This window comes from Acinetobacter sp. Swhac1, assembly GCF_013390985.1.
Taxonomy (GTDB): Bacteria; Pseudomonadota; Gammaproteobacteria; order Pseudomonadales; family Moraxellaceae; genus Acinetobacter; species Acinetobacter towneri.
In genome coordinates this window covers 1-57,064 of the sequence record NZ_JACASN010000016.1, presented here as the reverse complement: position 1 = coordinate 57,064, position 57,064 = coordinate 1, and the positions used below count along the sequence as shown (strand labels likewise).

Below are 57,064 nucleotides of genomic sequence, written 5' to 3'. Positions count from 1 at the left end.
ACTTATACAAATTCAACAGGTCGTCCTATTCAATTGTTTATTAATGCAAACTTTGATAATGGCTACATAACACTTAATGGTGACAGAATCTTTGTGGCCGATGCTGCGGCATGGGGATGGCTCAATTTAATTATCCCGGATGGAAACACATACATGATCGAAGGTAGTGGAGATCAAAGAGTCCTTGCTTGGTGGGAACTACGATAATGAAATATTTTAAATGTGAAAATGAAGTTTACGCTTTTGAGTTAGATGGCTCACAAGATCATCTAATTACCGAAGAGCATGTTGCTATGACTGATGAAGATGTGGATCGTCATATAAATCCACATAAATACTCTTCAGATGAAGAAAAACGAACTTTCTATTTAGCATCGTTGCGCCCACTCACTCGTAGACAATTCAAATTAACACTACTTGAAAATGGGTTGCTTGACCAGATTGAAAACTCAATCAGCGCAATAGAAGATGATCAGACACGAGCACGTATTCAAATTGAATACACTGAAGCGACCGAGTTTCATCGTACAAGTGATTCAGTCGCATATATGTGTCAATTGCTCGGCTTGACTGATGAACAAGTTGATCAAATTTGGGAACATGCTTTGACGTTATAAACTTATATTTGTACTCCCCTCACTTACAAAACCCCGCAATTTAATTGTGGGGTTTTCTATGCAAGCCTGTTTGATGAAATTAAAACATCACAACAGGTTTTTTTATGGCACTTGATCAATACCATCACGGTGTTCGTGTTGTAGAAGTGAGTACAGGTACACGTCCTATTCGTACCGTTGCAACTTCAATTATCGGACTGATCGCAATTTCTGACGATGCTGATGCAACCGCTTTCCCACTAGATACTCCAGTTTTACTTACTAACGTACAGGCAGGCATTGCCAAAGCAGGTACTGAAGGCACATTACGACAATCACTGCAGTCTATTGCAGATCAGGTCAATACAATGGTTGTAGTCGTTCGAGTGGCCAAAGCAGAAACACCAGAAGAGCAAACTTCACTTGTTATTGGCACTACGACAGCTGAAGGTAAATATACGGGCTTAAAAGCCTTACTTACTGCCAAATCTACCTTGGGCGTAAAACCACGTATTTTAGGTACACCTGGTCTAGATAATGCTGCCGTCACAGCTGAGTTGGTGACGACTGCACAAAAATTACGTGGCATGGCGTATGCCTATGCACATGACTGTGCAACCAAAGAAGACGTTATTGCATATAAAGAAAGTTTTGGTGCACGTGAATTAATGCTCATTTGGCCGCAATGGCTGAAGTTCGATACAACCACAAGTGCAAATCAAGCAGTTTCACCTGTAGCCACTGCCCTAGGCTTGCGTGCTTACATTGACAAAACAGCGGGTTGGCATAAAACGTTGTCTAACGTTCCTGTAAACGGTGTCATCGGTATCGACAAGGATATTTTTTGGGATTTACAAGACCCGGATACAGATGCGGGTTATCTCAACTCAAATGACATTACCACACTCATTAATGAAAGTGGCTTCCGCTTTTGGGGTTCACGCACTTGTTCATCTGATCCGCTATTTGCATTTGAAAATTACACTCGTACTGCACAAATTCTTGCCGACACGATTGCTGATGCTCACATGTGGGCTGTAGACAAACCAATGCACCCAAGTCTGGTGAACGACATCATTGAAGGTATCAATGCCAAATTTCGTGAGTTGACCAATGGTGGATACATCATGGGTGCTCAAGCTTGGTATGACGAAAATGAAAACAGTGTTGAACAGCTCAAAGCAGGTAAATTGCGTATTTCTTATGACTATACGCCTGTACCACCGCTGGAAGATTTAGGCTTTATCCAACGTATTGAAGATGTCTATCTTGCCGATTTTGGCGCACGAATCACCGCATAAGCGGTGGTTTGCTTAACCATTTTAAGAGTAAAGAAATATGGGTTTACCAGCAAAATTGAAAAACTTTGGCATCTTCAATGATGCTGAATCATATATTGGCCAGGCAGCAGAGGTCACCATTCCAAAACTTGGACGTAAGTTAGAAAGCTTCCGTGGTGCAGGAATGAATGGCCCTGTAAAAGTAGATTTAGGCATGTCTGATGATGGCATTCAATTTGAATTCAAAATTGGCGGCTTGGATTTACTTTCAATTCGACAATATGCCAACGCCAGTGTTTCAGGTGTACAGCTGCGTTTCGCAGGTGCGTATCAGCGTGATGACACAGGCGAAGTAGATGCTGTGGAAATTGTTGCCCGTGGTCGTCACGAAGAAATTGATTTTGGTACGCAAAAGCCTGGTGACGATACTGAACAAACTGTCGTGATGCCATGTGCTTATTACAAGTTGACCGTGAATGGTGAAGTTGTGGCTGAAATCGACATCATGGGCATGAAAGAAAACATTGGTGGTAAAGATCGACTCGAAGCGCAACGTAAAGCGTGCGGTTATTAAGCTCCCTTCCCTGACGTGCTGAATATCGTACGTCAGTTTTTTTAATACATTTTTAGGATATATGACATGGAACCAACTCAAGAACAAATCGAAACCACACAGACCATCGCCAACCCGAATGAAAAAGTCATTGAACTGGAAACCCCCATCATGATTGGTGGCTCACAAGTTACACATGTAACTGTACGAAAACCATCTGTACCAGCACTAAGCGGTGTTTCGCTTCAAGAAATTTACACCACTCAAGTAGATGCTCTGGTTAAGGTTTTACCTAAAGTGACATCACCACAATTACCTGCAGTCGTAATTGCAGCTATGGATCCTGTCGACCTTGCTCAACTGGGAGGTGCTGTCGTTTATTTTTTGATGCCGAAATCTCAGCGTGCAGTAATGGATGCACAATTGTCCCCTGCATAGATTCTGCGATTGCCAATATTGCGGTGGTCTTTCATTGGCCACCGCAAACTTATGAACACATGAGTCTGACTGAGCTATCCAAATGGCATCAGTTAGCAATAGAAAGAAATCAAACAGAATAGGTCAATCCACCAATGGCAACTTTAAATTTAGAAGTACTTTTTAAAGCACGCGATGAGCTTACAGGTCCTATTAAAGCCATCATTGGTGGCTCGAATGATTTAGGAAAAGCATTTAAACAAACCAACTCACATCTAAAATCTCTACAGGATCAGCAGCGGAGAATTGGGCGTTTTAATGAACTACGCGACGGATTAGAAAAAACCAATGCATCATTAGAAAAACATAAGCAAACTATTAATGATTTAAAGCAACAAGCTAAACTTGGGCCACTTACACAAGAACAAGTCACCGCATTAGGTAAAGCTGAAGCTGCAGTAAAACGTCTAAACTCAACCTATAAAAACCAATCTCAGGAAATCACTGCCACTGTCCAAGAGCTAAATAAAGCAGGCATAAGCGTGGACCGACTTGCAGATCATGAAAGCGAGCTGAAAGACAAAATTCTGCAGACCACGATGGAGCTAAATAAACGTCGTGATGCGCTCAACAATGCCAAATCTGCACAGGAAAAGTTTGCCAAAACACAAGAACAATTAAAAAAAGCTGCAGGTTATGCACAGACAGGTTTAATGGTTGCAGGTGCATCTGCAGCAGCAATGAGCATACCAGTTAAACTTTCAATTGATTTTGAATCAGCAATGGCTGACGTCAAGAAAGTGGTGGACTTTGAAACGCCACAACAATTCAAACAAATGGAAAATGACATCATCAGTATGAGTTCACGACTGCCTATGGCTGCAAAGGATATTGCAGCCATTTACGCTGCTGGTGGACAGTCTGGTATTGCTAAAAATGAATTATCGCAGTTTGCTGAAACAGCTGTGAAGATGGGTGTAGCTTTCGACATTACAGCCGAAGAATCAGGACAGGCAATGGCAGAAATGCGTACAGCATTCAAAATGTCACAATCTGAAGTAACAACATTAGCGGATAAAATTAACTACCTAGGCAACAATACCCCTGCCGCGGCTAAAGGCATCATGGATATTGTGCAACGTATTGGTCCGTTGGGTGAAGTCGGTGGCTTTGCTTCTGGATCTATTGCCGCATTAGGGGCAACAATTCGTGGCATGGGCGTAGCTGAAGAAGTAGCTGCAACAGGTATTAAAAATATGATGTTGGCATTGGTTGCTGGTGAGTCTGCAACTAAATCTCAGCACAATGCCTATATAGATCTTGGGCTAGACGCAGAGAAAGTAGCCCAGAATATGCAGAAAGATGCGGAAGGCACAACTCTGTCAGTTTTAAAAGCCATTTCAAAACTGGATAAGTATAAACAAGCAGCAATGTTAAAAGATTTATTTGGTTCAGAATCTTTAGGTTCCATCGCTCCACTACTCACAAACATGGAAGCATTGGAAGCCAACTTAAATAAAGTTTCAGATAAAACACTGTACGCAGCCAGTATGGAAAAAGAATATGCTGCACGTGCTGCCACAACTGCAAACAATCTACAACTGGCAAAGAATCAGGTTGTAGCAGTTGGACTAACCATTGGTAATATCTTATTGCCCACAGTGAATAATCTGATTGGTAAGTTTAGTGGCATTATCCAAGCTGTGCAAAATTGGACAGCCCAAAACCCAGCACTAACTTCCACGCTAGTCAAAGTTGCAGTTGGTGCTATTGCAGTAATTGGTGGTTTAAGTGCTTTAGCCTTAGGTGTAGTAACAGTACTAGGTCCTTTGGCCATGCTCAAAATGACGATGGCAACACTTGGTGGCGGTGCTGGTGCAGCAGCAGGTGCTTTAAAATTCTTACTTGGTCCAATTAAAGCTATTGGTCTAGCCTTTGTTTGGGTTGGAAAATTAATGTTAGCTAACCCTATGATTTTAGCCATTACTGCCACTGTTGCCGTAGTTACGGGTGCAGCCTATCTTATTTATAAAAACTGGGAACCAATCAAAGGTTTCTTTGGCAATGTATGGGCAGCTGTAAAAAATGCATTTAGTTCAGGCATCAACTTCATTAAAGGCATAATCCAAAACGTAGATACCGTTTTTGCAAATAACCCATTATTGAATTTTTTATTCCCTTTAATTGGTATCCCGAGAATGCTCATTGCGAATTGGTCCAGTATTGGGAGCTTTTTTAGTTCGTTATGGATGAGCATGAAAATGGGTGCTGCCAGTGTATGGGCATCTATTGTTTCATTCTTTTCACCAATTGGCTCATGGTTTACAGCTAAATGGGAGTCAGCAAAAGCAGCAACAAGTACAGCTTGGTTAAGTATCAAAGCAACAGTGGCCAATGCATGGAATAGTTTAGTATCTGCAATTTCAACCAATCCAATCCTGCAGAAAATTATTGATGGCTGGAACAGCATATTTGCTTATTTAAGCGGTCTTAAAGATCGAATGCTTGGTATTGGCAACAACATCATTCAAGGTTTAGTCGATGGGATTAAATCTGGTTTTGGCAAACTTAAAGAAATCTGGAATACGGTTAATAGCTATATTCCTGACTTTGCTAAAAAGAAAATGGATATTCACAGTCCATCCCGTGTCATGGCAGGTATTGGTGGCCATATTATGGGTGGCATGGGCGTTGGTATTCAGGGTGGCATGCAGAATCTAAAGAATCAGTTTAATCAAGCATTAGACATTTTTAACCAACAGCCAACACCTCCACCAGTAATGGCTGGTGCAATGATTAATCAGCTCTCCCCTACCATGCCAACTATGGCAAAAACAGCCATGCCAACTGCAGGTGGTCGCAACATTACGATTATCAATCAGGATAAAATTGAAATTATCGTCAAGTCTGATGCTACAGGTGGACCTTTGCATCATGCTGCAGAATCTGTGCGTAAACAATTGGAAGAACATGAACGTAAACGTGCTGAAATTCAGCGTCGTATGCTGTCAGATCGGGAGTAATTCAACATGATGATGGCTTTGGGTTTATTTGTTTTTAAATTATCAACCGCTGCTTATCAGGAGTTCCAACGTTCAACCAGTTGGAAACATGCAGGCAATAACCGCTTTGGTACCACACCAAGTTACCAATACACAGGTAAAGGTGAAGATACGATTACGCTAACAGGTGACATTTATCCAGAACTGACTGGGTTTAATGATTCTTTGGACAGACTTCGTGAAATGGCTGACACAGGCAAAGCCTATATTTTAATTGAAGGTACTGGAAAAATTTATGGTGCATGTACGATTGGTCAGATCCAAGAAACCAAAACCGTATTCTTTAAAAATGGTGGTGCCCGAAAAATCAGTTTTACCGTAAATCTCACCATTATTCGAGATTATGAGCCATCAATATTAGGTGGCTTAGTCGGTATGGGTGTCAATCTGGCCAACCGCTTTATCTAAGGTAGAAAAATGATTAATACTTTGGTGAATTCAGTTTTATCTGAACATGAGCGACTGACCAATTACCCGCATGCAATTTACCGAATTAATGTAGATGGCCATGATATTTCGCGGCTCATTGCCCCACGTTTAATTAGTATGACCATTACAGACAACCGTGGTTTGGTCACAGACAGTGTAGACATAACGTTGGATGATGCAGACGGTTTACTGGATATTCCGCCTATTGGTGCCGAATTACAGGTTTGGATTGGATGGCAAGATACAGGATTAATTGATAAGGGCAAATTCAAAGTCAGCTCTACCAGTCATAGCGGATCACCAGATATTTTACGCATTAGTGCCCAAAGCAATGACTTGTCTGAAGGTTTACGTCAAAAGCGTGAACGCTCGTTTACAAATAAAACCCTGCAGGATATTTTCCAATCCATTGCAGTCGATTATGGCTTAAAACCTGTTGTGCATGACCAACTGGCCAACCGTACTATTCGCTATTTGGCACAAAATGAAAGTGATGCCAATTTAATTACCAGAATTGCAGATGAACACGATGCGATTGCGACTGTCAAAAATAACCACCTAGTTTTATTGCCCAAAGGTTTAGGTCAATCAGGTTCTGGACTTGCTTTACCAGATGTAGAATTAAAACGGCATTTTGGTGACCAACATAGTTACGACTGTGGTGCCAGCAATGACAAGGTAAACGGTGTTAAAGCCTACTATTACAATGCCAATAAATCCGAAAAGCTATTTGTGATTATTGGTACAGACCATGAAAATCCTAAAGAAATTCGCTTTGTGCATCGTGATAAAAAGACAGCAGAATTGGCTGCATTTGCAGAGTTCAATCGTTGTAAACGTTCTGAACAAAGCTTGAGTTTTACTTTGGCCAAAGGACGTGCTGACCTAATTCCAGAACAGCAGTTTACATTTGAAGGGATAAAACCACAGATTGATGACATTGTTTGGCTTGGTAAAACCATTACACATGAATTGAATGACAGTACAGGATTTACCACTAAAATTCAGTTGGAAGTACAGTTGCCCAATGCAGACGATATTTCAGAATTATTTGAAGATAAAACTAAACTTGAAACACCTGAATCTCAAAAGAAAGTCGGCAAACGCAAAGCCAAGTCATATCAAGATTACACAGGCGTTGTGGTTTTTTATAAAAATGGCAGAAACACTCCAATGCTCACCAGTGGTGATCAGAGCAAACCTTTAAAACTGGTACATGTATATAAAACCAAAAAGACAGCTGAAAATGCTTTGAAACGTGAACAGGCAAGAATTGATAAAGCTAAGTAATAGGCAAAAAAATACCGCTATCTGGGGAAATAGCGGCGGAAATGGTACAGTTCACCCTTTAATAATAACGAAATATCGTAATAACCACAACAAAAGTCATTACAAATGATACAATAATTAAAACAAATCATCATTTATCGAGATTATAAGAATGGCAACACTCTATCAAAATAAATGCCCACATTGTGGTTATCGGTTATCTATACGACATTCGTATGTTGAAAATGCTCTACTTAAAACTCTATATGGCCAATGCCAAAACCTTGAGTGTGGTTGGACTGGTCGTGGAATTCTTGAATGGGTTTATCAAATTTCTCCCTCGGCTCAACCAAATCCAGATATTGAACTTCCTTTCACAGCCCTTTCTGAAAAAAAACTGGTTCCCGCATGACTGACTTAATTGATGTAGCCCAAGAACTACAACTTAAACAAGTAAACATTCAACCACGCGACTACAGCACCGCATCGCTTTCTGAATGTGAAGAATGTGGCAATGCTATTCCACCAGAACGTCAAAAGTTAGGAGCTGTCACGCTGTGTATAGAGTGTAAAAGCCTGGAAGAAAAACATGCCAATCGTTACCGCTGATTCATCAGATCCAATCGAATGCCCTTGCCCTATTTGTAACTCACAGGATTAGATATGACACATTTACATTTAATGGTTTCACTTATGATCTTTCTTACATTTATTGCTGTGCTAGTGCTGTGGTATTTGTTTGCTGCTTATAAACGACTCACACGACTACAGAAAGAGTTGCATAAATTACATCAACAAAAGTGTGCATTTATTCAAGCACAGGAACGAGCTGCTGCTATAACCAAACACCGAATCAACTTATAAAGGTGACCTATGTGGCTCTATCCATTCCTGATAGGGTTTATGTCAGGTATATCTTTCAGCTTAACTTATTTTTTATATTATCTTAACTAACCCTTTAAGGAGTCTTAAAGGGTTGATTGATTAAAATTATGCTGCCTCTTTTCCAAGCCAAAATAACATTTTGTCGTTTAACTCTTCTTCTGAATCAGCACTTTCAATATTGAATTCATAGCCTTTAAATTTGAAATCGAGTTTATCTAAAGTCTCTCCAATTTCATCGACCTTTCCTTCATCTAGTTTTTTTAATTCATCTGCACATGGTCTTAAAACAAAAAAGTTAGCACCCTTTTTATCTATCTGAGATGCTGTTAAAAGATCAGTTGCCAACATTAAATAATTAGTGTTTATGGTATCTACGTTATTCGTAACAACAGAAACGAAACTACCATAGTTAGAAGAGCTTCTCATAGGTACATATAAATCACTATTATTTTTTCTCAAATAGCTATCTTCAGGAAATAAGTCTAATAAATGTTTATATTCTTCATTACTTTTCATTACCTTTCTAAGGTTAGCTGTAGCTCGTTTTAAAAAAGGTTCGTTTTTAATATATCTAAAGTCATTTTTTACCTTCTCCTTTGCTGCATGTACTTTGCCCAACGTAACAACTCGACCATACAATCGTTCTAAAATTTTTTCTTCACTTTGCCCTTTAGCTAAGCCCTTATTAATCAGACGAATTTGATCTGAAAAATTGAAGTTATCTGACTTAAACGCACTTAAAGAAATATCTATCACATCCTGAAGATGCTTTACTGTATCCTCATCATACAAACAATGAACACGACCAAAGCTATCTAACATTTTGAAATGATTTTTTCCTTCATGCTGAAATGAAACACCAATATTTAGATATTCTTCTGTAGCTATATCTGGGTTCCATTGTACAAGTGACCATTCACCTTTAATTATATTTGACATATGAATCCACCTATTTAAGCAGCTAAAGCATGAGGTAAACGAGTTGCAACCGTAGCAAAACGAATTTCAAAATAATTGAAAAATTCGTCAATTTTACTGTCTAAATTACTACCTATTGTTTTATTAATCTGGATAATGCAGTTTTGGATATCAGCCTTTGCTTGAGCATAAGAACTGCTATTTTTTGCAGCAATATCTAAAATTGGCTGGTATACAGTTGGATGAAGTATTGTCCCTTTGTACTGAGCTTTAAATGCATTTAACATCCAATTTGTACTATTATATGTAGGGTCAATTTTTTCACACTGCCAATCAACCACTCCAAAAATTTGGCCATGGTCAATTACACCTATATCATCTTTTTTAATAAAAATTAGATTCCCAATATTTCTATCAATATTGCCTACCCAATCATCGAAAGCAACCAAAGATTTAAAGTTTGGCCATGAACCCAAGACCGAAAGGATCTGCTGTGCTTCATTACTAGAAATATTAGGGGGATTTTTAAGGTACATCTTTTTTAAATCTTTACCGCCTAGACTTGCAGTCACCCAACCATAGACGAAGCCATTAGCAGCAGCAAAACTATCTGTGTTTGTATCAATAGGGAATTCTGTAACATCTAATTTAATTAAAGCTGCACGAGTTGACTGACGCAAACTAGCCGAGTTGGCAAGCAAGAATCCAAAACTTTCATTAATAATTTCTTTAATTCTTGTATTTACAGGAAATAGTTTAACAAATGATTCAATGATATCACCATTTGGCCATTGGACTTCTGCCAAGTATGTTTTTGCAGAAACTCCTCCACTTGTAGGACTCATTTCCTTTAATGTAACCAAATAGCCATCTTGCTCAATCATTTCTATCATTGTGCCAATAACCCTTCGTAAGTTTATTTATTCTATAAATTCATAGTAACTTAGAAGCTATTTCGCTTAAAGCATAATCCTGAGTTTTCACCACATATTTTAAGAATAGCTACCCCATCATCCTTTATTCAAATTCTTAATAGCTTCAGTAGTCGCCTTGACCATATCTGTTGTACTTTTCATTTGGTCTGAAATGAGACTGCTCGTATCCTTATGAGCACCCCCATTTATTTCACGGCCAAAATATTTACAAAATCATCTTCAGTTAAAATACGGATATTCGCTCCATCCTTTTGCCACTTCAAAGCCTGTTCAAATTTACGTCCATAACTCATGTGTGCCCAGTGTGGATTCCCTTTATTACAGATGACCAAGTATTTTACTTTTTTGGTTAAGCTATCTGTAAATAATCCACCTTTAGATTCAATAGCTTCTTTCCACTCTGCTTTGGTATATCTATTCGATGCACCAGTTATGCAGAATAATGCCCCATCTATTTTGAATTCCCCGTGATAAAAATTTGGATTTCTCTGCTCTAGTGTTGAACTCAATGCTACTTTAGGCAAGCAATAGTCATCTCTATTCACATACTTACTGATATTAGCGACCAGCGCTTCAATAACAGCAAGATCTACCTTATTTAAAACTCTGACAGTCGAAAGTAATGAATAGATTTCTTCATATAAGTTTTCTTCTTTTAAATGTTTGTGTCCATCCAACCACTGTTGTAATGCCAAGACCTCAATATCAGTAATGTTACCATCACAAAGTAAACCTGAAAGTAGACCATGCAAACGTTGAATATCAGCCGTACCAGATGCAAAGTATTTTGACCGTTTAAATGTGATTAATAGTTCATTAACTTCACTACGGTTTTTTTCAAGAAATGCTTTATCGTTTATAGCCTTGTTTAATATTTGATATAGGCTATCAAAATTAGCTAATTCACAAAATTCAGGATAAACCTCTATCCAGCGTATAAGACCTTTGATTTCAACTTCATTGATTGTATCGTCAATAAAAATACCTTCAAAGAAACCTAAGATCGTATTATTCAGTTTTATATTTGAATGTTTGGCTTGCCTTAATTCGGATTTATCTATTGTGTTCTCTACCGCCACAAATGGTGATGGTTGAACAGGTTGATCAGGTTGAACAGGTTGAACAAGTTGAACAGGTTGAACAGGTTGAACAGGTTGAACAGGTTGAACAGGTTGAACAGGTTGAACAGGTTGAACAGGTTGAACAGGTTGAACAGGTTGAACAGGTTGAACAGGTTGAACAGGTTGAACAGGTTGAACAGGTTGAACAGGTTGAACAGGTTGAACAGGTTGAACATTATCTTTCTTGCCTAAATTTATCTTGTTTTTGCCAAAATAAATCAAAAAAACAATAGTAGAAATAATACCCAGTAAAAAAACTAAAAGCTCACTGCCTGTAGCAGCTTGATTAGGCTCATTAGGTACAACAACTGCCATTAATACCAAAATTGCGAAAACGGCTGCTAAATGGTGAAAAAATATTTTTAAACGTGATACAGGAGCGTGATGAATCGTCAGAAAATAACTTCTAGGTTTTATAAGAAACCAAAGTACTGACCAACTTATTACAAATAATATCCCTATTAAAAAGTACATAATATAAGCCACTTACAGCACCCCACCCACATAATTTTGCATAAAGTCTTGACGCCTTAATAGTATCTAAGATACTCTAATTTCACCATAGCAAAATCTATGGTCAGGCGTAGGAACCTGAAATATTTTGACAAAAGGCGCAAAAAGTCCGCCCTCGGGCTATTTTTTTGCGTAAAATTCAGCTTTGCTGCTTTTTGGCAGGCTGGACAGGGCAGTCGTTTGACTGGCCGTTTCCTTTTGTCACGGTAATTCCTACCCCTGTTCAGTCTGTCACCATTACCGTAGGAAGTGATGGTGTCAGTTAGTAAATTGACAAAAGGAATCAGCAAATGAAACATTTCGCTAATGCACATTCGTGCGCTCAAAATAACGTACGTGAACATTCCCCTATTTATGACCTGCAGGCATACAAAGCTCGCCAACGCAAAATCAAACGCCAAAATTTTTTAAAGAACACAGCTGAAGCAAGTATGTATTTCTGTGCTGCCGCTTTAACTTTCTCAATGCTGTTCTGGGGAGTTTGAGTGATGAAAAATAATATCAAGGAACAATTTGCACAGTTATTTTGGGACTTGCAGCCACAACTCACCACAGCACAGCAACAAACCTGTGCCAGTACACTTATTGCATTAGATCAGTTAGCAACCTTGCTATATGAGCTGCAACAAGCACATGGCATTATCCACAATTGCATAAATAGCATGACCGCAGAACAGCGGCTTCAGGTCGCTTCTAATAATTATCTTGATCACCTTTCTGCACAATGGGCATTTCGCTCCAGTGAAAGGCAAGAAGTTCTACAACGCGGAAAAAATATTTTAAAACGAGATTTTTCTGAAAAACTGCACTAAACGGAAAGTCATTTTTTTAAATGTGCTAGATTTCGATTAATCCACCAAGCATGGTCAATTGCCATGCTTGGTTTACCCTATTTTTTTATTTAAAAGTGATGCTCATTCAAAGAGTTAGGACTTTAAGATATGAAATCAGTTATTGATATACAAATAAAAGCAGATATGACAGCAGAAGAAAAGTTAGAACAGATCGCTTACCCTGTCGAAAATCTGCAACTTATGTTGTCAGCATTGACCAAAATGCACTTAGACCACCCTCTGCCTGGGGATGAACTGACAGCATTGTTAAATATCTTGCACAAACAAGTACTCGATATTCAAAGATCAATTAACTAACAAAAAACTCCGCTTATTGCGGAGTTTTTTTAATCTCATCCATCGGAATGCCTGTTGTTTCAGCCACTTTTTCATTAAATTTCTTTTGGAATTCGGCATCTTCTTTCACCTGACCTAACCAATAGAAAATTGAAAAACCACTCACCAAGGCAGCACCAACAATACCAGCACCAACGTTAATCAATAACTCTTTCCACCATGGAGTATGAACTGCATTTACAATTTCATCGTCACGTATTTGACTTTTATATTGCACAAGCTCATCTAATGTCGTTTCGTCAATGAACTTATTTAAACGATCTTCCGCAAGCCTTCTATAACTTGATATTTTCTGATCTGTTGTTGTATCAATATTGAAAAATTGCTGAATTTGATCATACGTAGGTTTAGCACCATGCTTGGCTTCGTAAGCATCAATCCAGTTATTCTTATCTTTTTTATAAATGGTATAAGCGACCATTCCGATAAAATCTTTATCGCTTAATACAAGTTTGCTAAAAGTATTATGGTCGCTCATTTATTTATTATCACGTAAAAGTGAACGTGCATAAGCAGCATTGATTTCTGCTTCACTATAACGACGCTCTATAATTTGACGTTTAATCTTTTCTGGAAGATCGACATCTTTAATGCTGCGCCCGCTCATCATATTTGCATTTGCACGACGGATGGTTTCTAAGCTTATAGCCATAACGACGCTCCTATTTAACAAAGACAACAAAGCGTATCTAAGTTCTTTAGATACGCTTTTATATGTTAAGTATAAACTAATGTTCACACAACGCAAATGAACGACTATTTCGTATTAAACTGCTCTGCGTAAGTTTTAACTAATGAAATCAAAGCAGTGCGCATTTCTGAACGTGTACAGCGATAAAACTCAATTAACTGCTTTTCTTCTTCTGAAAGCTCATTTTGTATAATTTCCTGCTTGCCCCACAAAATATAAGCAATATCAAAACCATGATCTTCCAACTTGTCCAACTGGTCAGTTGTAAGCGGGTCATTGTGCTTTTCATAACGCACTACAGAATTCTTTTTTACCCCTAAAATTTCAGCTAGCTCATCCTGTGTTTTTATATCTAATCGTTTACGTTCTTCCTTTAAACGCTCCCCACGATTTAAAAAATCATCATTTTTCATACTTTTTCCTAAAATAACACTTGAATATCATCATTAATGGTACTAAATTAGAGTTACAGAGCATCCAAGTAACTATTTATGGTGATTTTACATGAACACGCCAGTTGATCAAACAAAACAACGTCACACACAAACCACTATGGTTCGTTGGACTGAACCTCAGTTTGAAACACTTCGCAAATTAGCGTTTGAACAAAAAAAACAGCCCGCTGTTTTCATCCGTGAATTCCTTCTAAAGCACTGCCCAGAATTGGCTTCATCTGTGGATGAGCGATTGTAATCAAAGCAGTTTTAACCTGCTTTAAAAGCTACAAACTTCACAACAGTTTTCACAATTTCAAACAATGGTCGATTTTTTGACGGGGTTCAAATGTTAGACATACAAAGACGCATAGATGACCGTCTAAACCAAATTTTTAAGTTTAAAAAAGTTGGGGAATGGTATCGTCACGGCATCTGCCCACAATGCAGTAAAAAAGAATGCTATACACATGCACACACCCCACGTGTTGTGAAATGTAGTCGTTTAAATAACTGTGGCTATGAAGAGCATGTTAAAGATATTTGCGAAGACTTATTCAAGGATTGGTCTAAAGAGTTTCCAAAAACAGAAACCAACCCACATGCAGCAGCAGATGCATACTTACGTCATGGCCGTGGTTTTGATCTTGCACCGCTCAAAGGTTTATATACACAGGACACCTTCAGTAACGAACATAAATATCCTGGACTTTATACCGGTACTGTCCGCTTCAAATTAGCAGATGGAATTTATTGGGAACGATTCATAGACCGCCCAGAACGCTTTGGTCGTCAAAAAGCAAACTTCATTGGAAAATATGAAGGCTTGTCTTGGTCTATGCATGACTTAGATACGCTCTGCAATGCACCTTCGTTTTGGATCACGGAAGGTATTTTCAATGCAATTGCCCTAATCCAATCTGGACAGTTAGCTATTGCCACAATGGCCACGGGCAACTATCCAACTGTTTTACTTAAACAGATTGCAGACCGTTGCCACGAACTAAAAAAAGATAAGCCACGCTTGATCTGGGCATTTGACAATGACAAAGCAGGCAAAGATGCAATTAAAAAATTTCACTTACGCGCACTTCAAGAAAAGTGGGCTTCTACAGCTGCTCTACCACCGCATCAAGTCAAAGGTAAAAACCTAGACTGGAATGACTTGTTTATGCACGATCTACTGCACAGTGAAGAACGTGCGAAGTATCGTCATTATGGTGAGTTGCACATTGCTGAAACTGCCGAACAGGCTGGGTTGCTCATCTACAACTTTAAAGAAGGTCGTACCAAGACTTTTTTCTTTAATCACAATTTCCGTCTTTACTGGTTCAATCTGGATTACGACAAATATGCCAAGCGTATGAATCAGATTGAAGAAGATCCAAGTTTTGACGATTTACTTGATCAACAGAAACGTGAACAAGCGTTACGTGACTGTGCAGCAGTGACCGAAATCTGTAACGCACAGATTGAACCACTGTACTTTGAACGCAACGAAATTACTGGCGAAGCTTGGTATTACTTCAATGTGCAAAGCCAGTGGGCAGAAAAGAAAACCCAATTTACCCCAAGCCAAATAGGAAGCCGTAGCAAGTTTAAAGATGCCACCATGGAAATCATGGCAGGTGCTATGTGGACTGGCACCGATCAACAGCTTGAATTTTTTATGAAACGCAAAACGGAGCGATTAAAAGAAGTTAAAACCACAGATTTTATTGGCTATTCCAGTGAATACCAAACCTATATTTTTCCAAAACATGCTGTGCATAACGGTCAAGTTATCCCCATTAATGAACATGATTACTTCAAAATTAAGCGCCTTGAACTCAAGAGCTTGGCGAAGTCCCCTGTCATTACATTAAACCCGAAAAAAGAATTTAAACCCTTTTGGTGGAAAGACTTTTACCGTGTACGTGGCAGTAAAGGATTAATTGCCCTGGCATGGTGGACAGGAACTTACTTTGCTGAACAAATCCGCGCTATGCATAGTTCATATCCATTCATTGAAATTATTGGCCAAGCGGGCGCAGGTAAATCACGCTTAATTGAGTTTTTATGGAAACTCAGCGGTCGAAAAGACTATGAAGGCTTTGATGCTAACAAATCTACCAACGTCGCGGTTTACCGCAACTTTGCCCAAATCTCAAACCTTCCAGTTGTGTTGATTGAAGGTGACCGTAACGATGCTCAAGGCAATGCTGTAAAACAAGCCAAGTTCAGTTGGGATGAACTCAAAGATGCTTTTAACGGTCGTGCAATTCGCAGTAAAGGTCTAAAGACTGCAGGTAATGAAACGTATGAACCACCATTCCGCGGTGCAATTATGATTTCACAGAACAGTGCAATTGCTGCATCTGAAGCAATTTTGACTCGTACATTACACCTTTCATTTGACCGCAAGGGACAGTCACTAGAAACCAAGCGCATAGTCGACGCACTCGACCGCATTGAGCTTGAAGAAGCATGTACCTACATGACGCATTGCCTACGTAAAGAAAATGAGATCCTTACAACATATCAAGAACGTCTAAAAAGCCTTGAAGACCAGTATCACAGCGTAGGTATTACACATACACGTATTGCTTTATGTCATGCACAAGTCGCTGCTCTTATTGAAGCGATCGCAGAGCATGTGTTGAATGGCCATCTGGATTATGAAGAAGTCGCTACAGCACAAGAAATGCTAATGGACATGGCTCAACAACGTGTCGATCAATTAAATGGCGACTGTCAAGAAGTTGAACAATTCTGGGAAGCTTTTGAATATTTACAAAGTGGCAGAAACCCACAATTCAGCCTTAATCATCATGACCATGATGCCCAGACCATCGCAATCAACTTAAACGAAGTCTATAAGGTTGCTGCTCAGCAGTTCCAAAAACTACCAGAAATTACCGTGATGAAAAACCTACTTAAAACATCACAAAAATTCAAATTTATAGAATCTAACCGAGCGATTAGCTCAAACCGCTATCCAACCGATGCTGTTAAAAACTTAAATGCCGACAATGAATTGGTAGATAAGCGTCGCACAGTCAAATGTTGGATTTTCTCTAACCCGAGCTATGGAGTAGCACAGTCATGATGAATGCCTACATAGCACCACCTTCCCTACTACCTTTTATTGATGACAAGGAAATACTTATGGCCAATCAACAAGACTTAGATTATGTCGGTCAAAAAATCATTGAAGTCCTACGCGAGAAGTTCCCGAATGATGAAGGATACATTCAGGAAAAGATTTATCGATTATCTGAAATGAATAATAAATATGAAACTTTTTCATGGGCATTGAATCAACTTGATTATGACAATCAATGCTTATTATTTGCAAAATTAGGAATAAACATCCATGGCTATAAATTCTACAACCATTTATTTCAACAACTTTAAATCAAAACACACATACAGAAGTTACCGCTTCTGTATGTGCTACACAACTACTGGAGCGCAATTATGCAAAATGATTCTACCGCAAAAATCACTGACATCATTTATTTTCATGGTGTTACCTTACATATTATCACCCATGACAATACAAAATATATCCCAGCTAAACCACTCATTGAAGTGTCTGGCAATGTTTGGAGAAGAGCCAAAGTAACCATAGAACAAGGCGATAATGCCATTTTATATGGCACAAAACGCCTAAAACTACAGAATTTTGACATCGAAGGTCACACTAGTGTGAACCTTTCAGAAGTTCTTTGTATTCGTTTTGATCGTATTTATATCTATTTAGCACGTATCAATACCAACATGATGAAAGCTAAAGGCAACATCAATGCAGCAGAACAATTGCTCCAACTACAAATTGAATGGGCAAAAGTTTTACATGACTATGAAACACATGGTATTGCCATTAAAGAAAAATCTACACATACCGAACTCATGCAAATCATGAAAATGCGTCAAATGGCCATAGGGAATGAAAAACAGGTTTTCACCGAAATGCTAGAACAAAAACTTCAAAATTATGGCCTCAAAGCAAAAACTAGCCAAGCTGATCTATTTAAAGGGTAACAAAATCATGAAAGGAGTCAATAAAGTCATTTTGGTCGGCATGGTCGGTGCAAATCCTATTTCAAAGCATTTTCCAAACGGTGGATCCTATGCCCAATTTTCAATTGCCACCTCTGACAAATACCAGGACAAACGTACTGGTGATTGGATAGAAAATACAGAGTGGCATCGAATTGTCGCAAATAATCGACTAGGGGAAATTGCCTGCCAATTTCTAAAAAAAGGTTCAAAAGTCTACATAGAAGGTTCGTTGCACACTCGAAAATGGACAGACCAGAACCGACAAGAACGCTACGTCACTGAAGTTAGAGCCAATATGCTTCAGTCACTTGATGGCACCCCTCAAGCCAATGCTATGTGAGATGTACCATGACGATAAATACTGATTCACTTATAGAAAAAATACTGCTCAAAATAATGAAGCAAATTGAAGCAAAGCCAATTATCCCAATTGAATACCAACTTTGGGATGAACATGACATTGCTCAGTACTTCAAATATTCATTGGACTATACAAAACGGAATATTATCAGTAATGATGATTTTCCCCCAAGCCGTGAACTACCAACATCTGCCTCTGGCGATCGCACAGTGTCACGTTGGAAAGCCACCGATGTCATACGTTTTGGAATGGCATTTGATAAAACAAATATTTGCTACAACTAAGATAGAGCCACCGCAAGGTGGCTTTATTACCTTTTGAGTTACCAAATAATTACCAACAAGCACTCAAATAAAATTTATAAAAATTAATATGATAAAGCTATAAATCAACAGACTTACCTTTATCACCACATTCCGATACGACCAATATACTTATGCCAATAACCCACTTAATCCTGCAGTTTGATTAAGCTCATCCAGGATCTCATCATTGGTAGGGTTATAATAGGTCAACGCTTGTTTTGGATCCTTCCATCCAAAAATTTTGCATAAAGTCAGAGCATTTTTAATTCGTCTGGCCATAAGTGAAGCCGCTTCATGACGTGAATCATGAAAAGTAAGGTCTGCATGTTCTAGACCAGCCTGTGTACGCGCCTTTCTAAATAAGCTATCACGTGTAGCATCACTAACAGTAAAGACCTTTGGACTCCCCTTACGATCAATTTTTAAAGCCAGCGACCACAAATGCAAAGCAAAATCATCTAAAGGTACCTTACGTGCCGAACCATTCTTTGTATCAGACAGCTGAATATATCGACCAAACAATACAACATCCTGTGGCAAGCAATTCGTGATCTCACCAGAGCGCATCCCCGTAGCCAAGGCAATCAACCAAATAAGAGCTACTTCCTGCATTTTTGTGTGAGGTATCATGCCAGGCTTATACTTAAAAGCAGCCAACATTTTTTCTAACTCATGCTCTTCTATGCGTCTTTCGCGGTGGTCTGGTTTCTTTGGCTTCCGAATTTCTTCGACAGGGTTAAAATCAATCCATCTTTTATCAAGCTTGCACCAATTGAAAAATGCGGACAGTAAAGAATAATCACGTAATACAGAGGAAGCCTTCAGAGGCCGTATAGATCTCTTCATAACCGAATCTTCCCACTGCTTAATGAACTCACTTTTATAGGCATGTAATGGCCAATCGACATTCGGTAAAGCTTCTTTTAAATAAACGATGCGCTGACGTTCTTTTTTTGCCGTCTTTTTATAAATAGAAACTTCATCACTATAACGTTGCAAAGCCTCCCGAACAGTCAGCACCACCTTTTTTTTGATAGCAGCTTCTGTGGCTGCGTTTAAAATCAAATCACGTTCAGTAGCTCTACCCCAATTCGTGGCATCAATTTTCTTTTCAAACGTCTTTGTTTTTCGCACACCATTTAATTCAACGTCCGCTTTCCACTTTTTATTAGGCCGCTGATAAATAGAAATACTCATCTACAAAATGCTCCTTAAGCAATCACCCAAAGCGGGTGGAAAACGGGTGGAAACATATACCAAATAATCACGGAAAATACCGTAAAAAAACATAAACACCAGAAACGACAAAGCCCCAAGCCTTTGATTTATAAGGCTTGGGGCTTTGGAGAATATTAATATTCTAAATCTTGGTCCCGAGGGTCGGACTCGAACCGACACGTCATCTCTGACAGCGGATTTTGAGTCCGCCGCGTCTACCAATTTCACCACCTCGGGTAGGTGTTGATGGGTATAATAAACTTTTTTGACAGCTTGTCAACGCAAGTTTTTTGCAATTGTTTAAAATTAAATCAGCTGTCATTTTTTTGATTTATAATCGACCAATTTCATCCATAAAACCTAAAAAAGCATATACTAGGCGCAGTTTTCCCAGTGTTCTAACTTGTTTTTATCATGCAGCTTTCTGACTTTAATTTTAATCTCCCCGATGAACTCATTGCTCGTTACCCACTAGCAAGTCGTAGCGCCTCTCGTCTGCTGCATCTTGATGCTCAAGGTCAGTATCATGACCATCAATTTACCGACTTACTGAATTTACTCGAAGCGGGCGATTTACTGGTACTTAACGATACCAAAGTCATGAAAGCGCGTCTTAAAGGTAAACGTGCCACAGGCGGTGCAGTAGAAGTTTTAGTTGAACGTCTGCAAGATCAATTTATTGCTCATTGTCATATTAGAGCCAGCAACTCACCAAAAGCTGGTGCAGAACTGTTTATTGGGCCTGATGCCGTAAAAGTGACCGTACAAGGTCGCCATGAAAACTTATTTATTGTCGAGTTTTCGCAGCCTATTTTAGACGTATTGGATGCCTACGGTCAGTTGCCGATTCCACCCTACTTTAACCGCGAAGCAGAAGCGATTGATACCGAGCGTTATCAAACCGTATTTAACGACCCAACAAAACTCGCTAGTGTTGCCGCACCCACTGCCAGCTTGCACTTTGATGAAGCCTTACTGCAACAGCTAGCAGATAAAGGCATTCAAAAAACCTTTGTGACCTTGCACGTGGGCGCAGGTACATTCCTGCCTGTACGTACCGATGATATTGCCAATCACATCATGCACAGTGAATGGTGTGAAGTTTCTGAAGCTGCCGTAGCGCTGATTCGTGAAACCAAAGCACGAGGTAATAAAGTTATTTCAGTGGGTACAACTGCTACCCGTGCCGTGGAAAGTGCAGCTCAAGCCCATTCAGGCGAACTTGCGGCTTGGTCGGGTGATACGCAAATTTTTATTTACCCAGGTTATCAGTTTAAAGTGGTGGATCGTTTGATTACCAATTTCCACTTGCCTGAATCCACCTTATTAATGTTGGTATCTGCGCTTTCAAGCCGTGAAAATGTCATGCAGGCGTATCAACATGCTGTGGCTGAACGCTATCGTTTCTTTAGTTATGGCGATGCCATGCTGATTGATCAAGCTCAAACTTAATTTTCAAACTGTAAAAGAAACCACCATGCCGCTCGATACCGTGCAACACTCCATTCATATTCGACGCAAGAAGAATCAGCGGGTATTTCGTAATATCGCGCGGTTATGGGATATTGGAAAAAAAGCGCAAAGCCATCAAGATATTTTGGATGGCTTGCACCCTTGGCAAGATGACATCACCCTCAAGTTTGAAAATGTTTTGCCTGTTTTGCTTGGCATTATTGGTGTGTTGTTCTGTTTATTGCTCTTGATTCAACCGAGTAACATTTGGCTGCAACTCTGCTTGCTGATTGGGTTGGGCTGCATCTTCTGGGCATTTATTACCTATGAACAAGACGACCCCATTGAAGAAGTCATCACTTTTTTAGAACAAGAAAGCATTGCTCAACGCTATCAACTGGCATGGCAGCAACCACCGCAACATCTTGCCCGAACCCTACAATCCGTTTATTTGATTGCCCATTTAAAAAGTCTGTTCCCTTTATTTAATTTGGGGAATCTGTCCAATGAAATTCGCCGCTACGCCAGTACAGTTTGGCAAGATCAACAAGGCAAGCAGCATCAGGTTTTGGTATTTGAATATCGCTATGTCAGTGAAACCCGCATTAAAGATCAAAATGGCAATGACTACAAAGTACGTGAAGTGGTGCGACATTTATCGGGCGTATTTGTCTTTGATGTGCAGCTACAAGGTTTAGCCGTTACCTCAAACAATAAAACCTTTGGTGCGCCTTATCATGTGCCGTGGCATACCAGTGATATTTGTCTGAATCAAAAACTCAACTTTTTTGGCAGTGATGCAATTCAACTGGCGCGTACGCTCAGCCCTGCAATGGTGTTAAAACTGGATGATTTTTTTCAGCATCAGCAAGGTGATTTGTTATTTCACCCTGAGCGGAACACGCTCTGTTTTTTAGGTAATCGCAACTTGTTTGAAATTTCCAGTAAAGCAAAAAATATTCAAGATATTTCCGCATTGCGTGGACACTTACGCACTTTTAAATTACCTTATTTAGAACAATTACAGACAGATTTGATTGATTTTCTGGACTAAGAAAATCGTCTTGGGGCAAAACATGGGTATCGCAATTTTTCTTTTGGTTGTCATCGTCTTGGTGATGCTGGGCATCATGATTCGTAACAACATCATACGCCACCACAACGCCACCATCCGCGCTTGGGCAGATGTGACCAGTTTTGAACGACAGAAATTAAAAACGCTCGAAGAACTTGCACCAGTGGTCGAACAATATGCAGGCATGGAAAAAGGCACTTTAGAAAAAGTGACTGAACTACGCCAAAATATTATGAACCTGAACATCAACAATGCCGATGTGAGTCAGTTACAACGTGTTGAAGCCTTGAGCAAAGAATTGATGCGCAGCTTAAATGTGGTGGTCGAAAATTACCCTGAACTCAAAGCCGACCAACTATATTTAAAAATGATGCATGAAATTGATGAGCAGAACGAAAATGTCGGTGCTGCGATTACTATTTATAACCGCAATGTCGAGTTGTTTAATAACTATATTCAGGTCTTTCCCAACAACATGATTAACACTGCAACCACAGCGAAAAAACCTGTGCGCGCCTTTCGGGACAACAGTGCAGCACAAAGTTTTGATTATCGTCCAAACTTTTAAGCCATTTAATTCTAAGCCGCTCCTTTGAAATTATTTATAAAAACAGCAAGCACGAAGCTTGCTGTTTTTTCAGATTTCGACTAAACACAAGACTGTGTCAAATACTGCACCTGATTGCGTCCCTTGTTTTTTGCTAGATACAACAACTCATCGGCTGAATGCAGAAAGTCGACCACATTGTGATATTGCTGATTTTGATGATAGCTATTTACGCCAATACTCACAGTGACTTGGGTAATCTCCCCTGTCTTGGTATGTGGAATTTCCAGCGCATATACTGCCTGTCTAAAGTTTTCAGCAAGTTGTACAGCATCTGCCAATGGTGTTTCAGGCAACAGCACCACAAACTCTTCGCCACCAAAGCGAGCCACAAAGTCAGATGCACGAGCAAAGTGTTGTTTAAGCAACTGCGCCACACTAATCAAACAATGATCACCCTGTAAATGTCCATAATTGTCGTTATAAGGCTTGAAATGGTCGATGTCGATAAACAAGAGAGACAATGCATGTTGATGACGCACAGCACGTTTAAATTCGTTTTCTATACGCTCACTGAGCGCCTTTCGATTGGCAACCAAGGTCAGCGGGTCTTGTAAGCTCAAAGCCAGATTTTTGCGACTCAACGCTTCGAGTTCCAACTCCATTTGTTTACGCGCAGAAATATCAAACATGAACCCAATAATCGCCACAGTTTCGTTATTTTCACGAATCACATGCACCACATCACGAATCCAGACATAATCTCCTGTAGCGGTTAAGGCACGATAATCCGCTTCGTGGTCTGTGCCTTGATCGGACAGACTCACACACATATTCACGGTCTTGTCCCGATCTTCAGGATGCATCCGATCAATCCAATCTTGTGCAGTTTTCCAGCTGTCTTGCGTCCAACCCAGTAAAGACTCAATTTGTGGGCCAATATAGCTAAAAGCTTTGGTTTTCCAGTTAATCTGCCACGGAATTGCATTCGTGGTTTCCAAAAGTTTTTTATAGAATTGGTCTTCTTTTAGTGCACTGTTTAATTCACTCATAGCCCACCTCTATGAATTGATTTTAATTACAATTTAACAACTTAAGTGAGCTTTGACTACAATTTGTTTTGTCTTATTGACATTTTTCTCAGCTTTGACACAATCATGAGGTTGAGCAAAATATAAACAACAATTGCTCAAAACATAAATCCCAAAATAAAAAGTAAGCCGATAAAATGTTAGAACATATTGAGAACCTGAAAAACACCCTCATTCAAGAGTTTTTCCAACTCTATGAGCAATATGAACAAGACCAAATTTATGCCTGTGTACTGGTCTTTAATGAATATCTTGGGGTCGATTATTTAGCTGTTTCAAGCCAACGCAGCCTGTTTAATGAACAGGAAGATGAAGCACAATATTTATCTGAAGTAAATAAATGGAATATAGAAAAATGGCGTTATCGCACTCAAGCCAACAATTCTAGCGGTCTGCATCAATTTAAAAATATTTTTGCAGATTATTTTAAACAGCGACATATCTATGGCAATCCTCTGCTGAATTCCAATGACACGCTGCAATACAACCATCTTGAACTTTTACTGGATATATTTCAGCAGGCTAAACAATCTTTATCGGGCGCTTATGGCTTAGATTTAAGCCAAATTCTGTTTTTTATTCATGTGCCCAAACAGGTCGATGTAGAAATCCACTCAGCGCAATTTCTAAACGCTCCAAGTGCTTTGCTCGATGAATTCCTGCACAACAAAGCGCCTCAAACCACGATGGAACAATCCACCGCACAACCCAAGCTCAAACTACAACAAGTGGATAAAGACTTGCTGATTGATCTGGCACAACTTTTAGAAGTGGAACCGTATGATTATTTGAGCATTGCACATGAAGCCTATTTGCTCACATTAGAACCGAGTTTTATTGACAGTAATTTATATATTCAGCGTTTAATTCAGCACGTTGCTGCAATGGACAACCATGAACAAGGGGAGTTTGCCTTACATAAAGAAGAAATTACCCAACGTATTCAGCAATTTTACGCCATGTAAACGCAGTGGATTTAAACAAAATATTTACTCGCAATTTTTACCAAGGAAAACGTATCTCAACTGGCAATTCCGTGCAGAATCTAGGAAAATAGTGCACTTTTAGCATGAACAATCAGCGAACTGTTTTTTCGCCTTGATTTGGAACATATATGAAGTTTGAGAAATTAGGTCAGTCGGGGCGCGCCCGTCGTGGTCGTTTAACACTTGCTCATGGTGTGGTAGAAACCCCTGTGTTTATGCCTGTGGGGACGTATGGCACAGTCAAAGGCATGCTGCCACGCGATATTGAAGAAATTCAGGCACAGGTTATTTTAGGCAATACCTTTCATTTATATTTGCGTCCAGGGCTAGAAGTGATTCAGCAACACGGCGGTCTACATGAATTCATCAAATGGGATAAGCCTATTTTGACTGACTCTGGTGGCTTTCAGGTGTTTAGCTTAGGCGCAATGCGTAAAATTAAAGAAGAAGGTGTGACCTTCCGTTCGCCTATTGATGGCTCAAAGGTTTTTCTTTCGCCTGAAATCTCGATGGAAATTCAAAAAACTTTGAACTCTGACATCGTGATGATTTTTGACGAATGTACGCCTTATCCTACAACGCATGAAGAAGCACAAAAATCTTTGCAATTGTCTTTACGCTGGGCAAAACGCTGTAAAACACATCACCATGATGAACTACAAAACAGCAACGCGCTGTTCGGGATTATTCAAGGCGGTATGTACGAAGATTTACGTGTTGAATCTTTAAACGGCTTACTTGAAATTGGTTTTGATGGTTATGCCATTGGCGGTCTTTCGGTGGGTGAACCGAAAGAAGAAATGATCAAAGTACTGGATTATTTGCCAGCTAAAATGCCAGAAGATAAACCACGTTATTTGATGGGCGTCGGCAAGCCAGAAGATATTGTGGAAGCAATTCGTCGTGGCGTCGATATGTTCGACTGCGTGATGCCAACCCGTAATGCGCGCAATGGTCATTACTTTGTAACCGATGGCTTGGTGCGTATTCGTAACAGTAAGTATCGTCATGACCAAAGCCCGCTCGATCCACATTGTGATTGCTATACTTGCAAGAACTTTACCCGCGCTTATTTGTTTCATTTAGAAAAATGTGGCGAAATGTTGGGGTCAATGTTGGGCACTATTCATAACTTACGTTATTACCAACGCTTTACCCAAGATATTCGCAATGCCTTAGATAACGGCACTTTCGATGAATTTGTACAGGACTTTTATGCCCGTCGTGGCCTAGAAGTACCGCCTTGTCCTGAAGATTAGTCTTTTCAGTATTTGCGCTGAGTAAAAAGACAAGGTAAATTGCAGAACAAACCCAATTTATTATCAGATCACTGATCGCCAGTTTTTAGTTTAGGAAAATGAAATGAGCCTTTTTATTTCGACCGCTCACGCAGCAGGTGAAGCTGCACAACAACCAAGCCTTGTGGCTAACCTTTTAATGATTGCAGTCTTCATTGCAATTTTCTACTTCCTGATTTGGCGTCCACAATCAAAGCGTGCCAAAGAGCATCGTACACTGATTGAAAGCTTGGGCGTAGGCAGTGAAGTGGTATTCGCAGGTGGTCTTATGGGTAAAATCACGAAAATTGAAGGTGATTTTGCAGTGGTAGAGCTGAACCGTGGTGTAGAAGTAAAAGTACAACGCGCGAGTGTCATTTCAGTTCTTCCTGAAGGCACATTAAACAACCTCTAATCAAAAAGAGTCGTGCTCACGCACGACTTTTTCATTTTAAGAAGAAAATAAATGCGTTACCCAGCATGGAAATATCTGCTCATCCTCGTTGTTCTTGTGGTGAGTACATTATATGCCCTGCCTAGCTTGTATCCAGATGAACCTGCTGTTCAAATTTCAGGTGCCAAAGCTGGTACCCAAATTGATCAAAGCATCATACAAAAAGCAGAGCAAATTTTACAATCAGAAAATATTGCCAGTCATGACAACAGCTTTACCAACAATGCTGCATTGTTGCGTTTAGACACCTCAGAAGCCCAACTCAAAGCCAAAGAAGCTTTACGTCGCGGTTTAGGTGATGACTATGTCGTGGCACTGAACCTTGCGCCAACCACACCAGAATGGCTACAAAAAATTGGTGCAAAACCAATGAAACTCGGTCTGGACTTACGTGGTGGTGTGCACTTCTTATTAGAAGTGGATATGGACAAGGCCATCAGCCAGCGTATGGAAACTTCAGCCACCGATTTACGCCGTCAATTGCGTGACAACAAGCTGAAATTTAATAGCCTTTCGCTGAATAACAACACCATCACCCTACAGTTTGCCAATAATGCAGACCGTGATGCAGTGATGGATTTCTTGCGTCGTAACGGCAATGAATACACACAGCAAGCTGTAGCCACCACAGAAGGCTCTAGCTTACGTCTGAACTATACCGATGTCCGTAAACAGGAAATTCAGTCGTATGCGGTCAATCAGAACTTAACTACTTTACGTAACCGTATTAACGAGTTAGGTGTGGCTGAAGCTTTGGTACAAACTCAAGGTAGCAACCGTATTGTAGTGGAATTGCCAGGCGTACAAGATACTGCTGAAGCGAAGCGTGTACTCGGTCGTACTGCGAACCTCGAATTCCGTTTGGTGTCTGACTTAAATGATCAATATATTGATCCGTACACAGGTCAGACTACAGGTACAGTACCACCTGGCACAGAAGCGTTTGCCTTTGAATCTTTGGACAGTGGTCGCCAATTATTATTGAACCGCAGCCGTATTTTAACGGGTGAGCGTGTTCAAAATGCGTCGAGTGGTTTTAGCCAAGATACAGGCGGTGCAGAAGTTAACATTACCCTTGATGCTGCGGGCGGTAAACTCATGGCAGATGCGACACGTAACGCTGTGGGTAAACGTATGGCGGTATTGTTTATTGAAAATAAACAACGTATTAGCTATGTGACCGATGAAACTGGCACACAAACTGAAGTGCGTACCCCGTACACCGAATCTGTCGTCATTAATGCTGCAACCATTCAGGCGGTATTGGGTTCGCAGTTCCGTATTACAGGTCTAGATTCCCCACAAGAAGCCTCTGAATTGGCCTTGATGCTTCGTGCAGGTGCCTTGGCAGCGCCAATGTACTTTGTTGAAGAACGTGTGATTGGTCCAAGCTTGGGTCAAGAAAACATTGATAAAGGTGTCTTGTCGACTCAGATTGGCTTCATTTTGGTCGCAATCTGGATGGTGGTGTTCTTCCGTCTGTTTGGTCTGATTGCCAACTTCGCTTTAGTGTTTAACTTAGCCATGATTTTAACCGTCATGTCTTGGATTGGTGCATCACTCACCTTGCCTGGTATTGCGGGTATCGTAATTACCATTGGTATGGCGGTGGATGCCAACGTCTTGATTTGTGAGCGAATACGAGAGGAAATTAAGTGGGGCGCCTCGCCCAAACAAGCCATTGTGGCAGGTTATGACCGAGCGTATAACACTATTTTCGACTCGAACTTAACCACATTTTTGGTGGCATTCATTCTATTTGCGATTGGTACAGGCCCAATCAAAGGCTTTGCTGTGACGCTCATGATTGGTATTGTCTGCTCGATGTTTACTGCAATTACAGTGACCCGTGCAATTGTACAAATCATCTACGGCAAAAAACGTAACTTGAAAAAGTTGAGCATTTAAGGAGATCACTGATGACTGAGAATACTCAACTGCCTTCAAAAAAATACGGTCGCCCTGATGATGAGCGCGTGATTCCGTTTATGAAGATTGCTTTGCCTGCGGCATTGCTTTCTATTCTATTAACGGTCGCCAGTATCTTCTTCATTGCCACCAAAGGTTTAAACTTAGGTTTGGACTTTACTGGCGGTATTGCGGCAGAACTCAACTATAGCAATCCTGTAAAAGCCACTGATGTTTCTAACGCATTGGTCAAAGCAGGCTTTAACGACCCTGTGGTACAAACGCTTGGTTCAGACCGCGACCTAATGGTACGTATGCCTGTGCAAGAAGATGTTGAAGCAGAAGACTTAACCAAAGCAATTACTGCTGCGGTACAACTACCAAATAACACGGCAACTGTGCCAAAGGTAGATGTGGTTGGTGGTCAAGTCGGTAATGAGCTGTACGTACGTTCTGCGGGCGCTGTAGCTTTAGCGCTGTTATTGATGTTGGTATACGTCACCATTCGCTTTGAATTCAAACTGGCAATGGGTGCGGTACTGTCATTGTTCCACGATATTGTGGTGACACTGGGTATTTTTGCCATGATGCAATGGCCATTTGACCTGACTGTATTGGCAGCGTTATTGGCGATTATTGGCTTCTCACTCAACGATAACATTGTTGTATCTGACCGTATTCGTGAAAACTTCCGTAAAATCCGTGGTGCAACACCACTTGAAGTGGTAAACATTGCGCTGACAGAAACTTTACGTCGTACCATTCACACCTCTATGACCCTATTATTGGTTGTAGTCGCGATGATGCTCATGGGTGGTGATGGTCTGAAATGGTTCTCGATTGCGATGTTTGTGGGTGTCTTTGTCGGAACATATTCATCTATTTACATTGGTACAGCCTTTGCCTTATGGCGCGGTTTGAACCGTCAGGACTTCATTGTTCAAGTCAAACCTGAATTTGAAGGTGAAGAGCAAGAAATTCCTTAATGCATTTCTGCTGACACCAACATTCAAGCCTATCTTCGGATAGGCTTTTTTGTGCCTTAGCATTGCGATATTTACGCTGACGTTGCGATGTTAATGCTGAATAATATGAATCTGTGGAAATTGAAAGCCTACGCAAGATGGCGCTGCTCGCCATGCTACGGTCAACATACAATCTGATAAACGAAAGTTTTGATAGGCAAAATGCCCAATCTGTGGATGATGACAAATGCCGCCCTGTGCATTGGGATGCATACGAGTATCCAACTCATTCAGGCTTAAACGAATCCCTAAACCTGATGCTTTCAGCACTGCTTCTTTAGTTGTCCAGACACGAAACCAATAATCAGCGTCGTGTTCCAAATCTTGCCAGTATTGGAGTTCATTGGGATGAAACGCATGTTGTGCCAAGGCATCGAAACGCACCTTACGGTCTAAGTCCTCGACATCTACGCCAACATCGAGCAATTCAAAACTGCTTACCAAAGCATAATGCTGACGGCTATGACTATGGTTAAACTGCAATTGAGGGAATGCTGTCAAAAATGGCTTGCCATGTGGGTTACGCTCAATATCGCTGTTTTGAATATCGTGTTCTAAGTATCCAGAAAGCAATTGATTCCGATGCCGATAAATAGCCTGTTTTTGCTGTTGAATCTGTTCACTGCGTACAGCACTTGGATCGGGACTAAAAATCTGCTGAATGCGGCTAACATTCACACAAATTTTTTTAGGTGTTTTATTCATCCGCCCTTCTCCATTTTGGCTGAAATACGATAGAAAAAAACCAGCAAACATGCTGGTTTTTTAAAGCGTGCTCGCTTAGCTGCCTTGCACCAAACGACGTGCGCTGATAATCCCTGGTTGCTGCTCTAAACGTGCCAACAAACGAGAAAGTTGCGCCAAGCCTTTAACCTCAATTAACAATTTCATATTGGCGATACCATCACTTTCAGAAATAGTATTCACCTGACGAATGTTAATTTGATCGGCAAAAATCACTTGGGTTAAGTCTTTGAGCAAACCACGGCGGTCATAGGCTTCCACCACAATTTGCACGCTTTGACCACGGGTTGGCTGCATTTCCCAATCGGCTTCTACCGCACGTTCAGGTTCGTTGCCAATCATACGCACATAGTCCGAACACGCCACTTTGTGAATACTCACACCACGGTTCAGGGTAATATACCCCGCAATCGCTTCACCATGCACAGGCTGACAGCATTGTGCGATATGCAGTTCAACGTTATCCAAACCATCAATCAAAATGCCATGTGCCGATAAGGTATGGCTGGCACGTGGGTTCAAGGTTGGCTTCAACACCAGTTCAGGTTCATCCTGATCTAAGTGCATGTGACGATTGACCTGATTAATTAAGGCATGCAGGCTAATATCACCATTCACCAAACCAATCAGAATGTCTTCACCTGTTTTGACGTTAAAGTGATTGCAATAATCATTTAAATCAATACTTTTTGGATGAATCGCCAAACGTGACAATTCTTTATTGAGCACTTCACGCCCAACTTCCAGATTTTTACTGCGGTCTTGCTGTCTAAACCAATGACGCAGCTTATCGCGCGCACGTGCTGTCTTAATATAACCTAAAGAATTCACCAACCAATCACGGTTCGGTTCACGGTCTTTTTTGGTCAAAATCTCGACCTGCTCGCCTGTTTTTAAAGTATAGGTGAGCGGCACATAGCGCTGATTGACCCGTGCGGCATAGCATTTATTGCCGACTTCGGTATGCACATGATAAGCAAAGTCCAGCACCGTTGAGCCACGTGGCAATTCTTTAATATCACCATCACGGCTGAACACATAAATTTTCTCAAAATCTTCAAACTCTTGGATTTGTTCAAAATTTTCAGAATCATCATCTTCTTTATGTGCGCTGGCATCGTTACGTTCCTGATAATGCTCCAAAACAGAACGCAAAGAATGTAAACGATGATTAAACGAATGGTCTGTGGCTTTAGAACCTTCTTTATAATTAAAGTGTGAACATACCCCAAGCTCGGCTTCTTCGTGCATATCTAGGGTACGAATTTGCACTTCAAGCGACTTGTTTTCTGCAATTACGGCAGTATGCAATGAGCGATAACCATTGGCTTTTGGATTGGTAATGTAATCATCAAACTGGTGCGGAATATGCCGCCACAATTGATGTACGATGCCCAAAGAGTGGTAACACTCTGGAATGGTTTTCACCAAAACACGTACAGCACGAATGTCATAGAGCTGATCGAAGCTGAGGTTTTTACTCTTCATTTTTCGATAAATCGAATAAATGTGTTTCACCCGCCCGCTAATTTCGGCATGAATACCATTATTGCCCAGCTCTGTACGCAATTGCTCAATTACGTTTTGAATGTAGTTTTCACGCTCCAAACGCTTTTCATTCAGTAACGTCGCAATTTCTTTATAACGGTCTGGCGCCAAATAACGGAAGGCTAAATCTTCGAGTTCCCATTTCAGTTGGGCAATGCCTAAACGGTGTGCCAATGGCGAGTAAATGGTTAAAATTTCTCGCGCCACACGCTCCTGACGTTCTTTGGAAGCGGTTGCCAACTCACGTAATGAATAGGTACGTTCTGCCAGTTTAATTAGCACCACGCGCACATCTTCCGTCATGGAAATCAGCATTTTATAAATGCCTGTTAAATGTTCACGCTGGTTATTATTAAAATGGTCTTCTAAACGCTTATTTTTCTCAATCAGTTCAGACAACTTACCCATCGACAAGGTGCCTTTGATCAAGCCATAAACTGCTTCACCAAATTCTTCACGCACTTCATCTAACTGCATGACATTTTCACGCACGCTACGATAGAGCATGGCTGCAGACAAAGTGTCTTCATCGACATGCAAGTGCGCTAAAATATTCGCCATCTCAATACCTGTATATAAGGTATGCGATGGATGACTGACGTCTGTTTCCAGCTCTTTTTTCAGGGTGTAATTGGCAACGCGTTCTAATTGTTCAAGTGCCGCCCCATCGTAAATCCCGCGTACTCGGTCTAGCCATTCTGCTAAATCCTGTCGGGCTTGCTCGGCATGTTCTACAGTCGTTTCCTCAGACAGTTCATTTAAACGTCCAGGAAGTTGTTCACGTACTGTGACCATACCCTTCTCCTACCTCTATGTACTTCATATTATAAATCGTTTATTTGCTTTTCTTTCTCAAACAAGGCAATGGATTCGACATGCCCCGTATGCGGAAACATATCCATCACGCCTGCTTTTTTCAATTGATAGCCCTGCTTGACCAATACACCTGCATCCCTTGCGAGTGTGGCTGGATTACAAGACACATAAACGATTCTATCTGCGCCAAATTTGGGCACATAATACATCACTTCCTCTGCGCCTGAACGCGGAGGGTCAATTAATAATGCCTCAAATCCTTGATTTGCCCAAGAATGATGCGAAAAATCTTTTGTTAAATCTTGTGAATAAAACTTAACATTGTCTAAATCATTACGTTGTGCATTCTCTGCACCACGCTGCACCATTTGCTCTGAACCCTCTACAGCAACCACCTTTCCTGTTGCACCTACACAACGTGCAAGCGGCAATGAAAAGTTGCCTAATCCACAAAACAGATCAAGCACCCGATCACCTGATTTTAAGTTAAGCAAATCACATGCCAGCTTAACCATTTGTGGATTAATTGTAGAATTGACTTGGGTAAAGTCTTGGGGATGAAAGCCAAAATTCACATCAAAATCATCTAAACGATAATGCAAACGCATTGCTGCGTGCGGATCATCAACCCGATGCAAACTGTCTGGACCTTCAGGCTGCAAATACAATTGCCAGTGTTTCTGTAACGCAAACTGCTGTAACTGGTTGATATCGGCTGCAGATAGTTGTTCTGTATGCCTTACCACCAAAGCAATCTCTTGATCTCCCATTGCCAATTCTATATGACCAATATGGGCTTTGCCTGTTAGACTTTGGAGTAGCTGCTTGATTCGTGTTAACGAACCAAATGCCTGATCCAACACCATACAGCGGTCAATTGAGGTCAATTTATTGCTATTACGCTCACGAAAACCGACCACCAATTTGTCTTGACTGGCAATATAACACACCCCAACACGGGCTTTACGGCGATAATCTTCACGCTGTGAACGCAAAGGCGCTAACCATTCTTCAGGCTGAATTTGCGCAAAATGTTGCAGATGCGACTGCAACACCTGTTGTTTGAGATGAATCTGCTCATCCAACTGAATATGCTGCATGCTACAACCACCGCAACGCTGATAATGTGGACATTGTGGCGTAACCCGTAATGCCGAAGGCTCACCCAGTACTTCTAGACACTCAGCTTCTTCTAAGCGTTTGTTACTATGCGTAATTTTGGCGCGTACTGTTTCACCAGGCAATGCGCCCTCTATAAAAACTGTTTTCCCCTGCTTCTCGGCTGGATGACCCGACTGAGCTGTGTAGTGTGCAATCCCGCGCCCTTCATGTGACAACGATTCCACCTGAAAGCAATATTCAGCCTGCTGCGTGGTACGGTTTTTACTGCGATGTTTCATATCAGTCTAAATATCGGAAGATGGGGAAGATTGAAAAGGCATCACGGATTCATTTGAAGGCGTGGTGACACTTTGTTCAGGAAAATCTGTACGGGTAAATTCAGTTTGCTGCGAACTGTGCTGCCACACGCTTAAAAAGTCTGCATGCTGCGGCTGAGTATGCAAATATTGAATGGTATGCTGTACCCATAAAGTATGCTCTTCAAGCAGCAATTGCCCTTTGAGCAGCAGCCAACGCAAATAAATCAACCAAGTATTTAAGACATCGCCTTCACAATAACGCGTCAGCCTTGACCATTCGCCGCTTTGCATAAATGCAGGAACATGATAGCCCGCATCTACACGTTTACCCGGAAAACCTAGCAAATACGCAATGTCATCCAACTTTTGAAAATGACGACCATTAAACATTGCCATCACATCCATTAAATCGACATGACGCTGATGGTAACGGTTTTGATAATTGTTATAGCGCTTTTGCTGATCAATCTCGCCCTGATCAAATAAACTTGGTGCAGACAGCCCGTGATACATGGCGCGGAATAAAATCACTGGCAAATCAAACTGCGAACCGTTCCAACTGACCAAAGTCGGATGACGCTTATCAAAAATAGACAAAAACTTTTTCAGCATTGTCGCTTCGCTGTCGTGTTCACGGCTAAAGGAAAACAGCTTCATGCCGTGTTCATCAATCCACAGGCCCGAAATACATACAATTTCATGCAAAGGCAAACGCTGAAAATCGGTGCCCGCTTCTTGGCGACGCAGCTTCATTAAAGCTTGTTCAAGCTCTGCTTCGGGTAAATCAAGTTGATATAAATGCGCGCCTGACTTCAAATCGGTAACGGTTTCTATATCGAAAATCAGCACAGGTAAACGCATAAAATCTTACTCAATGGGTGATAGAAAAATGAATATCACGATTCAGTATCTTGAACAGAGAACAAACCTGTCGATAAATAACGATCACCACGGTCACAAACAATACAAACAATCACTGCATCTGGATTTTCTTCGGCAATTTTTAAAGCTGCCCATACCGCACCGCCTGAAGATGTTCCCGCACTGATGCCTTCTTTTTGCGCCAGTTTGCGCATGGTTTTTTCAGCTTCAATTTGCGGAATATCAATAATACGATCAACACGGCTACGGTCAAAAATAGTCGGTAAATAGGCTTCAGGCCAGCGACGGATACCTGCAATGCTTGAACCGTCGGAAGGCTGTAAACCAATAATTTGAATATCTGGGTTTTGTTCTTTTAAATATTTAGACACGCCCATAATGGTACCTGTGGTACCCATAGAACTGACAAAGTGAGTGATTTTTCCACCCGTTTGCTGCCAAATTTCAGGGCCCGTGGTCAGATAGTGTGCCTGCACATTGTCAGGATTACCAAATTGATTCAGCACCAAGCCTTTGCCTTCACGTTGCATTTGCAAAGCCAAATCACGTGCACCTTCCATGCCTTGGGCTTTGGTCACTTCAATCAGTTCAGCCCCATAAGCCCGCATAGCATCTTTACGCTCCTGACTCATATTATCAGGCATGATCAGCTGCATTTTATAACCACGCATGGCTGCTACCATTGCCAAAGCAATGCCTGTGTTACCACTGGTTGCTTCAATTAAAGTATCACCTGGTCGAATTTCACCGCGTTTTTCTGCCTGCATAATCATGTTATAGGCAGGACGGTCTTTGACCGAACCCGCAGGGTTATTCCCTTCCAGTTTTGCCAAAACCGTTGCCTGCGTATGTTGAGCCAAACGCTGCAAACGCACCAATGGGGTTTTGCCCACATAATGGTCTAATAAAAACTCATCACTTTGGAAATCTGGTTGGGTATCACGCATGCTCTGTACCAATATTAAGGTGGGCTTATTGTATGAAAAAATGCACCTTCCTGCACGTTTTTCACTGGCTTTTTCTCAAATCGACAAGAGTCTGTCGAGAATTTATGCATTCCTTTACATCGTTGCTGCCTCTCATTGCTTTGACTTATTTTTTATCGCTTCAAGCACGTCAAATAGCGTTTAAATCCACACGACTTAACTTCTTATAAACGACCTACTCATCTATGAAAATCGGCATCACTAGCACAGAAGCAGATGAAAACACAGTCAGCCGAAATAAAGCATGCTAAACTGCCTTGCATAAGGATTAAACTGCATAAACCATGTCAAATATCAACAAAAAGTTATTTAAGCGCTTGCACTTAAATCATGCTTATGGACAGCTGATTGCGCTCATTTTTGTGCCAATTATGATTTTGGCATGTGTTGGAACCATGCTGGTTCTATCTGAAACCTCTAACGCAGCCAAAGCACAACAGCGGCAAATGGCAATTGCAATTTTGACCCGATTTGAATTACCGTCTGAAGCGGCCTTACATCAATTGTCTAGCTTTCCATGGAAGTACGAAGAAGCACGTTCTTATATGCAAAATATGATGAACGAAAAGCATTTGATTCGTACTGCACTGATTGATGCCTCAGGTACACGACGCTTAAGCATGGGCTTTCAAGACCAAGCAGGTTGGCCAAAATTTCCAAAAAATGCCGAGTTTTTTGGCCCAATTCTATATAACAATAATCATGTTTATGGCATGCAAGTGCAGCAAGACATCAACCGACCTGCATGGTTATTGATTGAGTTAGACAATCAACCGCTACAAATTGCCCGCTATCGAGTCATGATTGTCTTGATTGCCACGGGTTTACTGACCTTATTACTGTTATTGCTGTGTCTGAATTTCTATTCACGTCGCTGGATTGCACCGATGTATGAAATTCGCATGCAGTTGCAACGTCTGAATGCCGATACGCTTGATCAACACATGGTGATTAACAGTACGGGTGAACTGCGTTTATTACAGCGTGATATTGCCAATGTGGTCAAACGCCTGCATTTCAGCTTTTTAGAACTCAAAGAACACACCGAACAAACCGAAGATGACTTGCGTCGTACCCTCGATACTTTGGAAGTACAGAACATCACTTATCGTCAGGCACGTGACCAAGCGATTTCTGCCAACCAGTCTAAATCGGTATTTTTAGCCAACATCAGCCACGAACTCAGAACACCGCTAAACAGTATTGATGGTTTTATCCACCTGTTATTGCGTCAGGAAAATCTGAGCAATGAACAGAATTTGTATTTACAGACTATTCGTAAATCATCGGCGCATCTTTTAGCACTTATTAATGACGTATTGGATTTTTCTAAAATTGATGCAGGCAAACTGGAGCTGGATACCGCACCCTTTGATTTAGAAGAAGCTATTTTTGATGTGATGGATATGCTCTCGCCATTGGCTGCGCAAAAGCACATCAACATGGCCTTTTATTTTGCCAATAATGTGCCGCAATATGTGCTGGGCGATGCTTTACGTTTCAAGCAAATTTTAACCAATTTAATTTCCAATGCGATTAAATTCACCCCCGATGGTGAAATTATTGTACGGGCGCGGGTAGAACATGATGATATTGGACAATGTCTGATTCACTTTAGCGTCCAAGATAGCGGTATTGGTTTAAGCGGCACGGACCGTAAAAAACTGTTTGAGTCGTTCTCTCAGGGTGATACTTCGGTCACGCGTCAATTTGGTGGTACAGGGTTAGGTTTGGCTATTTCCAAACAGTTGGTGCATTTAATGCAAGGTCAAATTGGCTTTGAAGACAATCAAGAACGTGCCCCAACCGAAAAAGGCTCGACCTTCTGGTTTACTGCCTTGTTTACGATAGATGAGGCCCATGCTCAGCAGCATCCAACTTTTAAAGAGATTCAGGTGGTGTCGTATTTGGCGCACCCTGCCACAGCCAATATCTTGCGTCATTATCTTGAAAATTATGCGGTGCGACATGTTGAAGCCGCTTCAATTCTAGATTTATTTAGCCGCTTAAAAGATGTATCTGACCTGCAAGACAATACTTGGTTGATTGTTGACCATAGCGGCGACACTGAAGCCTTGTTAAAAGAAATTCGTACCCGTTATCAAGGCAACTTGGCGGTATATGGCTATCAAATGGCGCTAGACCCAAGCCTATTAAATGAATATCGTGCACGGGCTTTGTATCAACCGCTTAGCCGTTCTGCCCTAATTGACTTACTCAACAATGAAAACAGTTTTGATGAACAGGAGTCTGCATCATTTGATGGTAAAGGCCTGCACGTTTTAGCGGTGGATGACCATCTACCAAACCTGATTGTACTCGAAGCCTTGTTAGGCGAACTGAATGTGACCACCACCAAAGCGCAAAGTGGTCAGGAAGCTTTGGGGTTTTTGCAGCAACGCATTGAGCAGGGACAGCAACCATTTGACCTGATCTTTATGGATATTCAAATGCCTGTGATGTCGGGGGTAGATACCACCCGTGCGATTCGTTCTTTAGAATCGACTTTGGAAAATCACAAACGCTTACCTATTATTGCCCTCACCGCGCATGCTCTTGCCGATGAAAAGCAAAAATTACTCAAAGTCGGTATGGATGACTATGTCACCAAACCGATTCAGATTAAACAAATCATCCAAATTTTAACCCATTGGACCACGCAAAGTTTTAATAAACCGCCTGCGGTAGATAAAGCCATTGTAATTGAAGCACTTGATCCAGACGTGCTGAACTGGCAACAAAGTCTGATGCTCGCTGCCAACAAAGAAGACCTTGCGGTAGATTTACTGAAAATGCTGGTCGACAGTTTTGCCACCGAATTAAATGAAATGGAGCAACTGATTGAACTGGAAGATTTTCCGCAACTCGAGCACGTACTGCATCGTCTATATGGTGCAACCCGTTATGTTGGCACACCAAACCTGCAGGATGTCACAGGCTCATTTGAACAGTTTGTATCGACCCTGCGCAAGGAACGTCGTAAAGCCGACGAACTCTTTGTGCAGGAAGTGCTGAATCGTTATCAGGAGCTAAAAGCCTGCATCCAACAAGTGGAACATGCAGCAGAACATATTTTTGCTCAACACACAGCAACTGGTTCGTAGTGAATCTGGGATGAATAGCATTTCGTCAAAACAAAAATAGCGTTTTAAATACACGTTTCACAAACAGCATCGCATGATTTTTAGGAATCATTTCAGGCAGAGTCCACCGTTTTGGCCGTGACTCTGCTGTCATTTATCTTAGGTCTGTGCATGCTATGCTTTGCCCAGTCAAAACAAGAGTTCACAACATGACCTTACTTCGTATTGAAAAAAATAATGGCATTGCAATCGTTTCCTTAAACCGTCCAGATAAGCGCAATGCGATGAGCTTTGCCCTGCTCAAGGAATTGGTACGCACCGCAGAAAAACTGAAAAAAGACCGCAGTTTACGTTGTGTAATTTTAACAGGTGAAGCACAAGTTTTTAGTGCAGGCATTGATTTAGCCGACCTCAACAATCCACAAAACCGTGCTTTTGCAGCTTGGGAACTGATTAAACCGGGGCAAAGTCTATTCCAAAAAGCATTTTTGGTTTGGCAGAAGTTACCTGTACCTGTCATTGCAGCAATGCAAGGTTATTGTTTTGGTGCAGGCATGCAACTGGCGTTGGCTGCCGACATTCGTATTGCACATCCTGACACACAAATGTCGATCATGGAAAGCCGCTGGGGCTTAGTGCCAGACATGGGACTCAGCCGTTCTTTAAAAGGTTTGATTGGTTTAGACCTTGCCAAAGAATTAACCCTCACCGCACGTATTTTTGATGCAAACTATGCCAAAGAGATTGGATTAGTGACACATCTTACCGATAGCCCATTACAACAAGCACAAGTACTTGCTGAAGAAATTGCACAGCGCTCTCCCGATGCTTTGGCAGCAGCCAAACAAGTATTGGATGCCATGGAACACACGCCTGCAAAATCTTTACGCTTAGAAAAAATTTGGCAATTAAAATTATTATTGGGTAAAAATAGCCAACTGGCACGTAAAAAGGATAAGAATCCAGAAGTACGCTTTGCCCCACGTCAATTTTAATCGCAAAATCTGCTGCCTACTTTGACCAAAGGCGAGATTGACATTTCGCCAAGGGCTTGTAATGTAGGAAAAAAGGAGAACTCGCTATGCACTTTGACCATGACACACAAATCGCTTTTTTAGGTATGGGACTCATGGGCACGCGCATGGCGACCCGCTTAATTCAGGCGGGTTATAAGGTCGCAGTATGGAACCGCAGCCCTGCTGCATGCGAACCGTTAATCAATGCAGGTGCTAAACCGCTTCAGCTTCAAGAGATCGGGCAATACCCTGTCATTTTGACCTGTTTAGCCGATGATCATGCAGTTCAAAGCGTATTTGATCAAATTGAACCATACTTAACCACACAACAAGTCATTGTTGATTTTTCCAGCTTATCGGTTGCACAAACCAAAGCCCTTGCACAACAAGCCAAGCAAAAACACGTGACTTGGATTGACTCACCTGTATCTGGTGGCACCGCGGGAGCAGAACAAGGTACGCTAGTAATTTTTGCAGGTGGCGATGCCAACACTATTGAAAAATTAAGCCCAATTTATGCGGTGCTGTCACAACGTGTGACCCGCATGGGCGAAACCGCAACAGGACAAGCCACCAAAATTTGCAATCAATTGATTGTTGCCGCAAATAGTACCTTAATTGCAGAAGCCGTTGCCCTTGCTGCTCAAGCAGGTGTAGATACACAGCTACTTGCCCCAGCTTTGGCAGGTGGTTTTGCCGACTCGAAACCGTTTCAGATTTTAACTCCACGTATGGCAACTCACAGTTTTGAGCCTGTGCAATGGAAAGTCCAAACCCTGTCTAAAGATTTAAACAATGCCTTACAACTGGCAGCGCAATTTCAGTTACAGATTCCTGTGGCAGAAAAAGCCCTTTCACAACTGCAAGCCCATCAAGCCAAGGGTTTTGCAGAAGCAGATTTAGCCACCATTATTCATCAGGTCGAAGCTTAATCGGCTTGATTCCTGATCCAACCTTTGCCTGCAAGGAGCACCTGCATGTCTAAACTGGCGGTTAATCTGTCGATGATTTTTACCGAAGTGCCTTTAATTGAACGCTTTGCCCTTGCACGCGAACATGGTTTTCAGCATGTTGAAATTCAATTTCCCTATGAGCTGAGTATTGAGCAGATTCAAACCCAACTCACACTCCACCAACTCAGCCTGTGTTTAATCAATGTCCCTGCGGGTGACCTCATGCAAGGCGGCAATGGTTTGGCGGGCGTACCCGGGAAAGAGATTGAATTTCATCATGCCTTAGAGTTAGCCATCCGCTATGCCACGGCATTAAATGTCCCTAGCGTCAATATTTTGGCAGGCAAACAACCTGTCGATGCCGATTTACTGCCTTGCTTAAACACACTGGCAGAAAACCTAAAACTGGCCTGCTCGATGCTCACTCAACATCATATTCAGCCTGTCTTTGAAATGATTAATGGCACCGACATGCCACGCTTTTTAGTACAAAATATTGCGCAAGCTCAAGAGATGCTAGAAGCAGTCAAACATCCTGCTCTTAAAATACAATACGACTGTTATCACATGGCGATGATGGGTGAAGATGTGCTGAGCGCATTGCAAGAAAACATTCAGGATATTGGTCATATCCAGTTTGCCGACAATCCAGGACGCCATGAACCCGATTCAGGCGAGCTAGACTATACTACTATTTTCAAATGGTTACAGCACAGTGCTTATTCAGGCTATATCGCTGCAGAATACCGCCCAAGTCTGGCGTCAAATCAATCATTTGCATGGAAAGACAAATACTTTCCCTCAAATCAAAGTGGTTAAAATTAAACCGATTTGAAATTTCAGGCTAAAACAGCTATATTAGAGGATGAATAATTTTAGGAAATTATACACCCCATGAATTTAGAACCATCGCCCGGCGCTTCTAATTCTCACGATCTTGCAATGAATACCCAAAAGCATGACGTACAAACTTGTCTTAAAGTTGTACATGAAGCTCTCCTTGATGTAAAAGCCAAAGAAATTGTTGAACTTGATGTCAGCAGCATCAGCAATGTTTCAGATGCCATTGTGATTGCTAGCGGTACATCAACTCGCCACGTAAAATCTCTTGCCGACAATGTTGCCGAAGAAGCGCGCAAAGCAGGCTTCCGCCCAATTGGTATTGAAGGTGAACGTGATGCAGAATGGATCTTGGTCGATCTTGGTATGGTAGTGGTTCACATCATGCTACCAACAGCACGTAAATTCTACGACCTAGAAAGCTTATGGCGCACTACGCCTGAGTCTGTTGCTTAATACAACAGCTCACTTGAGCAGCCTTAAAGATACACAAAAAGCGACTTTCAAATAAGTCGCTTTTTTAATGCGGATCTTTTGAAGTTTAGATCTCTAATCGTTTTTATATCGTATTAACCTACCCTAACCAAATTCCCTATCTCAACTGACCACTTTACATCAGCCATAAAAAACCGCCCGAAGGCGGTTTCATCTCTAGGAACAGTGTCTTAGTGACCTGTACCGTTGATTGATTTAGTCATATCTTCCACAACTTTCTTGGCATCACCAAAAATCATCATGGTCTTGTCGTTATAGAACAAGTCGTTGTCTAGACCCGCATAACCTGTTGCCATTGAGCGCTTGATGACCATAATGGTACGTGCTTTATGCGCTTCAAGAATTGGCATGCCGTAAATTGGCGAGTTTGGATCGTCTTTTGCCGCAGGGTTAACTACGTCATTTGCACCAATCACCAACACCACATCTGTTGCAGGGAAATCTGAGTTGATTTCGTCCATTTCTAAGATGTCTTCATACGGTACGTCAGCTTCTGCAAGCAATACGTTCATGTGACCCGGCATACGACCTGCCACTGGGTGAATCGCAAAACGCACAGTTACACCTTGCTCTTTTAACAAGTTGGCTAATTCTTTGACTGCATTCTGTGCACGACCTTGCGCCATACCATAGCCCGGTACAATCACCACGCTGTCTGCATTTGACATCAAGAAGCCAGCATCATCTGCAGAACCTGAACGGTAGTTACGTTGCACTTGCGCACCCGCTGCTGCCGTTGGTGCTGCTGCACCGCCCATCGCACCACCAAACAATACGTTGATGATTGAACGGTTCATGGCTTTACACATGATGTAAGACAGAATCGCACCTGAAGAACCGACCAACGAGCCTGCAACAATCAGCATGTTGTTTTCAAGTGTGAAACCAATACCTGCTGCAGCCCAACCTGAGAATGAGTTCAACAATGACACCACAACTGGCATGTCACCGCCACCCACTGGTGCAATCCATACCCAACCGAATGCCAAGGCTAAACCTGTCATTGCCCAGAATGAAGTCATGTTACCGCTCAGGAAGAAGTGAATCCCGAAACCGAGCATAGCAAGGAAAATTAACGCTTGAACAGGTTTTACCCATGCACCCGAAATGGTTTTTGCCCATTTCTTTGCCGCCAATTTACCGTATGCAAAAACAGATGCGGTAAAGGTAATCGCCCCCACGAAACAGCCTACAAACAATTCAAATAAATGAACTTTGCTCATTTCATGGAAAGTAATGCCATTTGCAGCCAACAAGTCTGGACCAAGTTCGATTAACTTGTTGTTATGAATAATCGCAGCAATCGCAATTAAAACTGCAGCCAAACCGACTAAAGAGTGCATTAACGCTACAGTTTCAGGCATTTGAGTCATTGGCACCGTACGTGCGCGGGCAATACCCACCACCGCACCTGCTGCCATAGCTGCCAGAATCATCCACACAACTGGATTGTCTGCCACAAAGAATGTAGTCAAGACTGCAATCGCCATTGCGATCATGCCGTAACGGTTGCCCGCAATCGCAGTTTTAGGCCCAGACAAACCACGTAAAGTTAAGATAAAGAGCACAGCCCCGATTAAATAGAACCAGTCTGCATATTCACGAATAAATTCCATGCATTAGCCCTCTTTTTTCTTTGCTTTTGGTTTGAACATTTCCAGCATACGTGCAGTCACTGCAAAACCACCGAAAATATTGATGCTTGCCAAGAACACAGCAATCGCACCCAGTACACTCACCACATTAATGGTTTGGAAATCGACACTGCCTTCTACACCCATGATTGGTAGACCAACAGTTTGAATCATCGCACCTACAATAATGATTGAAGAAAGTGCATTGGTTACTGCCATTAATGGCGTATGTAACGCAGGTGTTACCCCCCACACCACGTAGTAACCTACGAAGATGGCAAGGACAAAAATCGTAATTGTTTCAACCATGAGAATTCTCCTTAACCACGCTTTAACAGCACTTGACCGTTATGAGTGACCAGCAACGCTTTCTGAATTTCTTCTTCAGGATTCAATGCGAAGTTCTTGTCGTTATCAAATAATGTTTCAACAAAATTCAACACATTACGCGCATATAGTGCAGATGCTTCTGTCGATACAGTCGATGGAATGTTTGGAATACCCAAAATTTTCACACCATTGGCAGTCACTACAGTTTCACCGCATTGTGAACCTTCGACGTTACCGCCCGTTTCGACTGCCATATCTAAAATCACAGAACCCGGCTTCATTTTTGCCACAGTTTCCGCTTTGATTAAACGCGGTGCATCACGACCCGGCAATAACGCAGTGGTAATCACGATATCCGCATTAGAAACGGCTTTATCGACAATCACTGCTTGGTCTTTAATGTATTGTTCACCAGGCATCCAGCCATAACCATTTTTGGCAGCATCGGCAGCTTTTTGTTGTTCTTCTTCAGACATTGGTACGTCTAACCACTTACCACCCAAAGATTCCACCTGATCTTTTGCCGTTGGACGCAAGTCAGTTGCTTCGACTACAGCACCTAAACGCTTCGCTGTTGCAATGGCTTGCAAACCAGCAACACCCACACCCATGATCACAACACGCGCAGGTTTTACAGTACCCGCTGCCGTCATTAACATTGGGAACATGCGTTGATATTCTGCTGCAGCCAACAACACAGATTTATAACCTGCCAAGTTGGCTTGTGATGACAACACGTCCATATTTTGCGCACGCGACAAGGTACGTGGCAAAAGCTCTAAAGCAAATGCAGACACCTGAGCCGCAGCAAATTGGTCTAATTCAGTATTGCGGTAAGGATCAAACATCGCCACCACAGTGCTGTTCGGTGCAAGTTTTTGAATTTCTTCACCCTTTGGGGCACGAACTTTCAAAATCATTTGGCTACCGCGATAAGCATCATCTGTCATGGTCGCGCCTACTTGTTCATAAGCGCTGTCGATATAAGCGGCTTTTACGCCTGCACCACGTTCAATGACTACGCTATGACCCGCGCTAATCAACTTCTTTACTGTTTCTGGCGTCGCAGCGACACGATTTTCACCGACAACAGTTTCGGTTGGAATTCCGATCTGCATGAGCGTTCCTCAAGCTAGTTTTTCTTAAGTCAACATCGTGGATAACGATGCTTTCCCCTCAGGATAAGTTTTGTTGAATTTTTGGATTCTAATGCAACATTTTTAAATTACCACCCAATATTTATTTAATAAATACCCATATTTTGAACTGATGATTCATAAAAATATTGTTGCGAGATATAATTGATAAGTTTTGCTTCTTGAATATAAGTCTAATTATTCAGCAAAACTTCGATTTGAAGTGTCTAAAAGAAAAAAAGCGATGCTTTGAGCTTGCAGTTGACCACATTTAAATGAATTAAGCATTGATCATTCTGACACGCATTTCACTTAATTGGGAAAATCCGACTTAGCGCTAAAAGATTGCATATCTATACATTTAAGCGCTAAAAGCAAAAACTTAAACACCAAATTGACTTTTTTGACAATTTTTACACCGCACAACATGGTTCAATTTAGAAGTGTTTTGCGCATCTGAAAACCTTAGAAAAACCTACCTTTGCCTTATGAGTAAAACCGAATATTTGAAACAGTAAAACTTTTAAAAGAAGCTTGAATTTATTCAACTCAGGTCTAAGTTAAGTGCTGCTATTTTTTTCATTTTTTTTGTGCGTCATTTTGTCTGATGATGGATTTTCTCTGTTTTGCAATATTTTCAACTAATTTGCACCATTATCGTGCAAATCCCATTTACTCTACTTTTCACAAAATTTATGCCATCTCAAGCAGACCATCTGCATAAAATCGGCTATGCTTGCTCAAATACAGCACACACAGCTTGATCCATGCAGTCGCATCTGCCTTTATCTATCATGCAACTTGCATTTGTGTGCGCGGCATGTGTCACTTCTCTTGCATCCACCTTGCTCGACAGCATTTTTCATGATCAGACTTAACGCCACACAATGGGGCTCCATCTTTGCCTTATTTGCAGCCTTTTTGTTTAGTACCAAAGCCATTTTTATTAAACAGGCTTATGCACTTTCACCGTTGGTCGATGCAACCGTACTCATGGCTTTGCGCATGGCAAGTGCCCTGCCTTTCTTCTTGCTGATTTGTTGGCTCAATCGCCATCACAGTCGCAACATCTCTACACGCAATTGGCTGCTAATAATATTTGCAGGTCTGATGGGCTATTATTTTTCTAGCTGGCTGGATTTTTTAGGGCTGATGTTCATTAGCGCTTCATTAGAACGCATTATTCTGTTTTTATATCCAACGCTCACCGTTCTGGCTTCGAGCGTAATGTATCGGCAGAAACTTAGCTGGCTGAGTCTGTTTGCAATTGCTCTGAGTTATGGCGGAACAGTGATTGTGATGTTACAGGAACAGAGCAATACCCCACATGACACGTATTTTTGGTTAGGCAGTAGTTTGGTGTTCGCCAGTGCAGTGTGTTTTGCAGGCTATTTATTGCTGACCAAAAGCCTGATTCAGCATTTTGGCTCTTGGAATTTTACAGGTCTGGCTTTAAGTATTGCCTGCATCGGTACGCTTACGCATTACAGTTTGGTCACACCTAATCCGCTCGGACTGGTGCAACAACTGCCTGTAGAAGTGCTAGGCTATGGTATTGCTTTAGGGATATTTGTCACAGTCTTGCCCACCTTACTCATGGCGCACAGTATCGCCCGTTTAGGTGCGGCACAATCGGCCATGATTGCTTCAATTGGCCCCATCTTGACGATTCTATTGGCCACAGCATTTTTAGGTGAACATCTAAATGGCATACAATGGTTCGGCTGCATGCTCAATATTGTAGGCGTGATGATGATCACCTTGTCCAAAAACAAGTTTTCTCATTAAGCTAAAGGCGACATCCTGCCACTAATGAAGTTGAATATTGGATTCAATCTTTGAGCTACTGCAACCCCGTTTTACCATTGACCTTAGGATAATTATGAACACTGCACCCGACATCAGCCAAGATAAAACCCTGCTCTGGTTGATGGCGATTGCCTGTGGTCTATGCGCGGGTGCGAATTATTATTGCCAACCGCTGATTTACTCGATTCATCAATCTTTCCAAATTCCGCAATCCCAAGTGGCATTGACGGTGACTTTTGCACAAGTGTCTTATGCACTGGGCTTATTGTTCATTGTGCCTATGGGCGATATTGTCAATAAAACCAAATTCATTCCCCTATTAATGTTTTTGGCCTCGATTGGCTTATTTTTATGTGCCTTTTCTAGCAATTTAAGCATGCTTTGGATTGGCACCATCATCACAGGGCTATTCTCTGTGGCGGCACAAGTATTAATTCCTTTTGCGACCATGACCGTAAAACCTGAAAAAATGGGAGAAGTTGTTGGTTTGCTGATGAGTGGTTTATTGGTCGGTATTTTACTTTCGACCAGTTTAGCAGGCTTGCTATCTAATTTATTTCACTGGAAAGTGATTTATCTGCTCAGCGGGATATTCATGTTGTGTATTGCTGCGGTACTTAAAGCACGTTTGCCTTTTATTTCTACCAGCAAACTCAGCTATTTGGCCGTGTTTCAGTCTATGGGCAAACTCATTTTAGAAGAACGTCGTTTGGTCTATCGTGCCTTGCTCGGTGCGTTTGCTTTTGCAGCGATGAGCGTGTTGTTTTCCACCATTGCAGTATTACTCAAATCCAGTTTTGGCTTAGCTGACTTTATGGTGGGCATTGTGGCAATGGTGGGTGTATTCGGTGCTCTTTCGACCAAACACGTGGGGAAAATTGCAGATCGTGGCTATGTTACAGCGCTGACGTGGGGTGGTTTGGCGCTATTGGCAATCAGTTGGGTCTTTCTATACAACGGACAATTTAGCTTATGGAGCTATATTCTTGGTTTTGGCTTAATTAACCTTGGGCTTGCCACCGTACACAGCAGCAACCAAAACGTAATTTTTCGCTTACGCCCCGATGCCAAATCGCGGATTAACTCAATTTATATGACCAGTTATTTTACTGGCGGTGCTTGTGGTTCTGCCTTGGGAATCTATGCATGGCAACACGGTGGATGGTTATGGAGTTGCCTAGTTGGTTTGTGTTTTGTTGCCGCCGCAATGAGCTTTGCCCTGCTCGACTGGCAACATCAACGTCAACACACCGCCATGCCTTAAACGCTGCTATTACAATCAAGCAAGTCGCTTAAGACATTTGCATCACAGGATAAAATGGCTGACTCAACTCCACATTTTCTAAATTTTCCAATAAAATTTGGATAAAACACGGCATCAACGCACACAGTAAAGTATTGGCATGGCTGAGTTGTTTGCGGTTGATTGCACTGTTATAAGTTGCACCACCTTGTAAAAGTTGCTGCTGTAACGTCAATAAGCGCTTAAACAAACATGCCAAAATTGTAGCTGAATCATGGATGTGCAATGCCTGCATAATCTGCTGTTTCTCTGCTTCATAATCTGCACGCCATTCAGCTTCAGTCATTTTTTGATTACGCCAATCCCAAAAACTTTGATACAAATAAGGGTTGGTCAGCAACACCTCTAAACTTTGTGGATATTTTTCCCAAATAATTCTCGCCATGCGCTGATCGACATCTTTTTGATACATACGCTGCACAAATTGCTGCAAGGTCTGTTGTTGTGTATGCTCTGCTGTCTGACTTTGCGCATACAAGGCACTCAAGGCTACCCATGCTGTCATAAATTGCATATCAAGATCATCATGAAAATCAATGGCTTTTTTCCACCAACTTAAACTGCGCTGCATGCGTAAATTAAATGCCTTTGAAAATTCATTTTTCTTAGTTCGATAAATTTCTTCTAATACCAACATTTTATTCTCACTCTTATGCTGCGTTATCGTTATCTTTTCAACATACTAAAAAACGGCTACGCATACAAATACTGAGCAGTTCCGCTTTAGCACCTACGGTTGCGCTGCTGTGTTCATAGCGAACAAAGCAAAGTTGATGCCAATGGATGTGGGTTGGGGATACTGTCGATTTTCACTTAAACCCCGTATAATGCGCGGTCTTGTGCTTTTGTTTTTCAATTCAGGTGGGTTATGACACGTGCCATCCAAACTTTACAACCTCGCATTTCGGTTGCCCCTATGATGGATTGGACAATAAATTTAAAATATATATTAAATATCAATAATTTATAAAAATATTAAAATTCCATGGCGTAAAATTGGTGTAAGTTTAATCTTTTGTATCAAAACTTAATCCCTCAACATTCTCACTCCCAAACAATGATTGACGATCTAACGCTCCAGAACCAAATCAGGGATCTGGCTTTAGCGAGTCGGAGCGAACCGACCGATGGTTGGCGTACCGAAGAGCTTGACCCTAAGTTGTGGAACGGTTGGCGTAAAATGATTCAGGGGGACCGGCTAGAAATCGCTGAATACGATCTGACGGCTAAGGTTAGCCAAGGGGACTCTCCTAGTGACAAGCCCGGAGTGGTTGAAGGTCTAAAACAAAGAATAAGGGCTTACAACTTTAGTAAACAAAGGACGTCATCAATAGCAGTGATATAAAAAGTTATCTTTGCCGCCCCGATAAGGCTTTACGGGGCGACTAAGTCTCACCCAACCGACAATTCCGATAGTTTCAGAATAAGCTTTGAGTTTTCTAAGATTGGAATTACTACACCACAGCACGTACTCGAGATACTACAAATAGCTTTTTGGTAGGACCGATACCGAATAAATATCCATAATACATCAGGAGAAACTTTTTTTAATTTTCTGTAACCGGTCATAAATCAGTGGCGGATAATTTGCATGATATTCACCACACTCTGGGCAATGCTCTTGTTTTAGGTACGCTTGATTGTCGAGATCTTGATAAGGAAAAACGCTGAAGAGAAGTTCGTGCTGCATAAGCGTTTTATAAAAACTCTTATGATAAGGTGCAATCTCGCTGTCTTTGATTTTGTCGAAATATAGGTCAACGCTGTTCAAAATGCTCATAATTTCTTTAACCCCGTCGAACCTTAAAATGTCGTCATCTTTGTGAATATCAACATCTAAGCTCTCTAGATCCTCCATGAAACATTTAATCGCACGTCGAGAATACAGAAGGATCACTTGCGTCTTGCCATCAACGGTCTTTTCTTGATCGTAACTAAAATTTTTGATGTTTCTTTCGACGAACATATAAAGTTCGTGAAGTTGATCTAACTCGTGCCTTAGTTGCTCCTTCGTGTTTTCTTTTTCGATTTGCTGATGAAGGATTCTATTCGCATCAATCTGGGCTTTCAGCGCTAAAAACAGAACTACTGAACCTAGTATCTGTACGAATGGGTTCGAAATACCTCCAAAAGCATCTCCTATTTCGCCATAATCCTTCAAGTAGTGAAGAGGAAGAAGAGGTAAGAATAAAGGGAGAAGAAGACAGAATACACTGCCGACGACGATGACCCAGAAAGCTATTTTGGTAACAGGAGAGTTATAGATATTCATTTTTACACCTTTTCAGAATTTTCTTTTCTGTACGCGCTAGGAGTTTTGCCAATTTTTTTCTTAAACAACTTTTGAAAGTGTTCATGTGCCGGATACCCAATGGCTTCACTCACTTCGGGAACAGACTTACCGGATTCTTTAAGCAGCTGCTTTGCTTTTTCAAGCCGACAATAGGTTAAATAATCAAGAGGTGTCATGCCTGACAGCTCCTTAAATTTGACGCTGTAGTTCGTACGCGACATCCCCGCAATCCCGGCGAGATCGTCAAGACCCCATTTTTTATCGAGACTATGATGAATAGCTTCCAAGGTTTTGCTGAGTTGCGGATTTTCGATCAGTTTGAAGAATCCAGCATTTTTATTGGATTTGTACATGTGGATTCTTAACGCTTGCACGAAGATAATTTCGGTCAGCTTTCTGACTAACGTGTTGCTTCCAGGAAGCCCTGATTTTGCTTCCTGCTCTATAATACTTAAAAGCATGGCAAGCCAAGGCGAGTGGGAGTTATCAGCACTCTTGATATGCACGACATTTGGCAGCGAATTTAAGAATGGATGATCGGGTCCGCCATTAAAACAAAAATGTCCGCAAACGACGTTGGCTTTGAGCTTGCTCTGATCACCGTATTCCAAAACTTGAGCTTCGGTGAGGTTGGCTTTAGCTCTAAATTCGACCGCAGGCTCGGCCTTGATTTTTGGTGCACTGGCCATGGTGTGCTCCATCCCTTTGAAAAAGATCAAAATATCGCCCTGCTCCGCCAATGCTTTAAGTTTAAGTTTTGGCACCTCATACCAAAACTCGCCATGAGTCACGATGTGAAATCTCGCTAGATTCTCTTCCTGCGGGAGGCTGATGCCCCAGTCTCCCGCAAATGAGGTTCTATACCAGTAGCTGCTAGTAAGCTCTACCTTATCTAAAATTTCACTGAGAACATCCATATATAGCTCCTACGTAAACTGTCCAATAGGTCATGTTATACGAACTATTGAACATATTATATCTATTTTACATGCTGTAAAGTCAGTCTAATCAGTAAGTGGATGAAAACTAAGGAGGCTTTATGAAACTAGATTATGTGATCGTTGCCGGAGGGTGTTTTTGGGGTCTCGAAGACCTCCTTAGGAGTCTGGACGGTGTGACGTCAACGAAGGTGGGCTACTCTGGCGGAGATTTTGATGATCCTACCTACGCCGATATTATAACAGGGAAAACGGGGCACGCCGAAGCGGTTCGCGTGGAATACGACCAAGACGAAATATCTCTCGAAGAGATTCTACATTACTTTTTCAAAATCCATGATCCGACTACGAAGAATCGCCAAGGAAATGATGTTGGCACTTCGTATCGCTCGGCAGCGTTCTATCGTGACGATGCACAGAAAGCGATTATCGAAAACGTGATTGATGAGGTCAATGAGATCGGTCGCTTCGAGAATCCCGTGGTCACGACGGTAGCCTTGGAAAAAGAGTTTTATGACGCTGAGGAGTATCACCAAAACTATTTGAAGAAGAATCCCCACGGGTACACGTGCCATTTTGAGAGAGATTAAACCATGAATCAAACGAAAGAGGAAAAAATGAAAGAACTTAAGAACGTTGTCATCTACACAAAAGACCATTGTCCGTTTAGTAAACGCGTGAAGGAGTACTTAACTTCTGAAAAAGTTGATTTTAAACAAATTCGCGTGGATGACGATCCCAAGACTTATGATGAGTTGAAGAAAAAAACCAACCTTCAAACTGTTCCGCAAGTTTTTGTGGATGGAAAATTCATTGGTAGCGCGACTGACTTCTTCGCGTGGATTGATAGCTAAAGAACAAACCCAAAAATAAAGGAGCAAATTTATGTTCAACTGGGAAAGCATTAACAACTATCTCGATAACGGCACTCCCGCTCCTCCTAGAAAAGTAGAAAAGAGCGAGGAAGAGTGGAAAAAAATTCTGACGCCCGCTCAATTTAATGTCATGCGGAAGAAAGGCACCGAGCGCCCTCACACTGGGGAACTCTGTTCATTTTATGAGGCAGGACGGTATGCCTGCGCGGGCTGCGACACTGAACTGTTTGATTCGAACGTTAAGTTTGATTCGGGAACAGGTTGGCCGAGTTTTTCTGAGCCCGTCGCCGACAACGTAATTCAATATGAACTGGACACGACTTACGGACGAAGAATCGAAGTGCTATGCAATGTGTGCGAAGCCCACTTAGGGCACGTTTTTCCAGATGGTCCTGAGCCCTCTGGGGCTCGATTCTGCATCAACTCGGAGTCGTTGAAGTTTGTAGAGTAATTTTAGAAAATGGAGGGGGTCGTGGGGATTAAGCTGTTCGGTCATAAGGACTGCCACAAAACCAAGATTTACCAGTCGTACTTGAAAGAAAAAGGAATCGAGTTTGATTTTTTAGATGTTCATGAAGACGACGCGGCTGCTGATGAACTGTGCTCCCTCTATTCGAACGGAAAGCTGAATTTCCCGACAATAGTGGTTGGGACAAAGAAGCTGAGAAACCCCAAGTTCAAGGACCTTGACAGGTGGTTGGAAGCTTCAATGAAATAATGAGTTTTTTAGAATTATTAATAACTTAATAAGCAGTAAGATCAATGATTACAGCAATTTTCCGCAGTTGTGTTACCAAGAAACATGCTGCGGAGTTTTAGCAAAGATACTTCATCAAGCTGGTGTTGGAAAACGTGGTCTTATCGTCGTTTGCACGGCGTGAGGAATGGGAGTGGCTTCAATTTTTGAAAGTTAGGTGAAAAATATGTCGGATCTAAAAATGAATAAAGAAGACGGTGTTGAAAGCTATGAATTTGCAACCCCTGAAGCAATCGAAGAAGCATTGAAAATCGGGAAGCTTAGTCAAACGGTTTTCGGCATGGGTTGCTTTTGGGGACCGGATTCTAATTTTGGAGGGACGCAGGGAGTAGTGCAAACACGTGTTGGCTACGCTGGAGCATCAACTCTGGATCCGAGTTACCGCAACATCAACGGACACGCCGAAGTCGTCAGAGTGATCTACGATAAAGACCAAATCAGCTACAGGGAACTTCTTGGAAGTTTTGAATCATGGTCTGTTCATGGTAGAAAGCAGGGCCAGTATCGCCAGATACTTTTTGTTTTTGATCTGGAGCAAAAACAAGTAGCTGAAGAACTGATTCAAGCGATTGGAAAGGAGAAATCTCCCGAGGTGATTGAGGCCGGAGAACAAAATGGTTATTTTTGGCCCGCCGAAGATTACCATCAAAAGCATCGTCTTCGCAGAAACAAACAGCTTGTAAGTCTTGCAGAAGTAGATTTCGGTCCTCGCTGGGATGAACATCTGTATTTTACTAAATTAAATAGTACCGATAGAAAAGGCTTCAGTCTCTCAAGCTGGCTAAAAAAGTTGTCTCCGGAAATGCAGAAAGCTTACCGAATCGGTTAATCTGAAATTGCAGCTGGCTAAAGAACTCTATTTTCTATATGTAAAGAATGTGACGATCTCCTTCACATGGAGTCCAAGAGAGCATAAAAAATCTGTGTAAGTCGCATTACCCATGTATTTGAAAGGAATAAATAATGCCAATATCAGACCAGCTTATCGACCGAAGCAAGACCTCAGTTTTTATGAGGTCTTGAGATCAGCGCAGCATGAACAGATCTCTTACAGTGTGGCGAACACACTGGTTTGATTGCGGCCTTGGGTTTTAGCTTTGTATAACATCTGATCGGCGACTTCGAGCAACTGCTTTTTGTCGTCAAATAAATCAGCGCTGGCCAAACCTATGCTGACCGTTAATTGTCGTAATAACCACTCATGGTTAGCCACTACCAGCCTTAACTTTTCCAGTGTTTTATTTGCGGACGCTGTGTCTGTGCCTGGCAGGATCAGCACAAACTCTTCACCACCATAACGGGCGAAAAAGTCATAGTTCCTGCTATGGCGCTGAAACAGAGCCGCGACTTGACTCAGTGCCTCATCTCCTGCGGCATGACCATAGCTGTCGTTAAAACTCTTAAAGTGATCAATATCAATCAATGCCAGTACAAAAGATTGTCCTGTTCTTTGCCAGCGAGCAAATTCAGCTTCAAACTTGAGGTCAAAAGCTCTTCTGTTGTTCACCCCTGTCAGCGCATCCGTCATGCTGGTATTATGTAATTGTTCGCCGACTTTTTTCAGCTCCAGTATGGCGATCACTTGTCTGGACAGAGCCTGCAAAGAGCTTATCTGCCGCTGGTTCAGCTGCTTAGGAACATGATCATAGACACAAATAGTACCAATCACTGCACCTTCGGGATCAATCAGCGGCGAGCCAGCATAAAATCGGTAGCCAGGTCCTGAAATCACCATAGCATTGGTACTGAATCTGTGATCTAAAGTAGCGTCAGGGACCACCATTACCGCATCAGGTGTTTCCATTGCATACACGCAAAAGGACTCTTTAATTAATACAGAGGTACGCGAAATACCAACTTTTGCAATTAGATTCAGCTTTGTGTCATCGGTTCGCGTCACCATAGCCACTGGTGCATCACAGATATAACACGCCAGTTCAGTGATATCCCGCAGGTTCTGATCTGCTTCAGCAGGTGCTTTTAGTGTGGTTTCTGCACTAGCTGTTTGAGCTAAACTAAAGGTCATGTACTTCTCCGTTTTTCTACTGCATTTTTCAAAGATCCTGCATAGAAAAATGAATTAAATCGTTGATTTTGTCAACGGCATTTTAAAATTGACCCCTTTTACCTTAAAAATGGCGAAGTAAAATTGACCCCTTTGATCTCGTATTAAATTTCAACCTGGGGCTGAATCCCAATTCTTTTTTTATCCTTCAAACGATAACTCTCACCCGATATCTGTACCACATGACAGTGATGTAATAGCCGATCTAACATCGCAGCGGTCAACGTAACATCATCCGCAAATGACTTAGACCATTGGCTAAAGGGTAAGTTACTCGTCAATATCGTACTGCCTTTTTCATAACGCTTGGCAATCACGTTAAAGAACAGATTCGCTTCTTCACGTCCAAACGGTAAATAACCAATTTCATCGATAATCAGTAACTTTGGTCCCAGTACCGCACGTTGCATATAGGTTTTCAATTTACCTTGCTGATAGGCTGTACTCAGTTGCAGCATTAAATCCGCTGCGGTAATGAACTTGATCTTAATGCTGTTCATGATGGCCTTATAGCCTAATGCCATAGATAAATGCGTTTTTCCTACTCCGCTAGCCCCGAGAAACACCACATTTTCTGTTCTAGCAATAAAGCTCAGATTGAACAGTTCAATCACCTGTGATTTAGGGGCCCCTAGGGCATAATTAAAATCATAGTCTTCCAGGGTTTTGACTTGAGGCAGGCCTGAGAGTTTCATCAGTACCTGCTGGCTGCGCTGTTGCCTGGCAGCATATTCATGCGTCAAGATCGCTTCAACAAAGTCGGCATAACTTCCATCCTGACCTAATGTTTGTTGTGCATGATGTGACCATTGTGATGCGATGGCAGGCAGATTGAGCTTTTGGCAAAGCTGCTCTATACGGTCGTATTGCAGATTCATCAGGAAACTCCCAGCAACTGGTCATATACAGATAAGGGATGCTGCAAACTCTCGTAGGGCATGACATGCTGTGCTGCTGCAACAGGTACAGTGCTGGAACCTGTATCTGATTGCGGTAATGGCGTAAATTTTTGCTGCTCCTGTTGCAGTCGAACAGCCGGTTTTTCTTGCGTGGTGGCATGAATCCGCTGATTGGCGGTTTCATGCAGCCACCGGCCAATGT

At 41.6% G+C, this 57,064-nt stretch carries 63 protein-coding genes, 1 tRNA gene and 1 pseudogene (1 of these 65 cut by a window edge); 42 read left to right on the top strand and 23 right to left on the bottom strand.

Going from position 1 to position 57,064, the window contains the following annotated elements; all coding sequences use genetic code 11:
* The 11 genes from HX743_RS16265 to HX743_RS09665 all read left to right on the top strand — a co-directional run.
* On the top strand, positions 1-207 hold the end of the coding sequence (locus HX743_RS16265; RefSeq protein ID WP_214129014.1) for a phage tail protein. The gene continues 2,130 nt to the left of window position 1, outside the view; 207 of the gene's 2,337 nt are visible here — the last part of the coding sequence; its start codon lies off the left edge, out of view; its stop codon occupies positions 205-207.
* Positions 207-617, top strand: coding sequence for a hypothetical protein (locus HX743_RS09710; protein ID WP_178319110.1), 411 nt, complete (start codon positions 207-209; stop codon positions 615-617). Before HX743_RS16265 ends, HX743_RS09710 begins: the two co-directional genes overlap by 1 nt.
* A gap of 104 nt (positions 618-721) precedes the next feature.
* On the top strand, positions 722-1,897 hold the full coding sequence (locus HX743_RS09705; protein ID WP_178319109.1) for a phage tail sheath protein: 1,176 nt from the start codon (positions 722-724) through the stop codon (positions 1,895-1,897).
* Between the two features lie 37 nt (positions 1,898-1,934).
* The gene (locus HX743_RS09700) at positions 1,935-2,450 is read left to right on the top strand and encodes a phage major tail tube protein (RefSeq protein WP_178319108.1); all 516 of its coding nucleotides are present in this window, start codon (positions 1,935-1,937) and stop codon (positions 2,448-2,450) included.
* Positions 2,451-2,516: 66 nt separating this feature from the next.
* The gene (locus HX743_RS09695; protein WP_178319107.1) at positions 2,517-2,867 is read left to right on the top strand and encodes a phage tail assembly protein; all 351 of its coding nucleotides are present in this window, start codon (positions 2,517-2,519) and stop codon (positions 2,865-2,867) included.
* Positions 2,825-2,989: a GpE family phage tail protein gene (locus tag HX743_RS16570; RefSeq protein WP_348637022.1), complete on the top strand. Its 165-nt coding sequence runs from the start codon at positions 2,825-2,827 to the stop codon at positions 2,987-2,989. The genes HX743_RS09695 and HX743_RS16570 overlap by 43 nt, the downstream gene beginning before the upstream one ends.
* 12 nt (positions 2,990-3,001) lie before the next feature.
* On the top strand, positions 3,002-5,869 hold the full coding sequence (locus tag HX743_RS09685) for a phage tail tape measure protein (RefSeq protein ID WP_178319106.1): 2,868 nt from the start codon (positions 3,002-3,004) through the stop codon (positions 5,867-5,869).
* Positions 5,870-5,875: 6 nt separating this feature from the next.
* Positions 5,876-6,316: a phage tail protein gene (locus HX743_RS09680; protein WP_178319105.1), complete on the top strand. Its 441-nt coding sequence runs from the start codon at positions 5,876-5,878 to the stop codon at positions 6,314-6,316.
* Between the two features lie 9 nt (positions 6,317-6,325).
* Positions 6,326-7,627 (top strand): contractile injection system protein, VgrG/Pvc8 family, encoded by a 1,302-nt coding sequence (locus HX743_RS09675; RefSeq protein ID WP_178319104.1) that lies wholly within the window; start codon positions 6,326-6,328, stop codon positions 7,625-7,627.
* Positions 7,628-7,778: 151 nt separating this feature from the next.
* The gene (locus tag HX743_RS09670) at positions 7,779-8,018 is read left to right on the top strand and encodes an ogr/Delta-like zinc finger family protein (RefSeq protein WP_178319103.1); all 240 of its coding nucleotides are present in this window, start codon (positions 7,779-7,781) and stop codon (positions 8,016-8,018) included.
* Positions 8,015-8,215: a TraR/DksA C4-type zinc finger protein gene (locus HX743_RS09665; RefSeq protein ID WP_178319102.1), complete on the top strand. Its 201-nt coding sequence runs from the start codon at positions 8,015-8,017 to the stop codon at positions 8,213-8,215. The genes HX743_RS09670 and HX743_RS09665 overlap by 4 nt, the downstream gene beginning before the upstream one ends.
* 381 nt (positions 8,216-8,596) lie before the next feature.
* Here the strand turns inward: HX743_RS09665 and HX743_RS09660 are convergent, their stop codons facing one another.
* The 3 genes from HX743_RS09660 to HX743_RS16395 form a co-directional block, all read right to left on the bottom strand.
* On the bottom strand, positions 8,597-9,430 hold the full coding sequence (locus tag HX743_RS09660; protein WP_178319101.1) for a hypothetical protein: 834 nt from the start codon (positions 9,428-9,430) through the stop codon (positions 8,597-8,599).
* A 14-nt stretch (positions 9,431-9,444) separates the two neighbouring features.
* Entirely contained in the window at positions 9,445-10,302 is an 858-nt protein-coding gene (locus HX743_RS09655; protein WP_250316223.1) for a hypothetical protein, read from the bottom strand.
* A 227-nt stretch (positions 10,303-10,529) separates the two neighbouring features.
* On the bottom strand, positions 10,530-11,423 hold the full coding sequence (locus HX743_RS16395; RefSeq protein ID WP_348637021.1) for a BRCT domain-containing protein: 894 nt from the start codon (positions 11,421-11,423) through the stop codon (positions 10,530-10,532).
* Here HX743_RS16395 and HX743_RS16390 point away from each other — a divergent pair.
* From HX743_RS16390 to HX743_RS09630, 5 genes are all read left to right on the top strand, one after another.
* Positions 11,405-11,698, top strand: a complete 294-nt coding sequence (locus tag HX743_RS16390; RefSeq protein ID WP_250316222.1) for a hypothetical protein — start codon at positions 11,405-11,407, stop codon at positions 11,696-11,698. The two genes, HX743_RS16395 and HX743_RS16390, sit on opposite strands and share 19 nt — an antisense overlap.
* A 408-nt stretch (positions 11,699-12,106) precedes the next feature.
* Complete coding sequence (locus tag HX743_RS09645; protein ID WP_178319099.1) at positions 12,107-12,244, top strand: hypothetical protein; 138 nt, start codon at positions 12,107-12,109, stop codon at positions 12,242-12,244.
* 24 nt (positions 12,245-12,268) lie between these two features.
* A complete protein-coding gene (locus tag HX743_RS09640; RefSeq protein WP_178319098.1) occupies positions 12,269-12,463 on the top strand; it encodes a hypothetical protein in 195 nt (64 codons plus the stop codon).
* 3 nt (positions 12,464-12,466) lie between these two features.
* Positions 12,467-12,790, top strand: a complete 324-nt coding sequence (locus HX743_RS09635; protein ID WP_178319097.1) for a hypothetical protein — start codon at positions 12,467-12,469, stop codon at positions 12,788-12,790.
* A gap of 129 nt (positions 12,791-12,919) precedes the next feature.
* Entirely contained in the window at positions 12,920-13,129 is a 210-nt protein-coding gene (locus HX743_RS09630; protein WP_178319096.1) for a hypothetical protein, read from the top strand.
* A 13-nt stretch (positions 13,130-13,142) separates the two neighbouring features.
* Here the strand turns inward: HX743_RS09630 and HX743_RS09625 are convergent, their stop codons facing one another.
* The 3 genes from HX743_RS09625 to HX743_RS09615 all read right to left on the bottom strand — a co-directional run bounded on the left by HX743_RS09625 (position 13,143) and on the right by HX743_RS09615 (position 14,272).
* Positions 13,143-13,646 carry a hypothetical protein gene (locus HX743_RS09625; RefSeq protein WP_178319095.1) on the bottom strand — a complete coding sequence of 168 codons (504 nt, stop codon included), beginning with the start codon at positions 13,644-13,646 and terminating at the stop codon, positions 13,143-13,145.
* On the bottom strand, positions 13,647-13,820 hold the full coding sequence (locus tag HX743_RS09620) for a hypothetical protein (protein ID WP_178319094.1): 174 nt from the start codon (positions 13,818-13,820) through the stop codon (positions 13,647-13,649).
* Between the two features lie 104 nt (positions 13,821-13,924).
* Positions 13,925-14,272, bottom strand: a complete 348-nt coding sequence (locus tag HX743_RS09615) for a helix-turn-helix domain-containing protein (RefSeq protein WP_178319093.1) — start codon at positions 14,270-14,272, stop codon at positions 13,925-13,927.
* Between the two features lie 91 nt (positions 14,273-14,363).
* On the opposite strand from HX743_RS09615, the gene HX743_RS09610 reads away from it, so the two are divergent.
* The 6 genes from HX743_RS09610 (at position 14,364) to HX743_RS09585 (ending at position 18,985) form a co-directional block, all read left to right on the top strand.
* Entirely contained in the window at positions 14,364-14,552 is a 189-nt protein-coding gene (locus tag HX743_RS09610; RefSeq protein WP_178319092.1) for a hypothetical protein, read from the top strand.
* Positions 14,553-14,642: 90 nt separating this feature from the next.
* On the top strand, positions 14,643-17,381 hold the full coding sequence (locus HX743_RS09605; RefSeq protein WP_178319091.1) for a toprim domain-containing protein: 2,739 nt from the start codon (positions 14,643-14,645) through the stop codon (positions 17,379-17,381).
* Positions 17,378-17,689 carry a hypothetical protein gene (locus HX743_RS09600; RefSeq protein ID WP_250316221.1) on the top strand — a complete coding sequence of 104 codons (312 nt, stop codon included), beginning with the start codon at positions 17,378-17,380 and terminating at the stop codon, positions 17,687-17,689. Before HX743_RS09605 ends, HX743_RS09600 begins: the two co-directional genes overlap by 4 nt.
* A 63-nt stretch (positions 17,690-17,752) precedes the next feature.
* On the top strand, positions 17,753-18,319 hold the full coding sequence (locus tag HX743_RS09595) for a hypothetical protein (RefSeq protein WP_178319090.1): 567 nt from the start codon (positions 17,753-17,755) through the stop codon (positions 18,317-18,319).
* A gap of 7 nt (positions 18,320-18,326) precedes the next feature.
* The gene (gene ssb / locus HX743_RS09590; protein ID WP_178319089.1) at positions 18,327-18,680 is read left to right on the top strand and encodes a single-stranded DNA-binding protein; all 354 of its coding nucleotides are present in this window, start codon (positions 18,327-18,329) and stop codon (positions 18,678-18,680) included.
* Positions 18,681-18,688: 8 nt separating this feature from the next.
* Entirely contained in the window at positions 18,689-18,985 is a 297-nt protein-coding gene (locus HX743_RS09585) for a hypothetical protein (protein ID WP_178319088.1), read from the top strand.
* 150 nt (positions 18,986-19,135) lie between these two features.
* Here HX743_RS09585 and HX743_RS09580 read toward each other — a convergent pair whose 3' ends face one another.
* On the bottom strand, positions 19,136-20,203 hold the full coding sequence (locus HX743_RS09580) for a site-specific integrase (protein ID WP_178319087.1): 1,068 nt from the start codon (positions 20,201-20,203) through the stop codon (positions 19,136-19,138).
* Between the two features lie 171 nt (positions 20,204-20,374).
* Positions 20,375-20,461, bottom strand: a tRNA-Leu gene (locus HX743_RS09575).
* 177 nt (positions 20,462-20,638) lie between these two features.
* Here HX743_RS09575 and queA point away from each other — a divergent pair.
* From queA to HX743_RS09560, 3 genes are read left to right on the top strand one after another with little or no spacing between them, the layout of a single operon-like run.
* Complete coding sequence (gene queA, locus HX743_RS09570; protein ID WP_178319086.1) at positions 20,639-21,676, top strand: tRNA preQ1(34) S-adenosylmethionine ribosyltransferase-isomerase QueA; 1,038 nt, start codon at positions 20,639-20,641, stop codon at positions 21,674-21,676.
* Between the two features lie 25 nt (positions 21,677-21,701).
* Positions 21,702-22,730, top strand: a complete 1,029-nt coding sequence (locus HX743_RS09565; RefSeq protein WP_178319085.1) for a hypothetical protein — start codon at positions 21,702-21,704, stop codon at positions 22,728-22,730.
* 22 nt (positions 22,731-22,752) lie between these two features.
* Complete coding sequence (locus HX743_RS09560; protein ID WP_104852521.1) at positions 22,753-23,319, top strand: LemA family protein; 567 nt, start codon at positions 22,753-22,755, stop codon at positions 23,317-23,319.
* Positions 23,320-23,399: 80 nt separating this feature from the next.
* On the opposite strand, the gene HX743_RS09555 is transcribed toward HX743_RS09560, so the two are convergent.
* Positions 23,400-24,350: a sensor domain-containing diguanylate cyclase gene (locus HX743_RS09555; RefSeq protein WP_178319084.1), complete on the bottom strand. Its 951-nt coding sequence runs from the start codon at positions 24,348-24,350 to the stop codon at positions 23,400-23,402.
* A 176-nt stretch (positions 24,351-24,526) separates the two neighbouring features.
* On the opposite strand from HX743_RS09555, the gene HX743_RS09550 reads away from it, so the two are divergent.
* From HX743_RS09550 to secF, 5 genes are all read left to right on the top strand, one after another.
* Positions 24,527-25,354: a DUF4303 domain-containing protein gene (locus HX743_RS09550; protein WP_177156027.1), complete on the top strand. Its 828-nt coding sequence runs from the start codon at positions 24,527-24,529 to the stop codon at positions 25,352-25,354.
* A gap of 149 nt (positions 25,355-25,503) precedes the next feature.
* Complete coding sequence (gene tgt, locus HX743_RS09545; protein ID WP_178319083.1) at positions 25,504-26,634, top strand: tRNA guanosine(34) transglycosylase Tgt; 1,131 nt, start codon at positions 25,504-25,506, stop codon at positions 26,632-26,634.
* A gap of 103 nt (positions 26,635-26,737) precedes the next feature.
* The gene (gene yajC / locus HX743_RS09540) at positions 26,738-27,067 is read left to right on the top strand and encodes a preprotein translocase subunit YajC (RefSeq protein ID WP_004974939.1); all 330 of its coding nucleotides are present in this window, start codon (positions 26,738-26,740) and stop codon (positions 27,065-27,067) included.
* A gap of 51 nt (positions 27,068-27,118) precedes the next feature.
* The gene (gene secD, locus HX743_RS09535; RefSeq protein ID WP_104852524.1) at positions 27,119-29,014 is read left to right on the top strand and encodes a protein translocase subunit SecD; all 1,896 of its coding nucleotides are present in this window, start codon (positions 27,119-27,121) and stop codon (positions 29,012-29,014) included.
* Between the two features lie 8 nt (positions 29,015-29,022).
* Positions 29,023-30,000, top strand: a complete 978-nt coding sequence (secF, locus tag HX743_RS09530; RefSeq protein ID WP_171525035.1) for a protein translocase subunit SecF — start codon at positions 29,023-29,025, stop codon at positions 29,998-30,000.
* Positions 30,001-30,090: 90 nt separating this feature from the next.
* Here secF and HX743_RS09520 read toward each other — a convergent pair whose 3' ends face one another.
* From HX743_RS09520 to cysM, 5 genes are all read right to left on the bottom strand, one after another.
* Entirely contained in the window at positions 30,091-30,744 is a 654-nt protein-coding gene (locus HX743_RS09520; RefSeq protein WP_096902676.1) for a 4'-phosphopantetheinyl transferase superfamily protein, read from the bottom strand.
* Positions 30,745-30,819: 75 nt separating this feature from the next.
* On the bottom strand, positions 30,820-33,126 hold the full coding sequence (locus HX743_RS09515) for a bifunctional (p)ppGpp synthetase/guanosine-3',5'-bis(diphosphate) 3'-pyrophosphohydrolase (protein ID WP_004974935.1): 2,307 nt from the start codon (positions 33,124-33,126) through the stop codon (positions 30,820-30,822).
* Between the two features lie 29 nt (positions 33,127-33,155).
* Positions 33,156-34,547 carry a 23S rRNA (uracil(1939)-C(5))-methyltransferase RlmD gene (rlmD, locus tag HX743_RS09510; protein WP_178319081.1) on the bottom strand — a complete coding sequence of 464 codons (1,392 nt, stop codon included), beginning with the start codon at positions 34,545-34,547 and terminating at the stop codon, positions 33,156-33,158.
* A gap of 6 nt (positions 34,548-34,553) precedes the next feature.
* Positions 34,554-35,429, bottom strand: a complete 876-nt coding sequence (locus HX743_RS09505) for a 3'-5' exonuclease (RefSeq protein WP_004974933.1) — start codon at positions 35,427-35,429, stop codon at positions 34,554-34,556.
* Between the two features lie 35 nt (positions 35,430-35,464).
* Complete coding sequence (cysM, locus tag HX743_RS09500; RefSeq protein WP_178319080.1) at positions 35,465-36,397, bottom strand: cysteine synthase CysM; 933 nt, start codon at positions 36,395-36,397, stop codon at positions 35,465-35,467.
* Positions 36,398-36,720: 323 nt separating this feature from the next.
* Between cysM and HX743_RS09495 the strand changes: the two genes are divergently transcribed.
* The 5 genes from HX743_RS09495 (at position 36,721) to rsfS (ending at position 42,784) form a co-directional block, all read left to right on the top strand.
* Positions 36,721-39,540 carry an ATP-binding protein gene (locus tag HX743_RS09495; RefSeq protein WP_178319079.1) on the top strand — a complete coding sequence of 940 codons (2,820 nt, stop codon included), beginning with the start codon at positions 36,721-36,723 and terminating at the stop codon, positions 39,538-39,540.
* A 188-nt stretch (positions 39,541-39,728) separates the two neighbouring features.
* The gene (locus HX743_RS09490; protein ID WP_178319078.1) at positions 39,729-40,514 is read left to right on the top strand and encodes a crotonase/enoyl-CoA hydratase family protein; all 786 of its coding nucleotides are present in this window, start codon (positions 39,729-39,731) and stop codon (positions 40,512-40,514) included.
* Between the two features lie 86 nt (positions 40,515-40,600).
* A complete protein-coding gene (locus HX743_RS09485) occupies positions 40,601-41,467 on the top strand; it encodes an NAD(P)-dependent oxidoreductase (protein ID WP_178319077.1) in 867 nt (288 codons plus the stop codon).
* Positions 41,468-41,512: 45 nt separating this feature from the next.
* On the top strand, positions 41,513-42,307 hold the full coding sequence (locus HX743_RS09480; RefSeq protein ID WP_178319076.1) for a hydroxypyruvate isomerase family protein: 795 nt from the start codon (positions 41,513-41,515) through the stop codon (positions 42,305-42,307).
* Positions 42,308-42,382: 75 nt separating this feature from the next.
* Positions 42,383-42,784, top strand: coding sequence for a ribosome silencing factor (rsfS, locus tag HX743_RS09475; RefSeq protein ID WP_004974926.1), 402 nt, complete (start codon positions 42,383-42,385; stop codon positions 42,782-42,784).
* Between the two features lie 209 nt (positions 42,785-42,993).
* Here rsfS and HX743_RS09470 read toward each other — a convergent pair whose 3' ends face one another.
* Genes HX743_RS09470 through HX743_RS09460 form a run of 3 tightly spaced genes read right to left on the bottom strand, consistent with a single transcriptional unit; the run spans position 42,994 to position 45,905 of the window.
* Positions 42,994-44,439: an NAD(P)(+) transhydrogenase (Re/Si-specific) subunit beta gene (locus HX743_RS09470; protein ID WP_004974925.1), complete on the bottom strand. Its 1,446-nt coding sequence runs from the start codon at positions 44,437-44,439 to the stop codon at positions 42,994-42,996.
* A gap of 3 nt (positions 44,440-44,442) precedes the next feature.
* The gene (locus tag HX743_RS09465) at positions 44,443-44,766 is read right to left on the bottom strand and encodes a proton-translocating transhydrogenase family protein (RefSeq protein ID WP_004974924.1); all 324 of its coding nucleotides are present in this window, start codon (positions 44,764-44,766) and stop codon (positions 44,443-44,445) included.
* Positions 44,767-44,777: 11 nt separating this feature from the next.
* Complete coding sequence (locus tag HX743_RS09460; RefSeq protein WP_004974923.1) at positions 44,778-45,905, bottom strand: Re/Si-specific NAD(P)(+) transhydrogenase subunit alpha; 1,128 nt, start codon at positions 45,903-45,905, stop codon at positions 44,778-44,780.
* A gap of 882 nt (positions 45,906-46,787) precedes the next feature.
* Here HX743_RS09460 and HX743_RS09455 point away from each other — a divergent pair.
* Positions 46,788-47,711 carry a DMT family transporter gene (locus tag HX743_RS09455; RefSeq protein ID WP_004974922.1) on the top strand — a complete coding sequence of 308 codons (924 nt, stop codon included), beginning with the start codon at positions 46,788-46,790 and terminating at the stop codon, positions 47,709-47,711.
* Between the two features lie 94 nt (positions 47,712-47,805).
* On the top strand, positions 47,806-48,996 hold the full coding sequence (locus tag HX743_RS09450; RefSeq protein ID WP_178319075.1) for an MFS transporter: 1,191 nt from the start codon (positions 47,806-47,808) through the stop codon (positions 48,994-48,996).
* 28 nt (positions 48,997-49,024) lie between these two features.
* Here the strand turns inward: HX743_RS09450 and HX743_RS09445 are convergent, their stop codons facing one another.
* From HX743_RS09445 to HX743_RS09435, 3 genes are all read right to left on the bottom strand, one after another.
* Complete coding sequence (locus tag HX743_RS09445) at positions 49,025-49,672, bottom strand: hypothetical protein (protein ID WP_178319074.1); 648 nt, start codon at positions 49,670-49,672, stop codon at positions 49,025-49,027.
* Between the two features lie 894 nt (positions 49,673-50,566).
* A complete protein-coding gene (locus HX743_RS09440) occupies positions 50,567-51,307 on the bottom strand; it encodes a hypothetical protein (RefSeq protein ID WP_178319073.1) in 741 nt (246 codons plus the stop codon).
* A 2-nt stretch (positions 51,308-51,309) separates the two neighbouring features.
* Positions 51,310-52,245, bottom strand: coding sequence for an AraC family transcriptional regulator (locus HX743_RS09435; RefSeq protein ID WP_002123001.1), 936 nt, complete (start codon positions 52,243-52,245; stop codon positions 51,310-51,312).
* A gap of 122 nt (positions 52,246-52,367) precedes the next feature.
* Here HX743_RS09435 and msrA point away from each other — a divergent pair, with 122 nt between their 5' ends.
* From msrA to HX743_RS09410, 5 genes are all read left to right on the top strand, one after another.
* Positions 52,368-52,856: a peptide-methionine (S)-S-oxide reductase MsrA gene (gene msrA / locus HX743_RS09430; RefSeq protein ID WP_000762837.1), complete on the top strand. Its 489-nt coding sequence runs from the start codon at positions 52,368-52,370 to the stop codon at positions 52,854-52,856.
* A 3-nt stretch (positions 52,857-52,859) separates the two neighbouring features.
* Positions 52,860-53,120 (top strand): glutaredoxin, encoded by a 261-nt coding sequence (locus HX743_RS09425; RefSeq protein ID WP_001076938.1) that lies wholly within the window; start codon positions 52,860-52,862, stop codon positions 53,118-53,120.
* A 31-nt stretch (positions 53,121-53,151) separates the two neighbouring features.
* Complete coding sequence (gene msrB / locus HX743_RS09420) at positions 53,152-53,592, top strand: peptide-methionine (R)-S-oxide reductase MsrB (RefSeq protein WP_000483554.1); 441 nt, start codon at positions 53,152-53,154, stop codon at positions 53,590-53,592.
* Positions 53,593-53,613: 21 nt separating this feature from the next.
* A complete protein-coding gene (locus HX743_RS09415; protein WP_178319072.1) occupies positions 53,614-53,859 on the top strand; it encodes a glutaredoxin family protein in 246 nt (81 codons plus the stop codon).
* Positions 53,860-54,064: 205 nt separating this feature from the next.
* Positions 54,065-54,727 (top strand): peptide-methionine (S)-S-oxide reductase, encoded by a 663-nt coding sequence (locus HX743_RS09410; RefSeq protein ID WP_001281573.1) that lies wholly within the window; start codon positions 54,065-54,067, stop codon positions 54,725-54,727.
* A 219-nt stretch (positions 54,728-54,946) separates the two neighbouring features.
* Here HX743_RS09410 and HX743_RS09405 read toward each other — a convergent pair whose 3' ends face one another.
* The 3 genes and pseudogenes from HX743_RS09405 to HX743_RS09395 form a co-directional block, all read right to left on the bottom strand.
* Positions 54,947-55,924, bottom strand: a complete 978-nt coding sequence (locus HX743_RS09405; RefSeq protein ID WP_002119794.1) for a sensor domain-containing diguanylate cyclase — start codon at positions 55,922-55,924, stop codon at positions 54,947-54,949.
* Positions 55,925-56,067: 143 nt separating this feature from the next.
* Complete coding sequence (istB, locus tag HX743_RS09400; RefSeq protein ID WP_178319071.1) at positions 56,068-56,841, bottom strand: IS21-like element ISAba8 family helper ATPase IstB; 774 nt, start codon at positions 56,839-56,841, stop codon at positions 56,068-56,070.
* Positions 56,841-57,064: pseudogene (locus HX743_RS09395) on the bottom strand (IS21 family transposase); the annotation flags it as partial. The pseudogene HX743_RS09395 and the gene istB, both read right to left, overlap by 1 nt.

What these genes read in the sequence shown, in the direction of transcription:
- HX743_RS09710 (WP_178319110.1), top strand. Translation starts at nt 207, where the DNA reads ATGAAATATTTTAAATGTGAAAATGAAGTTTACGCTTTTGAGTTAGAT.
- HX743_RS09705 (WP_178319109.1), top strand. Translation starts at nt 722, where the DNA reads ATGGCACTTGATCAATACCATCACGGTGTTCGTGTTGTAGAAGTGAGT.
- HX743_RS09700 (WP_178319108.1), top strand. Translation starts at nt 1,935, where the DNA reads ATGGGTTTACCAGCAAAATTGAAAAACTTTGGCATCTTCAATGATGCT.
- HX743_RS09695 (WP_178319107.1), top strand. Translation starts at nt 2,517, where the DNA reads ATGGAACCAACTCAAGAACAAATCGAAACCACACAGACCATCGCCAAC.
- HX743_RS09685 (WP_178319106.1), top strand. Translation starts at nt 3,002, where the DNA reads ATGGCAACTTTAAATTTAGAAGTACTTTTTAAAGCACGCGATGAGCTT.
- HX743_RS09680 (WP_178319105.1), top strand. Translation starts at nt 5,876, where the DNA reads ATGATGATGGCTTTGGGTTTATTTGTTTTTAAATTATCAACCGCTGCT.
- HX743_RS09675 (WP_178319104.1), top strand. Translation starts at nt 6,326, where the DNA reads ATGATTAATACTTTGGTGAATTCAGTTTTATCTGAACATGAGCGACTG.
- HX743_RS09670 (WP_178319103.1), top strand. Translation starts at nt 7,779, where the DNA reads ATGGCAACACTCTATCAAAATAAATGCCCACATTGTGGTTATCGGTTA.
- HX743_RS09665 (WP_178319102.1), top strand. Translation starts at nt 8,015, where the DNA reads ATGACTGACTTAATTGATGTAGCCCAAGAACTACAACTTAAACAAGTA.
- HX743_RS09660 (WP_178319101.1), bottom strand. Translation starts at nt 9,430, where the DNA reads ATGTCAAATATAATTAAAGGTGAATGGTCACTTGTACAATGGAACCCA.
- HX743_RS09655 (WP_250316223.1), bottom strand. Translation starts at nt 10,302, where the DNA reads ATGATAGAAATGATTGAGCAAGATGGCTATTTGGTTACATTAAAGGAA.
- HX743_RS09640 (WP_178319098.1), top strand. Translation starts at nt 12,269, where the DNA reads ATGAAACATTTCGCTAATGCACATTCGTGCGCTCAAAATAACGTACGT.
- HX743_RS09635 (WP_178319097.1), top strand. Translation starts at nt 12,467, where the DNA reads ATGAAAAATAATATCAAGGAACAATTTGCACAGTTATTTTGGGACTTG.
- HX743_RS09630 (WP_178319096.1), top strand. Translation starts at nt 12,920, where the DNA reads ATGAAATCAGTTATTGATATACAAATAAAAGCAGATATGACAGCAGAA.
- HX743_RS09625 (WP_178319095.1), bottom strand. Translation starts at nt 13,646, where the DNA reads ATGAGCGACCATAATACTTTTAGCAAACTTGTATTAAGCGATAAAGAT.
- HX743_RS09620 (WP_178319094.1), bottom strand. Translation starts at nt 13,820, where the DNA reads ATGGCTATAAGCTTAGAAACCATCCGTCGTGCAAATGCAAATATGATG.
- HX743_RS09615 (WP_178319093.1), bottom strand. Translation starts at nt 14,272, where the DNA reads ATGAAAAATGATGATTTTTTAAATCGTGGGGAGCGTTTAAAGGAAGAA.
- HX743_RS09610 (WP_178319092.1), top strand. Translation starts at nt 14,364, where the DNA reads ATGAACACGCCAGTTGATCAAACAAAACAACGTCACACACAAACCACT.
- HX743_RS09605 (WP_178319091.1), top strand. Translation starts at nt 14,643, where the DNA reads ATGTTAGACATACAAAGACGCATAGATGACCGTCTAAACCAAATTTTT.
- HX743_RS09600 (WP_250316221.1), top strand. Translation starts at nt 17,378, where the DNA reads ATGATGAATGCCTACATAGCACCACCTTCCCTACTACCTTTTATTGAT.
- HX743_RS09595 (WP_178319090.1), top strand. Translation starts at nt 17,753, where the DNA reads ATGCAAAATGATTCTACCGCAAAAATCACTGACATCATTTATTTTCAT.
- ssb (WP_178319089.1), top strand. Translation starts at nt 18,327, where the DNA reads ATGAAAGGAGTCAATAAAGTCATTTTGGTCGGCATGGTCGGTGCAAAT.
- HX743_RS09585 (WP_178319088.1), top strand. Translation starts at nt 18,689, where the DNA reads ATGACGATAAATACTGATTCACTTATAGAAAAAATACTGCTCAAAATA.
- HX743_RS09580 (WP_178319087.1), bottom strand. Translation starts at nt 20,203, where the DNA reads ATGAGTATTTCTATTTATCAGCGGCCTAATAAAAAGTGGAAAGCGGAC.
- queA (WP_178319086.1), top strand. Translation starts at nt 20,639, where the DNA reads ATGCAGCTTTCTGACTTTAATTTTAATCTCCCCGATGAACTCATTGCT.
- HX743_RS09565 (WP_178319085.1), top strand. Translation starts at nt 21,702, where the DNA reads ATGCCGCTCGATACCGTGCAACACTCCATTCATATTCGACGCAAGAAG.
- HX743_RS09560 (WP_104852521.1), top strand. Translation starts at nt 22,753, where the DNA reads ATGGGTATCGCAATTTTTCTTTTGGTTGTCATCGTCTTGGTGATGCTG.
- HX743_RS09555 (WP_178319084.1), bottom strand. Translation starts at nt 24,350, where the DNA reads ATGAGTGAATTAAACAGTGCACTAAAAGAAGACCAATTCTATAAAAAA.
- HX743_RS09550 (WP_177156027.1), top strand. Translation starts at nt 24,527, where the DNA reads ATGTTAGAACATATTGAGAACCTGAAAAACACCCTCATTCAAGAGTTT.
- tgt (WP_178319083.1), top strand. Translation starts at nt 25,504, where the DNA reads ATGAAGTTTGAGAAATTAGGTCAGTCGGGGCGCGCCCGTCGTGGTCGT.
- yajC (WP_004974939.1), top strand. Translation starts at nt 26,738, where the DNA reads ATGAGCCTTTTTATTTCGACCGCTCACGCAGCAGGTGAAGCTGCACAA.
- secD (WP_104852524.1), top strand. Translation starts at nt 27,119, where the DNA reads ATGCGTTACCCAGCATGGAAATATCTGCTCATCCTCGTTGTTCTTGTG.
- HX743_RS09520 (WP_096902676.1), bottom strand. Translation starts at nt 30,744, where the DNA reads ATGAATAAAACACCTAAAAAAATTTGTGTGAATGTTAGCCGCATTCAG.
- HX743_RS09515 (WP_004974935.1), bottom strand. Translation starts at nt 33,126, where the DNA reads ATGGTCACAGTACGTGAACAACTTCCTGGACGTTTAAATGAACTGTCT.
- rlmD (WP_178319081.1), bottom strand. Translation starts at nt 34,547, where the DNA reads ATGAAACATCGCAGTAAAAACCGTACCACGCAGCAGGCTGAATATTGC.
- HX743_RS09505 (WP_004974933.1), bottom strand. Translation starts at nt 35,429, where the DNA reads ATGCGTTTACCTGTGCTGATTTTCGATATAGAAACCGTTACCGATTTG.
- cysM (WP_178319080.1), bottom strand. Translation starts at nt 36,397, where the DNA reads ATGCGTGATACCCAACCAGATTTCCAAAGTGATGAGTTTTTATTAGAC.
- HX743_RS09495 (WP_178319079.1), top strand. Translation starts at nt 36,721, where the DNA reads ATGTCAAATATCAACAAAAAGTTATTTAAGCGCTTGCACTTAAATCAT.
- HX743_RS09490 (WP_178319078.1), top strand. Translation starts at nt 39,729, where the DNA reads ATGACCTTACTTCGTATTGAAAAAAATAATGGCATTGCAATCGTTTCC.
- HX743_RS09485 (WP_178319077.1), top strand. Translation starts at nt 40,601, where the DNA reads ATGCACTTTGACCATGACACACAAATCGCTTTTTTAGGTATGGGACTC.
- HX743_RS09480 (WP_178319076.1), top strand. Translation starts at nt 41,513, where the DNA reads ATGTCTAAACTGGCGGTTAATCTGTCGATGATTTTTACCGAAGTGCCT.
- rsfS (WP_004974926.1), top strand. Translation starts at nt 42,383, where the DNA reads ATGAATTTAGAACCATCGCCCGGCGCTTCTAATTCTCACGATCTTGCA.
- HX743_RS09470 (WP_004974925.1), bottom strand. Translation starts at nt 44,439, where the DNA reads ATGGAATTTATTCGTGAATATGCAGACTGGTTCTATTTAATCGGGGCT.
- HX743_RS09465 (WP_004974924.1), bottom strand. Translation starts at nt 44,766, where the DNA reads ATGGTTGAAACAATTACGATTTTTGTCCTTGCCATCTTCGTAGGTTAC.
- HX743_RS09460 (WP_004974923.1), bottom strand. Translation starts at nt 45,905, where the DNA reads ATGCAGATCGGAATTCCAACCGAAACTGTTGTCGGTGAAAATCGTGTC.
- HX743_RS09455 (WP_004974922.1), top strand. Translation starts at nt 46,788, where the DNA reads ATGATCAGACTTAACGCCACACAATGGGGCTCCATCTTTGCCTTATTT.
- HX743_RS09450 (WP_178319075.1), top strand. Translation starts at nt 47,806, where the DNA reads ATGAACACTGCACCCGACATCAGCCAAGATAAAACCCTGCTCTGGTTG.
- HX743_RS09445 (WP_178319074.1), bottom strand. Translation starts at nt 49,672, where the DNA reads ATGTTGGTATTAGAAGAAATTTATCGAACTAAGAAAAATGAATTTTCA.
- HX743_RS09440 (WP_178319073.1), bottom strand. Translation starts at nt 51,307, where the DNA reads ATGAATATCTATAACTCTCCTGTTACCAAAATAGCTTTCTGGGTCATC.
- HX743_RS09435 (WP_002123001.1), bottom strand. Translation starts at nt 52,245, where the DNA reads ATGGATGTTCTCAGTGAAATTTTAGATAAGGTAGAGCTTACTAGCAGC.
- msrA (WP_000762837.1), top strand. Translation starts at nt 52,368, where the DNA reads ATGAAACTAGATTATGTGATCGTTGCCGGAGGGTGTTTTTGGGGTCTC.
- HX743_RS09425 (WP_001076938.1), top strand. Translation starts at nt 52,860, where the DNA reads ATGAATCAAACGAAAGAGGAAAAAATGAAAGAACTTAAGAACGTTGTC.
- msrB (WP_000483554.1), top strand. Translation starts at nt 53,152, where the DNA reads ATGTTCAACTGGGAAAGCATTAACAACTATCTCGATAACGGCACTCCC.
- HX743_RS09410 (WP_001281573.1), top strand. Translation starts at nt 54,065, where the DNA reads ATGTCGGATCTAAAAATGAATAAAGAAGACGGTGTTGAAAGCTATGAA.
- HX743_RS09405 (WP_002119794.1), bottom strand. Translation starts at nt 55,924, where the DNA reads ATGACCTTTAGTTTAGCTCAAACAGCTAGTGCAGAAACCACACTAAAA.
- istB (WP_178319071.1), bottom strand. Translation starts at nt 56,841, where the DNA reads ATGAATCTGCAATACGACCGTATAGAGCAGCTTTGCCAAAAGCTCAAT.